Below are 49,085 nucleotides of genomic sequence, written 5' to 3' on the forward strand. Positions count from 1 at the left end.
CCGCGTTTTTAGGGCATAAAAGATGCCTATGCAAATAGTGAATACAGGTTCTTATTTTTAGCTTCGCTACGCAGGCTGCTGTTAGGCGTTTCGCAAAGGCAGCCTGAAAACAATATACCGCCCAATCGCCCAGCCTATCTTTCTTGCTCTGTATTCTCTCTAAAATCCCAACCACTTGACTTAAAACAATTTTCAGGCAGCCTGAAAGCGTATAATTTTCTTAGAACCTGTATTCACTATTTTCATAGGCAGATTTGATGACATAAAAGCGTGGATACAAGGCAAAAAGCACAGCAAGGTTGGACACCTCGCGCGCATTTTTAACGCGGTAGCCGCGTTTCTAGGGCATTAAAGATGCCTATGAAAATAGTGAATACAGGTTCTTATCATCCAACGAAAAGGAGTTCAATATGAAAACCCAATCCGCTTTATTCGCTGCCAGTCTTGCGCTGGTTTTAGCCGCTTGCGCCCAGCAAAATAGTAGTCAAGCCGATGAAATCAAACAGCTTAACGCCAAGCTGGCGGAAAAAGAGATGGCGGTGAAACTTTCTGCCCAGCGCACCAGCGAGCTGGAAAAACAATACACCGATATGTATTTTCAACTGGATAGCTTAACGGTGGACAGTTTCAAGGCGAAGGTTGCCAAAGGCGATACGTTTTACGCCTACATCGGGCGGCCCAGCTGCGGCGATTGCAGCGCGTTTGAACCGATTTTCAAGCGTTACATCAAGGAGCATAAACTCGGCGGCAAGCTGTATTTTGTGAACGTGCATTTTTTGCAGCAGGACAAACCCGCGTGGACGGCGTTTAAACAGCAATATGGCTTGCTCGGCACGCCTGTGCTGGCGAAATACAGCGGCGGCAAGCAAATCAACAAGCTGGATAAGGAAGACAAGGGGGAAATGTCGCCCAAGGATATTGAAGCGTGGTTGGAGCTGAATAAGCTGTAAACTCTGTGATGATGAGCAGCCTGAAAACGTGTAATACGGTTTCAGGCTGCTTTGGGTTGGACATGGCAGGCGGTTGCAGGCTGCCTTGGGCTTGGGTTACCATGCGCCCTTTTTCAACCACACACAAAGGACACATCATGCAAACAAGTGCGCGTAATCAATTTGAAGGCACGGTAAAAAGCATTAAAAATGGCGCGGTGAACAGCGAAATCATCATTGCGTTGGCGGGCGGCAAGGAAATTGCGGCGGCGATTACTTGCGAGAGCGTGGCGGGGCTGGATTTGGCGGCGGGCAAAAGCGTGCTGGCGTTGGTGAAAGCGGGCAGCGTGCTGCTGGCAACGGATGCGGATGGCTATGCGTTTTCGGCGCGCAACCAGCTTCGCGGCACGATTCGCGCCATCCATCGTGGCACGGTAAACGCGGTGGTGGAATTGGATGCAGATGGCTTGGCGGTAAGCGCGGGGATCACGCTGCACAGCGCGGATGTGTTGCATTTGCAAGTGGGGCAAACGGCGACAGCGTTGTTTAAGGCTTCGGCGGTGGTGCTGGCGGTGAAAAAGTAGTTTGAGATGGATAGGCAGCCTGAAAACGTGTGAATGCGTTTTCAGGCTGCTTTTTGTTGTGCGGGTGTTGGGGGGTGGTTTCAGGCTGCCTAATCATTACGCCCGCGTTTAGGCGTGGGATGGCGCAAATTATTGCCTACTGTTGTTGGGGTATTTTGGTGGGCAAGCGAGTTGCCCGCCCTACTCTACTTTTTTGTCTTTTCAGGCTGCCTTAATCTAGCCAGCAAAAGGCAGCCTGAAAGCTGTGTAACGTTGGCGGCTTGCCGGCATTGGGCGTATAGGCGCAACCGTTTGCTTTGTTGAACGAGTTATTGGGCGATGAGCCGTCGCCGCTCCATTTTACTTTTCAGGCTGCCTTGGGTTTAGCGGTTGAAGTCGCTTTTGCCGCCTGATTTGTGCACCAGTTGCACGTTGCTGATGGTGATGTTGTGGCTTAGGGCTTTGGTCATGTCGTACACGGTGAGCGCGGCGGCGGTGGCGGCGGTAAGGGCTTCCATTTCTACGCCTGTTTTGTGGGTTACGGCGACTTCGGCGCGGATGTGTAGGCTGTGGTTGTGGTCTTGGTATGCCATGTGGATTTGGCAGCGTTCTAGCATCATGGGGTGGCATAGGGGGATGATGGCGGCGGTGTTTTTGGCGGCCATGATGCCTGCGATGCGGGCGATTTCGGTGATGGTGCCTTTGGCGGTTTGCCCGTGCGCGGCTTGGATTTGGGCATAGACTTCGGACGGGAAGAAGACGCTGGCTTCGGCGATGGCGGTACGTTGGGTGGTTTGCTTGGCGGAGACATCGACCATGTGGGTGTGTCCGTGTTCGTTTAGGTGGGTAAGGGGCATGGGGGGCCTTTTTGGGTGGTGGGTTTTAGCTACGCTGAACTTCGTTTCAGGCTGCTTTTTATTTTTGGGCGGTGCGCTAAAAGTATGCTGTACTGTTGTTAAGGGTGGCTGTTTAATCCGTTTACCACCCCCATCCTAGCCTTCCCCCGCCAGCGGGAGAAGGAACAGATAGCAGGATTTTTAACCAATGTTGCTTGCTATCAACCATCATCAAGCCAGCATACTTTTTTGATACCACTTTATTTTTGCGTGTAAGGGCAGCCTGAAAAGAGTTGGGGCTGGGGGATGGTGATTGAATCGGCGGGCGTTTGGGCTACACCAGCGTGGTACGCGGCAAGACGCGTGCTCTGGCTAAGAATTGGCATCGGCGTAGATATTGAGTTGCTCGGCGGCGTGTTGGGCTTGGGCGTATTCTTGTGGGGTGTTGAAGTGGGCGATGGTGCGCCATGCGTGGGGCAGTGGGATGGTTTGGTGGGGCTGGGATTGGACGTAGTGTTGCACGCGCTTGTTGCCTTGGGCGACGGTGGTTTTCAGGCTGCCTGCGAGTTGGGTTGACCAGTGGGCGAGCAGGGGGAGCAGTTGTTCGCCGTCTTGCAGGGCGGTGATGCCTTGGGCGAAGATGGGGCTGCGGGCGGCGGTGTTGAGTTGGGCGATTAGGGCTTCGGGGGGGATTAGGGTGTCGCAGGATAGGATGTAGAGCCCTGCGTGGCCTTGGGCTTGGGCTTGGGCGAGCGCGGGGGCGATGGCGGAGAGTGCGCCTTGTTTGTGGGGGAGTTGGTCGGGGAGATATTGGGCGGGGGCGGTGTGGGGGTAGCGGTGCTGGTCGGCGGCGAGCCACACGGGGCGATGGGGGGCGGCGTTGGTGATTTGGTGGGCGATTAGGGGGCGGTTGCGGTAGGGCAGCAGGGCTTTGGAGCTGCCCATGCGGCTGCTTTGTCCGCCGCAAAGGATAAGAAGGGGAGATGTATTGGTAGTAAGCATGATTTTTTTGAAGTTTTATACCACTCAACTAAAAAAAAAAAATAAAAAAGTAAATTGGAAACAAAATACAAAAATATGAATTCCACACCAGTGGAGATGTTTTAATGTTAAGTCTGTTTTTGTGCTTGCTGATATGCTATGAGCAGCTGCCCCAACTCAGATGCCGAATCTTTTACATGGATATACAAAGTATCAATCGCCCGTGTTAATGCCAGCAATACCCAATGCGCTGCATAACGCGTTCTGCGCTGTTCTTCATCTAAAAACAGATCATTTGCCAAATATTGTGCTGCCTGTTCCTCTTGCTTTTTCATTTCAAAGAATGCGTCAATTTCCAAACAGAAAACCGACCACGCTTCCAAACCTCGGCAAGACTCATAATACAGACCGCGATACTTCCCGTGTATCGGTTCATCTTGGTTGCCTGCAAAATACCAATAAAACTCTTCATTATTCATAGATAGCATTTCAGGCAGCCTGCAATTCAGATTGATATTGTCTGACTCATATTCTTCCACATTGTCATGTTCGTTAATCTGCATCCTTTTTGATGAAACTTTCATTTTATTAAACAATACATCGCTTCCCGAGTTCATTAAAAACATCATGCTTTCATACGGTGACAATTGATTTCTCTCTCCTTCACCTTTGCACGCCTGAACAACAGCACGCAATTGTTCTCCCATTCCACCCGATCCGTTCCCGTAATCTATAAACACGCGTCCCATATCGCCATTGTGCATTTCACATTCCAAGCCCAAATCAATTTCATAATGCGTTGCAATAAAATTGCACAAATTAACCAATTCAGGCTTCAAGCGATAACTTTTTTTCTGTTTTTTAATTTCAAAAACGCTGTTTTTTTGTGTCTGTATTACTTCCAGTTTCTGCTGCTCTTGATTAAAACGATAAGACGAACATACCGTCCAATCGCAAGGCTCGGTCAGGCGGACAAGCTGCTCCTGCCCGCCTGTGCTGACAACAATATTTTCTCGCCCAAAAAATTGAAGTATCCAATCTCGCTCTAAGGCATGAAAATCCTGCCCTTCGTCAATCAGCAACACATCAAATGCACTGCGAAATCCACCTAGTGAACGATTAATACGTTCTTTAAACGCATCACGCCTAGACTTCCCATGCAAATAATCTCCTTGTTTTTCCCACAATTCATGCCATTCTTCATCAGACAACTCATCAATTTTCAAATAATCAAATAAAACATCTGGCTCATTGATTGCCATCATCAAATTACGCACAACTTGGAAATAATCAGTCAGAAAAATATCTTTGCCGACCAATCCCGAAATTTTGTCTTTTTGTCTTTGCAATTCCCCCTTCCATTCATTATGCCAATCCCGTTCATTTTTACTATTGGAAAATTTCAAATAAATCTCACGTTCCGCCGCGCTTAATTTAGACAAAATATGCGCTTGACTGGCTGGAAAATATTTTTCCACAATCTCGTTTATATAGTTAAATTTTCTATCCAAGTCACTACATAACTGTTTGATTCTTGAAATGCCCATGATCTGACAAAGACGCAAACCAGCCGTGTGATGCGCAGTCATTTTATAAATTTGCTGATGTATCGTGCGGATCAAAATTTGATTGGGAGACGTTTTCCATAATTTTCGCGCCGCTATATCAAATTCATATTTCAACATACGGTTATACATAAACACCCGTACTCTTTTATTATCCGAAACCGCTTTTTTCATCAGCAACATCAGTTCCGTTGTTTTACCGCTTCCCGCTTTGCCACTAATCAACACCAAATGTTTGTCCAATTGCGGATATGCCAAAATTCGGTTTTCCAATTTTTTCTGCTTAATTTGTACACCCAATACAAATTCGCCATCGTCCAACGAATTCTTTTGGCTAAGATATTTTTCATACTCTTTATCGTCTTTATGTTTATTTTCAGCAATTTGATCCAGTTTTTTCTTGGTTAATGCACCAATTTTCTGATCATTTTCAATCCGTTTAAGTAGTGATTCAATTTGCTCATCCATCTTGGGATACAGGTTTTTATGACTATTCGCTGTTATATTTCTCCATCCCCAAAACGATGTAATATGCTCACGGATACCGAATGCCAAACAGGCTTTCCATTCATAAAAGCCAAACTCAGGGGCATAAATCACCTTCCCGTTTTGAAAATCATAGGATTGTTTATTCGGACTTATTACCCACACCAACGGGAAAATTTTCAACTTTTCTACATCCCAAACAGATTCAAGATATTGTTTTGTTGCAAATGTCAAATTGGAAACAATATCGTTGACTTCAATATCCATTTTGTCATCTACCATCAACAAACTTAAATCCCCACCATTATGGCTGATGCGTACTGGCTGATCGGTATAATCCCTAATAAAGCGTATCGGCATGATAATGTTATTAAAATAATGTTCGTTATCAAATCTGACGAAACGCCTTGGCACATCTTCTACTGCCACAATCAAAAGCAAATCAATATGCGTATCCACCAAATTTTTAATTTTTGGTTGATGAATAAAGATAACCGTGCAGTTCTCATATACGAATTTAAACTGATCATCTCTCTGCCAAGCAGTCAGAAATGCCTGTTCGTCAATATTGAAAACGTTCTCACCATAAGTTTTGTATTTCATAACTACCCCCTTTATCTTGCTCAAAGAAAAAATGTGTATTTATGTAGTAATTCAGGCTGCCTTAACCATAGCCAAAGGCAGCCTGAAAACGCGTTTACGCTCTATCCCAAGAATTAAACACGCGAGTGAAGCCGCAGGCGTTGATGCGAGGGTCTAGCTGGGGTTGGATGATTTGTTCCCATGCGGTGCGGCAGGCGTTGGTGGAACCGGGGAGGCAGAAGATGAGCGTGCGGTTGGCGATGCCTGCGATGGCGCGCGATTGGATGGTGGACATGCCGATTTCGTTCAGCGAAATGGCACGAAAGATTTCGCCGAAGCCGTCTATGGTTTTGTCAAACAGCAGGGAGACGGCATCGGGGGTGATGTCGCGGTCAAACATGCCTGTGCCGCCTGTAATCAGGATGACTTGGATGCTGGGATGGGCGATGGCAACGGAGATGCGGGCGCGGATGTCGTATTTTTCGTCGCGGCAGAGGTCGCGGGAATGGAGAATGTGCCCGCTTTGTTGCAGGGCTTGGGCGAGGTAGTCGCCGCTGCCGTCTTCTTTGCTGCTGCGGGTGTCGGTTACGGTGAGGATGTGGATGTTGAGGGGGCGGAAGTTGGGGGCGGCCATGGGGAGCTCCTTATGATGTTGGTGGTTGGTGAGGTGGGATTTCAGGCTGCTTTGGGTTACATGATTGGGCAGCCTGAAAGGGTTAGTGTTTTGTAGTTGAAAGCAGCCTGAAATTCAATCTATCCAGTAGAAAAATCGTTTGACTCAACATCGAGCGGTTTTGTTTTTTTCAGGCTGCATCAGGCAATTAAGGCAGCCTGAAATCGTTTATACCTATGCGGTTTGCCATTTGGCGACGAGCCGTCGCCGCTCCATTTTAGGTTTCAGGCTGCTTCAGGTGTGAGGCAGCCTGAAACGAAGTTCAGCGGAGCTAAAATGGCTTGGGGTCGCGCGCTTGTTTTTAAGGCGCGAACGGTTGGGCTGCTGGGCGTGGGTATGGCGGCGCAACGCCATGAAAACGGCTTATGTTCTGTGTGGTTGGGGCAGCCTGAAAAATGATGATTCAGCCGCCTGTCATGGACAGGTTGGTAATCAGCCCGACTTTTTTGTTGTGCAAGTAATGGTGTTCGGGCTTTTGTTGGACAAGCTGGGCGATTTGGTTTTTCAGGCTGCCTACGTCGTGCAAATAGGGGCGCAGGTCGTGGGCGACGCTGCCAAATAGGCAGAGGTGCATTTTGCCTTGGGCGGTGATGCGTAGGCGGTTGCAGGTGGTGCAGAAATCTTGGCTGTATGGGGCGATGATGCCGATGTTGCCGATGTAGTCGGGGTGGCTGTATTCGCGGGCGGGGCCGGCGTGGGGTTGGCGCGGTTGCAGTTGCCAGCCTTGGGCGATAAGGTTGCGTTCTAGTTGCGCGGCGGTTTGGTGTTGCTGTTGGAAGTAGGTGGGGTTGTCGCCTGTTTGCATCAGTTCTATAAAGCGCAGGGCGATGGGGCGGCTGCGGATGTAGTCCAGCGCGTCGTGTAGGGTTTCTTGGGCGTGTTCGCGCAGCAATAGGGTGTTGATTTTAATGCTGGTGAAACCTGTGTTTAGGATGGTTTCTATGTCGCGCAGGATGGTTTGGCTTTGGTTTTTGCCGGTGATTTTTTGGAAGGTTTCGGGGTTGAAGCTGTCTAGGCTGATGTTGAGTTTGCTTAATCCTGCGTCGCGGTAAACGGGGAAATTTTTGCCTAGCTGGTGTCCATTGGTGGTGAGCGCGATGTGTTGGATTTGCGGCTGGGCGTGGATGGCGGCGATGATGTCGGGCAAATCGGCGCGTAGGGTAGGTTCGCCGCCTGTGAGCCGCACTTTGCGCGTGCCGCTTTGGGCAAAGGCGGCGGCGATGGTTTGAATTTCGGACAACGTGAGCTCGTTGGGCTTGGCTTTGCCTTGGTAGCCGTTGGGCAGGCAGTAGCTGCATCGGTAGTTGCACAGGTCGGTGATGGAAAGCCGCAGGTAGCTTAGGCGGCGGTGGTAGGGGTCTATTAGGGTGGTCATGGTGTGTGCCTTGGGTTTCAGGCTGCCTTTATTGTGTTTGGTTTTTCAGGCTGCCTTTGGGGTGGTGTTATGGTTGTAAACAAGTTTAAGCGTGATGATTATTTGAATTTGTTTTTTCAGGCTGCCTATTTGCCCACGCGCACAATCAGGCAGCCTGAAACAGCAATGGCGACTACAAAAACGCTTCGTCAAACGGCTGCACCATCACGCTCGCCCCCGCTGCCAAATCGCCGCACTCTTGGGGCAATATCATATAAGCATTGGCTTGGCTCACGCCCAAAATGCGGTGGGAATCTTGCTTGCCTGCGGGGGCGGCTTGCCATGCGCCATCGCGGGTTTGGCTGATGATGGCGCGTTGAATATCGGCGCGTCCTGCGGCTTTGCGCACGGGGGCGGTTAAGGCAGCCTGAAAACGCAACGGCTGGGGACCGTGCGCCGCGCCCGCAATCTGCCAAAGGGCAGCGTGGATAAACACATCAAAGCCGACAAAGCCCGACACAGGATTACCCGGTAAACCAAAATACCACGCGCTGCCCAGTTGCCCGAACACAAAAGGTTTGCCCGGTTTCATGGCGACTTTGTAGTGATGAATCGTGCCCACTTGGGCAACGGCTTGGCGCAAATAATCATAATCGCCCACCGACACGCCGCCCGATGTTATCACCACATCGCTTTGCTCGGCGGCTTGGTGCAGCATTTGCACGGTGGCGGCTAGGTTGTCGGGCAGCTTGCCCAAGTCAATGATGTCGGCGGGGCAATCGCGCAGCTTGCTGTGCAGCATGGGGCGATTGCTGTCGTAAATTTGATGCGCGGCGATGGGGCTGCCCGCTTCGGCAAGCTCGTTGCCTGTGGACAAAACGGCGATGCGCAGTTTGCGCTGCACCAGCACGCTGGCGATGCCTTGTGCGGCAAGCACCATGATGTCGGCGTGGCGAAGAATGCGCCCTGCGGTAAACAGCGTTTGCCCCGCTTGGATTTCTTCGCCCGCGTAGCGGATGTTGGCGGCGGCGGGCGCGTCTTGTTGCAGCACAATCTGGTCGCCATCGCGGGCAACGTTTTCTTGGATGATAACGGTGGTGCAGCAAGCGGGCACGGTTGCGCCTGTCATAATGCGGATGCACTCGCCCGTTTTCAGGCTGCCTGTAAACGGCTTGCCCGCCGCAGATTCGCCAACGATTTTCAGGCTGCTGTGTGCGCTCGCGGCTTGCGGCAGCGCGTAGCCATCCATCGCAGAAACGTGGCTGCTGGGAATGGCAACGGGCGCAACCACATCTTGCGCCAACACGCGCCCAGCGGCTTGGGCAAGCGGCACGCTTTCGCTGGCAAGGGCAAGCGGGCGGCGGGCGATGTGGTTTTGGATGATGGTTTGCAGTTCGGCAATCGGCGTGAGCGACATGGTTGGCTTTCGTTTTGATGTGTAAGGGTTTGTTAGGATTTGTGTTGGGATTATAGTGGTTATGGCGGATGGGCGGGGTAGTTATTTTGGGGGATTTTTTTAGTCCATTTGTGTAAACGTTTTTGTTGTCCATTGCGCAAACCCAAAGGCAGCCTGAAAACGAGCGAAGCGAGTTTCAGCAAAGCTAAAACAGCATTTCAAATACGTTTTCAGGCTGCCTTTTAATTTCAAAACGTGTTCACTTAACCAAGCGCAGCGAAAACGGATAGCGGTACGCCGTGCCCTTGCTGGCCGCCAGCGCGGCAACAAGACACAGCACAAAATTGGCAACCCACACCAGCCCAAACAGCAAAAAGCCAATCCCCACTATCATCAACGCGCACTACACAAACACCGCCAGCACCACAGTAATTTGAAAATTCAACGCTTCTTTGGTTTGGTCGTTCACAAAATCTTTGCCCGCCTTGTCTTTGTTCAGCAGCCACAAAACCAGCGGCGGCAAAAAGCCGAAAAAAGCCGACAGCAAATGCGCCAGCATGGCAACGTTTTTATCGTCTTGGCTGATGTTGCCGCTGCCTGTGTAGGGCGGCGACTGCATGGCTTCGCGCAAGGTTTGCTCGGCTTGGTGCAAGGTTTCTTGCACACCGTTGGATGGGTTTTCAGGCTGCTTGTTTGGGTTGGGTTGATTGGGGTCGGTCATGATATTTCCTTGTTTGTAAAATATAAAATAATTTCAGGCTGTCTAATCGCACAACATCAAAGCAGCCTGCGTAGCGTAGCGGAGTTGCGAAGCTAAATCGTGTTACCAATGGGTGGTAAACGCTTCTACATCGGTGTTTTTCGGCTCGGCAGGGCTGGGTTTATCCGCCGTGCCAATCATAATCAAGCCGATGATTTTTTCTTGCTCGCGGCATTCAAATTCGCGCTGCAACACGGGCGAGTTCACCCACAAGCCTGTTATCCAAACATTATCAAAGCCTTGCGCTTGCGAAGCGAGCTGGATGGCATAAGCCGCGCACGCCGCGCTCATCTGCTGTTCCCATTCGGGCTTGCCTTCTTTGGGGCTGGCAATCACGGCAATCACCAGCGGGGCAAAGTTGCCCACTTTCTCGGCTTTTTCCAGCGTTTTTTCGCCCATGTTGAGCGTAATCGCCGTTTCGCGTAAGGCAGCCTGAAAACGCTGTTTGCCTTCATCGCTTTGGATAACCACAAACCGCCAAGGGGTTAAATTGCCGTGGTCGGGCACTTGGCTGGCGGCTTGCAAAATGCTGTCTAATTGCAATTCATCGGGCGCAGGCGCGCGCAGGCTTTTGTTGGAACGGCGGGTGGTAAGCAGGTCTAGGGTGTCCATGTTTTTCCTTTCAAATGATGTGGATGGGAAGCGCGATTATACGCGATTGAGATGGCGGGGGCGGGGAATAGGCAGCCTGAAAAATAAAATCTATTGAACGCCGCCCAATTTTGTTAAAATTACAAAACTTGTGCAAAGTTTCCGCGCACGCTGCACGCTGATGCTGATGGTTTGCGAAATAACCACGCAGCCAAGATGCGTGAGCCACCGCGCAGAGATTTTGAACAGGTTTTGAACGCTTGCAACGCATTGGCAAGCCATTTAATCATATTTTCACATAAGGAAAACCCATGAACCGTCGTACCGTATTGAGCGCAGGCGCAGCCCTTGCTTTAACCGCTGTGGCTTCTGCCAAAACCGACACCCAAAAAGCTGAACACGCCCATCACCACGACCACGGTGCACACGCCGCCAGCAGCAACCCCTATGCCGCCGTACAACAATCTGCCGCCGCTTGCCACGCCGCAGGCTTGGCGTGCATCGCCCATTGCATCCGCTTGCTGTCCGCAGGCGACACCAGCATGAAAGACTGCGCCGCCAAATCCAACCAAATGACCGCGCTGTGCGGCGCGATGGAAAACCTTGCCGCGCAACGCTCATCTTTGGTGCGCGAATTGGCAAAAGTGTGCGCCAAAGCCTGCCGTGAATGCGCCGAAGCGTGCAAACCCCACGCCACCCACCACGCCGAATGCAAAGCCTGCTACGAAGCCTGCTTGGAATGCGCCGCGCAATGTGAAAAATTGGCATAAGGCAGCCTGAAAAATAAAACCGTTTGGTGTGATGCCAAACAGTTTTTTGTTGGGGATGGGGTTTCAGGCTGCCTAATCTGTACCCAAAGCAGCCTGCCCCCCTACTCCGTATACCGCGCCAACAGCGTCTCCTGTATCCCCGCTTCATCCCCATCCGCCACAATCCGCGTGTAGCTGCCATCGCCGTGCATTTGCCACGCTTTCACATTATCGCGCAACGCCAGCAGCAAGCCTTCTTCTATCACGCGCTGTTTCAGCGCAGGCAGCTCAATCGGCGTGCAGGTTTCAATGCGGCTAAAAAAGTTGCGCCCCATCCAATCCGCGCTAGAAATAAACACATTTTCCGCGCCATCGTTGTAAAAATAATAAACCCGCGCGTGTTCCAGCAGCCGCCCAATAATAGAGCGCACGCGAATGTTCTCCGACAGCCCCGCCACTTGCGGGCGCAACGCGCACATCCCGCGCACAATCAAATCAATCTGCACCCCCGCCGCGCTGGCGGCATACAACGCTTCAATCACTTGCGGCTCAATCAGCGAGTTGAGCTTGGCGATAATCCGCGCAGGCTTGCCGTTTTTCGCGTTTTCGGTTTCGCGGGCGATACTGTCCATAATCATTTTGTGCAGCGTAAACGGGCTTTGGTAGATTTTTTTCAACTTGTTCGCCTGCCCCAAACCCGTGATTTCCATAAATAATGTGTTGATGTCGCGCGTGATGGCGGTGTTGGCAGTGAGCAAGCCAAAATCGGTGTAAATGCGCGATGTGCCTTGGTGATAATTGCCCGTGCCCAGATGCGCATAGGTTTTCAGGCTGCCTTGCTCGCGGCGAATCACCAACGCCATTTTGGCGTGCACCTTGTAGCCAAACACGCCATAAACCACGTGCGCGCCCGCGTCTTCCAGCTTGGTTGCCCACGAAACATTGTTCGCTTCGTCAAACCGCGCCATCAATTCCACCACCACGGTTACTTGCTTGCCCGCCAACGCCGCCGCCATCAAAGCGCGCGCCAGCTCCGAATGGCTGCCCGTGCGGTAAATCGTCATTTTAATCGCCACCACATCGGGGTCGTGCGCCGCATCGCGGATAAATTTCACAATCGGCTCAAACGATTGATACGGATGATGCAGCAAAATATCACCCTTGGCGATTTCGTCCAGCAGCGAAGTGGCTTTGCGCAAGGCGCGTGGATACTGCGGCGTAAACGGCGCAAACTTCAAATCGGGGCGGTTCACCATGTCAGGCACAGAAATCAGCCGCACCAAATTCACAGGGCCTTCCACTTGATACAACTCATCGCGCGTGAGCTTAAACTGTTCCAGCAAAAATTGGCTAATATAATCAGGACATTGGTCGGCAATTTCCAGCCGCACGCCGTCGCCAAAATCGCGGTCGCGCAATTCGTTTTGAATCGCCGTGCGCAGGTTGCTCAAATCGTCTTCTTCCACCGTCAAATCGCTGTCGCGCGTTAAGCGAAACTGATGGCAGCCTTTCACCGTCATGCCGCGAAACAGCTTGTACACATATTCATGCACAATGGACGACAAAAACACAAAGCCATCCTTGCCATCGCAAATGCTTTCAGGCAGCCGAATTGCGCGGGGCAAAATGCGCGGCGCTTGCACGATTGCCATGCCCGAAGCGCGTCCAAACGCATCCTTTCCATCCAGTTCCACCACAAAATTCAACGACTTATTCAGCGGGCGCGGAAACGGATGCGAGGCATCCAAGCCAATCGGCGTGAGAATCGGCAGCAGCTCGCGGTTGAAATAATCTTCAATCCATTCGCGCTGCTCATTGTTCCATTGCTTGCGGCGGTAAAACACGATATTTTCTTCGGCAAGCGCAGGCAGCAATTCTCGGTTAAATATTTGATATTGCTCTTGAATAATCGCATGCGCTTCTTCGGCAACACGGGCGATGGTTTCGCTGGGCGTTTGCCCCGATTGGAACACTTGCGTGGGGTTGGTGCGTTGCTCGCGACGCAAATACGCCATGCGCACTTCAAAAAATTCATCCAAATTAGACGACACGATGCACAAAAAACGCAGCCGCTCCAACAGCGGCACGCGCGGGTCTTGCGCTTGCGCCAGCACGCGGCGGTTAAACGCCAGCAGCGAAAGTTCGCGGCAAAGAATGTGAGCAGATTGCGGCATGGTTTATTCCTTGATGTGGGTGTGAATAATGGGTTGGATTATAACGCTTTTTGTGTTTCAGGCTGCCTTTGGGGATTAGGCAGCCTGAAAACGGGTTGATGGATGAACGCTGGGCATCTAATCATAAAGCGCAATAGCGTTTTAGCGATGCCGAACTGCGTTTCACAGGCTGCCTAATCCCCAAAGGCAGCCTGAAAACCGCTTACTCAAAACATCGCTCATACAACGGCAACAACGCCTGCACCTGCGCCACAATCCAAGCCACGCTGTCCACGCCGTCCAAATCATCGCGCTCAACGTGTCGCCCGATGCAGAAAAAATCATCCGCATCGCGCAGCGTCAAAGCATTTTCAGGCTGCCTATTGAGCGGCGCATAGTCGGCATACTCATTCTCGCTGCCATGCCACACATCAAAATCGCCAAACGCGCCCGCATCCAAACCATCCAGCCATTGATTGTATTGCGGCAGCGCAATGGTGGAGCGGTCAGCCTTGTAGCAATGCCAATCCAGCGACACGGTTAAACGGCGGCGGTTAAGCAAAATAGACAAAATCGCCGCATCGTTGGCGTGCTGGGCGTATTTAAAAAACGCAAAAAAATGCGCCCGCACCTGCCAGCCATTGCACCAACGCTCAATATGCGGCGGCGCAAAGCGCGGATTATCCCGCGCCAGCCGTTCAGCCACCTGCTCAATCACGCTGCGCCAATCCTGCCACGCCGCTTTGTAATCCGCTTTAAGCTGTGGGATGGTTTCGGGCGCGTATTTTTTCAACTGCGCAAATTGGAAAAACGGGCGATTAAACAAATCACAATGGCGCGATGTGAGCATAACTTATCCTTTAAAGGCAGCCTGAAAACTTTGCAAAACCTGTAACCGATGGAGCGTCGGCGGCTCGCCGACATTTTGAAAAATCAGTAATGCTATGTTTAATAAGTGTTGGCGACGAGCCGTCGCTGCTCCATTTTAGGTTTCAGGCTGTTGTTAGGGTTTTTGCAAAGGTTTAAGCCTGAAAATCACAAATGCAAAAAAACCGCATCAAACAATGCGGTTCAAGATAATGGGGTGGCTGATGGGGCTCGAACCCACGACAACCGGAATCACAATCCGGGGCTCTACCAACTGAGCTACAGCCACCACTAGGAGAACAATGATGAGCAAAACGAAACGCGCCCGACAGGAATCGAACCTGTAACCCCCGACTTAGAAGGTCGGTGCTCTATCCAGTTGAGCTACGGGCACATAAAAACTATCGGACTAAATAATGGTCGGGGCGGTGGGATTCGAACTCACGACCCTCTGCTCCCAAAGCAGATGCGCTAACCGGGCTGCGCTACGCCCCGACTGAAAGACGCGAAGTATAAAGACGGGCGAAAATTCAGTCAAGATACAAAAGCCCTGTTCATCCAAGCTGCCTTGTTTTTATTCAAAATATTTTTTAATGCGGTTTATTTATGCCCATCATTTCCCCGTATTTTGCCCAAATAATCGTATAATCGCGCCCGTTTCTATTTTTACTGCCCACGAGTAAACACCATGAAAATCTCCGCCAACTTTGATGCAGGCAGCATCTGCGTAACCGATTTATCCAACCCATCGCACATCCGCTTGGCTTTGCGCCCCGACGCCGCTGCCGACTTCAAACAATGGTTTTATTTTCGCTTGCAAGGCGCGGCGTACACGCATTGCGTGATGCATTTTGAAAACGCTGCCGATGCTGCCTATCCCGAAGGCTGGGATGGCTATCAAGCCGTTGCTTCTTACGACCGCCAAAACTGGTTTCGCGTGCCCACGCAATATGAAAACGGCGAACTCATCATCAACCATACGCCGCTTGCCAACAGCATTTATTATGCCTACTTTGAGCCTTATTCCAGCGAGCAGCATTTGAACTTGCTGGGCGAAGCGCAAGGCAGCGGCTTGTGCCAAATTGAAGATTTGGGCAGCACCATCCAAGGGCGCGACATCAATCTGCTCACCGTTGGCAACCAAGTGGACAGCGATTTGAAGATTTGGGTGATTGCGCGGCAGCATCCGGGGGAAACGATGGCGGAATGGTTTATGGAAGGCTTTTTGTCGCGCTTGCTTGACCATCAAGACCCTACGGCGCGCAAATTGTTAGACAAAGCCACGTTCTACATTGTGCCCAATATGAACCCCGATGGCGCGGCGTTGGGCAATTTGCGCACCAACGCGGCGGGCGCGAACCTGAACCGCGAATGGCAAAACCCCAGCGTGGCGCGCAGCCCCGAAGTGTTTTTTGTGCGCGAGAAAATGCACGAAACGGGCGTGGATTTGTTTTTGGACATCCACGGCGATGAGAGCATTCCTTATATTTTTGTGGCGGGCACGGAAGGCGTGCCGAACTACACCAGCCGCATCGCCGCGCTGGAAACGTTGTTTAAAACGGCTTTTCAGGCTGCCTCTCCCGATTTTCAAACCGTGCATGGCTATGAAAAAGACCATTTTGGCGATGCCAATTTAACCCTTGCCACTAATTATGTGGGCAACACGTTTGGCTGCTTGGCGTACACGCTGGAAATGCCGTTTAAAGACAACGACAATTTGCCCGATGATGATTTTGGCTGGAATGGGCAACGCTCGCTGCGCTTGGGCGAAAGCATTTTGAGCGCGGTGCTGGCGGTGGCGAATGAATTGCATCGGGAGAGCGTATAACACGCGATAAGGCAGCCTGAAATCCTGCTTGGCGCTTTCAGGCTGCCTTTAAGCGGCTGGTTTAACCGCTGTGCCAATCCAAACACTCAAAACAAAATTCCCCCAACCCAATAGGCAGCCTGAAAACAGATAAACCGATTTTCGCCCAACCAAACTACATCAAACCCATTTTCAGGCTGCCTACCACCATTTAACCCTAAAACCACACAAACCATGACCACCCAACCCATCCCCCAACACGAGCTTTTGCGCGAAAAATCCCTATTCAAAACGCTCACACTCACCGACTGGCTGTTCGCCGTCAGCATCGCCGCCATCGCCGCGCTGGTTCAAATCAAACTGCCGCACCACATGGATATTTACGAAACCGTTATCCTGTGGGCAAGCGCACTCATCGCCACAGGCTTGGGCTGGTTTTTCAAACCGATGCGCTGGTTCATCATCGGCGGCGTGTTGGCGGGCTACGCTGCCGTGGGGCTGTATAACGGCAACATCGCCAATGGACACGAGCAAAGCGGCAAATTTTTCCTGCGCTATTTGTTAAGCAGCCAATCCGCAATTATGTGGCAATGCGCCCTAACCGCGTTCGCCTTTGCCTCCTACCTTGTCGGCACGCTCACCGCATGGCGGCAACAAAAAAGGCAGCCTGAAACGCCCATCAGCAGCAATGTGCTGCTCAAAATCGCCAGCGATTTGGCTTGGGCAGCCGCCTTTATGGGCTTTGTGGGGCTGCTGGTACGCTGGCACGAAAGCTATTTGCTGCGCCCCGATGCAGGGCACATCCCCGTTTCCAATCTATACGAAGTGTTCATCCTGTTTATGGTGATTACAGGCTTAATGTATCTGTATTACGAGCGCAAATTCGCCATGCAAAAGCTCGGCGTGTTTATCTACGCCCTGCTCTGCTGCTTGGTGGGCTTCACGCTGTGGTACAGCTTTTCGCGCGGCGCACACGAAATCCAGCCGCTTATCCCCGCGCTGCAATCGTGGTGGATGAAAATCCACGTTCCTGCCAACTTCATCGGCTACGGCGCATTTTGCATGGCGGCCGCCTTTGGCGCAGCTGAACTCATCGCCCTACGCGGCAGCAAATTTTTGCCCGATGCCGCGCAAATTGAAGAAGCCATGTATAAAGCCATCGCCGTGGGCTTTCTATTTTTTACCATCGCCACCATTCTTGGCGCGTTGTGGGCAGCCGATGCGTGGGGACGCTATTGGAGCTGGGACCCCAAAGAAACATGGGCGTTTATCGTGTGGCTGAACTATGCCATCTGGCTGCATATGCGGCTGGTGGCAGGCTGGCGCGGCAAAGTGCTGGCTTGGTGGGCGATTATTGGGCTGTTTATTACTGCGTTTGCTTTTGTGGGCGTGAATATGTTTTTGTCGGGGCTGCATTCGTATGGTGGGTTGTGAAGCAACAAAGGCAGCCTGAAAGCATCCCCCCGCTTTCAGGCTGCCCTATTTTGCAAAATTTAAACGCCTAATCCCGCCAAATTCCGCTATGATATGCCCTTTCACAACCAGCAAAGGACACGCCTATGCGCCGCATCACCGCCCTACTCATCAGCCTTTGGCTCGGATTTCACCTTAGCGTTGGTTGCATGGTTGCCCCCCTTGTTTCCAACCAACTCAACACCTCAGACAACGGCAAAGCCCTTGCCGACACCCTTTCAGGCAGCCTCTTTCACATTGCCAACCTATTTACCCTAGCCGTTTGGCTTATCGTTTATTTCACCGCCCGCAGCGACAACCGCATGGCATACCACAAATCCCGCACGCCCTTTTGGGCAGGCGCATTGCTGGTGCTCACCGCCATCAACGAATGGCTCATCACCCCCGTGGTCGCCGCCCTGCGCGCCAGCCAAGCCAACTGGCTGCACAACATCATCGGCGGACACGTTGGCATGTGGAACGGCATTTCCTATCTTGTTTACCTATTATGCAGTCTGATTGGCTTGGCACTCGCCATCCGACTTCTGCGCCTTGCTAACCCTCAACGCTAAACCCCTCTCACCATGAACACGCCACTTCTCCCCAGCATTCAAAACCCAGACGACCTGAAAAAGCTGAACGAAAACCAACTGCCCCAAGTTGCCCAAGAAATCCGCGAACTCCTGCTAGACAGTATTCAAAAAACAGGCGGGCATTTCGCCAGCAACCTTGGCGCAGTGGAGCTAACCCTTGCGCTGCATTATGTTTACCACGCCCCGCACGACCATCTGGTATGGGATGTAGGGCATCAAACCTATCCCCACAAAATCCTAACAGGGCGCAAAGACCGCATGGACACCATGCGCCAATATCAAGGCTTGGCAGGCTTTCCCAAACGCTGCGAAAGCGAGTATGACGTGTTTGGCGTGGGGCATTCGTCCACATCCATCGGCGCGGCACTCGGCATGGCGGTTGCTGACAAACTGAGCGGCAGCGATGCCCGCAGCGTTGCCATTATTGGCGATGGCGCAATGACCGCAGGGCAAGCCTTTGAAGCCTTGAACAACGCGGGCGACATGAGCGATGTGAACCTGCTCGTTATTTTGAACGACAACGAAATGTCCATCTCGCCCAATGTGGGCGCGTTGCCCAAGCACCTTGCCCGCCATGTGATGCGCGATATGCGCGGCGTGTTGCACGAAATCAAAACCCAATCGGCAAAAGTGTTAGACAAACTGCCCGCCGTAAAAGAAATCGCCGAAAAAGCCGAGCAAACCATCAAAACCTACGCCAGCGAGAGCGAGCACGTGCAACAAAGCCTTGGTTTATTTGAAAACTTTGGCTTTGAATACACAGGCGCGGTGGATGGGCACAACATCGCCCAGCTGGTGCAAGTGCTGCGCGAATTGCGCGGCAAAAAAGGTCCGCAGCTTTTGCACGTTATCACCAAAAAAGGCAACGGCTACAAACTCGCCGAAAACAACCCCGTAAAATATCACGCCGTGGGCAAAACCCCCATCGCCAGCCATCCGCAAGATTCAGGCAGCCTGAAAACCGAAGCCAGCGCAACACAGCCCGCCGAAACGCCCGCGCCGCCCACCTACACCGAAATCTTCGCCGATTGGCTTGCCGACCAAGCCCAAGCCGATGAAAAACTCATCGCCATCACCCCCGCCATGATAGAAGGCAGCGGCTTGGTTGAATTTGCCCAGCAATTTCCCACCCGCTGCTTTGACGTGGGCATTGCCGAACAACACGCCGTAACCTTTGCCGCAGGCTTGGCGTGCGCCGAAGCCAAACCCGTGGTAGCGATTTATTCCACCTTTTTGCAACGCGCCTACGACCAATTGCTGCACGACGTTGCCCTGCAAAACCTGCCCGTGTTGTTTGCCATAGACCGCGCGGGCATCGTGGGCGCAGACGGCCCCACCCACGCAGGCGTGTACGATTTAAGCTATCTGCGCTGTGTGCCCAATATGGTGATTGCCGCCCCCAGCGACGAGCAAGAATGCCGCCTGTTGCTTTCCACCTGCTACGCGCTCAACCAGCCCGCCGCCGTACGCTATCCACGCGGCACAGGCATCGGCGTGAACGTGGTGCGCGATTTGGCGACCGTGCCCGTGGGCAAAGGCATTTTGCGCCGCCAAGGCACACGCATCGCCCTGATTGCCTTTGGCAGCATGGTGCAACCTGCGCTGGGCATCGCCGAGCCGCTCAACGCCACCGTTGCCGATATGCGCTTTGTGAAACCGCTTGACCACGATTTGCTGCAAGAACTGGCGCAAACGCATGATTACTTGGTTTGCTTGGAAGAAAACACCACGCAGGGCGGCGCAGGCAGCGCGGTGCTGGAAAGTTTAGCGTTTTCAGGCTGCCTGAAACCCACGCTGCTGTGCGGCATCCCCGACATCGTTACCGAACACGGCGACACCGCGTTGCTGATGGATAAAATGGGCTTGTCGGAACCAGCGTTGTTGCGGCGGATTGAAGATTGGGTGGCGGGGATGCAATAGGCAGCCTGAAACCTTTGCAAAACCCCCAGCAGCAGCCTGAAAAATAAGAAATGCCGTCATTCCCGCGTAGGCGGGAATCTTGTTTGATATTCAGAAATTTTCGTCAAAACAATTCATTGCACAAATTCAACCAAGATTCCCGCCTATGCGGGAATGACGGAGAATTGACTATTTCTTGTGGTGTTTTTAGGTTTTGCAAAGGTTTCAGCCTGAAAAATAAAACCGTTTGGTGTTGTCCCAAACGGTTTTTTGCTGGATGGATTGGGTTTCAGGCTGCCTAATTCTTCACGAATGTTTAGTGCTGCTGCCCATTCCCCTACATCCAGCCGAACGGAGCGTCCTTTTTTCGGGAAAAAGCGTGCGCTTGTCCGACGACGCACGAAGTGCGGCTAGTTCGCACGCGCCGAAAAAAGGATGCGCAGTGAGGGAAGTCTGCGAAGCAGACCTGCACGCCGGGGTCGCCTTTCTTTTGCTTTGAACCTGTATTCATTGTCCACGCGAATAGATTTTGCGTCATAAAAGCATGGATACAAGGCGCAAAGCGCAGCAAGGTTGGATACCTTGCGAGCATTTGCAACGCCGTAGCCATGTTTTTAGGGCGTGAAAGCTGTCGTGTGGATGATGAATGCAGGTTCGCACTTTGGCGAAGCAAAGAAAAGTAAGTGCCCCATCGGCACGAGACGCATGGTTACAGTTGCACTAAAAGCCAACCACAAAGCACAAACCCATTTTCAGGCTGCCTTTGTAACCAGCAAACCCGCATCGTTACCCCATCCATCAGCACATCAATGGCGCGTCGGCGGCTCGCCGACATCTTTGCTAACCAACCAGTCGTACTCTATTTAACCAGCCATTTGGCGACGAGCCGTCGCCGCTCCATCAGCAGCCTGAAACGCAAACCCAGCCCATCCAAACCAACAAAAGGCAGCCTGAAAACACTATTTCACGTTTTCAGGCTGCCTTTTTGTTTTAGAACCTGTATTCACTATTTTCATAGGTAGATTTGATGACATAAAAGCGCGGATACAAGGCAAAAAGCGCAGCAAGGTTGGACACCTTGCGAGCATTTTTAACGCAGTAGCCGCGTTTTTAGGGCATGAAAGATGCCTATGAAAATAGTGAATACAGGTTCTTACTACTGCCTACGCCACATCCCCCACCAGCTTATCCATCAGCGCGTCAAATTCCGCCACAATATTCGGCTCAATATGCGGGCGCATCAGGCTCAATGTGCGGTACACGCCGCGCGCTTTCACTTCTTCGGCGCGTAGCGGGTCGCGCCCGTTGATTGAGCCGTCAAAGTCAAACCAATATTTGCCCACCAGCCACATATTCACGGTTAAATCTTTCACGCCACGGTCGTCAATATGAATCAGCCCTTTGTCGCGCAGCGCGGTGAACAGCTTGGTTGCCAGCGGGGCAAATTGGTTTTGCGTGAACTGGTTATGCTCACCCAGCAGCGTTTTGCTGCGGTTTAACAGCGCGTTCACATCGCTAAACAAAAAGCGGTAGTCCCACAAAATGTTATACAGCCCCTTCATATACACCACCGTGCCTTCTATGCCATCGGGCAGCTCGGTTTTGCCCAGATAGTCCAGCAGCTCTTGGCGATAGCGTTTGAAAATTTGCACGATGATTTCGTCTTTGTTGGCAAAGTGGTAATAAAGATTACCAGGGCTGATGTTGAGATGGTTGGAAATGTGATTGGTGCTGATGTTGCGCTCGCCGTGTTCGTTAAACAGCTTCAAGCTGGCATCAATGATTTTGGTGTAGGTGCTGGTGCGGGGGTCTTTACTCATGTTGCACTCGTTAATTGGTTGTTCATAAAAGAAAAATGCGATTGTATTCAGATTTCAGACTGCCTGCAAATGGGATTAGACATTTATTGGACAAGCGTGAGGCAACGGGGCGAAACGGCATTTTCAGGCTGCCCTAGAACCTGTTCAAAGTCCCTGCGTGAGCTGTCCGCTGATGCAGATTGATTGCAGGGCAAGGCGCAAAACGCAGGCAATAGCGAGACTATTGTCAAGTTTTGCAACGCAGCCATGCGACCAAGATGTGTTAGCGGCAGCCACGCAGGGATTTTGAACAGGTTCTCAATCCCAATGCGGCTCAATATTCGGCTCAGGTTCTAGCTGAATGCCAAATTTTTCCCACACCGCTTGGCACACATAATCCGACAAATCTTGCACATCCTGCGCGCTGGCGTGGTTTTTGTTTACCAACACAAGGGCTTGCTGCTCGTGCACCGCCGCGCCGCCAATTTGTTTGCCTTTTAAACCGCATTGGTCAATCAACCAGCCTGCGGCGAGTTTCAGGCTGCCATCGGCTTGCGGATAGCTGTGCATGGCGGGATATTGTTGCTGGATGCGCGCGGCGTGTTCGGCGGAAACGATGGGATTTTTGTAGAAGCTGCCTGCGTTGCCCAGTTCGGCGGGGTCGGGCAGCTTGCTGCGGCGGATGTGCATGATGGCTTGGGCGACTTGGGCGGCGGTGGGGGCTTGGCTGCCGTGTTGCGCGGCAAGCGTGGCGGCAAGGTCTCCGTATTGGATTTTGGGCGTGAACGTTTCGTCCAGCGCAAAGGTTACGGCGGTGATGACGTAGCGGCGTTTGCCTTGCTGTTTAAACAGGCTTTCGCGGTAGCCAAATTGGCATTCGCTGTTGGCGAGCGTAACGAAGTTTTGCGTTTCCAAATCAAAGCATTGCACGCTGACAATGCGGTCTTTCACTTCCACGCCATACGCGCCCACGTTTTGCACAGGGCACGCGCCCACCGTGCCTGGAATTAAGCTCAGGTTTTCCAGCCCGCTTAACCCCAGCGCGAGCGTGTGCTGGATAAAGTCGTGCAGCATTTCACCCGCTTGCGCTTCTATGTGCACGATGCCGTCCGCGCGATGGGTTTGGCGGATGCCGCGCGTGGCGATGTGCACCACCAGCGCGGGATAATCGCGCGTGAACAGGGTGTTGCTGCCGCTGCCTAACCAGCAGACGGTTTGGCGGCCATATTCGGGCAACTGGCACAGCGCGGGCAGGTCTGCGCTGTCGGTAAGCTCAACATAATGCGCGGCAGTGGCGGGCAGCGCGAAGGTGGTGCGGTGAATCAGCGGGTGGTTGTGTTGGAGAGTGAACATGGTTTCAGGCTGCCTGAAATAAAAAGGGCGCATTATAGCGGGTTATGGGCGGGGATTGGTTTCAGGCTGCCTTGGCATGATGGCAAAGGCAGCCTGAAAATGTTAGAACAAACTATCTTGCTGTGGATGGGGCGCAGGCGGGTTTTCAGGCTGCCTGAGCATATAGCGGCTAATCCAGTTGAAAAAATCTGGCGAAATTTCAAAATGCCCGTAGCGCAGCAAACTGACGTATTGTTTCCATTCGCTGTGTTGACGGGCGATGGCTAATGGGCAATCGCGCACCATTTGGGCATACGCCACATTGCGGCGAAATGGGATAAAGGTTTCGCTCATTTGAAACGGATAGGCTCGGTCGTCCAAAATTTGCCCAAACGCGGTAAAGGCTTGCAGTTTTTCGTTGCCGTCCAAACGGATTTTGGGGCTGTAATATAGCAACCAGTCGCCGCGTTTCATACGGTTGAGCGGGGCGGCTTTACCGTGGCAGACTTGGCAAAACCCGCCTGCCACACCGCGTAAAACGTGTTCTTGGGAAACGGTGCCTATCCAGTATTTCATGTTTGCTCCTATGGTTGAGATGAATTAAGAACCTGTATTCACTATTTCCATAGGCAGATTTTATGAAATAAAAGCGCGGATACAAGGCAAAAAGCGCAGCAAGGTTGGACACCTTGCGAGCATTTTTAACGCAGTAGCCGCGTTTTTAGGGCATAAAAGATGACTATGGAAATAGTGAATACAGGTTCTTAGATTTCAGGCTGCCTTTGCGATGATAGACAGCCTGAAAACCGTTTGGCGATAATACGCGACAGCCGTGTCAGCTAGCGTCAGTAGTCGGGCATACGGATGTTTTCGTGTTGCTGCCATTGGCGTAGCAAGAGTTTGTGTGGCGTGGGGCTGGGGTCGCCCAGTGCGATGCTTTGGATGCGGTCGCAACGGAAATGGCGGAAGTCTTGCCGTTGCTCGCACCATGCGGCAAGCAGGCGCACTTCGGCGAAGTAGCCCAGCACGATGGGTTGGATTTGGCGATGGCTGGGGCGGTTGTGTTGGTCGGTGTAGCCTATGATTAGGCGGCGATGTTCGCGCAGGGCTTGGCGGATTTGGGCTAGGGCGTGGGCTTCGGCTGCGCTGTATTGCGGCGCGGGGGCGATGGAAAATTGCGCATTGGCGGCGGTATGCGACAGCCACGGTGGCAGCACGCTGCGGATTTTGGTGAGCGCGTTTTCGGCGGCTTGGGCAAGGCTGGGCTCGGTGTTGCGGGCTGCCCAGCGGATGCCGATGATGATGGCTTCCAGCTCGCTTTGGCTGAACATGAGCGGTGGCAGTTGGCTGTGGTCGCTGTGGAGCTGGTAGCCGATGCCTGCTTCGCCGCGTATGTCTGCGCCTTGCTCGCGCAGGGTGTTGATGTCGCGGTAAAGCGTGCGCGGGCTGATGTTTAACTCGGCGGCAAGCGCGGCGGCGGCGGCAGGGTGTTTGCGGTGGCGCAGTGTGTGCAGCAGTTGCAGCAGGCGGGTGGATTTGGTCATGGTGTTCACATTGGGGTTGGGTATGGGTTCTAACTACGCTGAACTTCGTTTCAGGCTGCCTTTGAATGTTTATTGTGTGGCGTATCGCCAATCAATTCTATCACAACCGCGCCAAAGCAGTTGAAATGATGGGTGGATTGATTACAAACACGCATCAGGCAGCCTGAAACGAAGTTCAGCGTAGCTAAAACAGCCAACGCAAGGTCAGATTGCATTCTTCCCTTTTTGATTGCTATTCGCCGCCCAATCCGCCGCCCAAAGGCAGCCTGAAAACGCGTAATCCCTTATAATCCGCCTTTTTACTGTTTGCAAAGCCATCATCATGACCGAATCCATCACGCTCCAACCGCGCCAGCTTAAAGCGCGTAACACCGTTGCCCTACCCGGCTCCAAAAGCATCAGCAATCGCACGCTGCTGCTGGCGGCGTTGTCCGACAACGCTTGCGAAATCCGCTCGCTGCTCAAATCAGACGACACCGACCGCATGCTGGAAGCCCTTGCCGCGCTGGGCGTGAAGCTGGAAAGCACCGCATCAGGCAGCCTGAAAATCGTGGGGCAAGGCGGCGCGTTTGCGGTGAAGCAGGCCGATTTGTTTTTGGGCAACGCGGGCACGGCGTTTCGCCCGCTGACGGCTGCGCTGGCGATTTTGGGTGGCGAGTATCATTTGCACGGCGTGCCGCGTATGCACGAACGCCCGATTGGCGATTTGGTGGACGCGCTGCGCTTGGCGGGGGCGCGGTTGGATTATTTGGGCAATGCGGGCTTTCCGCCGCTGCAAATCCACGAACGCGCGGATAACGGCGTGCGCCAGATTCCGATTAAGGGCAATGTGTCCAGCCAGTTTTTGACCGCACTGTTGATGGCGTTGCCGCTCACGGGCGAAGCGTTTGAAATCCGCGTGGATGGCGAGCTGATTTCCAAGCCGTATATTGATATTACTTTGAATTTAATGAAACAATTTGGCGTGAACGTGGCAAACCAGTCGTACCAAATTTTCAGGCTGCCGCAGAAAGCGCGTTACCATGCGCCGCAGGTGGTGAACGTGGAAGGCGATGCGTCTAGCGCGAGCTATTTTTTGGCGGCGGGCTTGATTTCAGGCTGCCCTGTGCGCGTAACAGGCTTGGGGCGGGGCGCGATTCAGGGCGATGTGGCGTTTGCGCACGAGTTGGCAAAAATCGGCGCGGCGGTACAATGGGGCGATGATTTTATTGAAGTGTCCCGCGCGGCGGGGCAGGCGGTGCTGCCGTTTGACTTGGATGCCAACCATATTCCCGATGCAGCGATGACGCTGGCGGTGGTGGCGTTGGCAACGGGCGCGCCGTGCCACATCCGCAATATTGCTTCTTGGCGCGTGAAAGAAACCGACCGCATCGCCGCGATGGCAACCGAGTTGCGCAAACTGGGCGCAGCGGTGCAGGAAGAGCCTGATGCCATCCACATCACGCCGCCCGCCGCGCTCACGCCCCACGCCGCGATTGATACTTATGACGACCACCGCATGGCGATGTGTTTTTCGCTGGTGTCGCTGATGGGCGTGCCCGTGGTTATTAACGACCCCAAATGCGTGGGCAAAACGTTTCCGCAGTATTTTGATGTGTTTAATGCGTTGAGCGCGTGAACAATATTCAGGCAGCCTGAAACTGGATTTTCCCGTTTTCAGGCTGCCTATTCGCCCCCCACTCCAAGGAACATCATGCCCCATCAAGCCGTTTTAGATTTTTGGTTCAGCGAAAACAGCCGCCCTTATTGGTTTCAGCAAAGCGATGCCTTTGACCAAACCATCCGCCCCCATTTCATGCCCCCACCATGACACTCAACCAAATCACCCTTATCGGCGTAGGACTCATCGGCGGCTCGTTTGTGCTGGATTTAAAACGCCAACGCCTTGTCCACACCATCATCGGCATAGACACCCGCCCCAGCAACCTAGACCGCGCCCTAGAACGCCGCGTGATAGATATCGCCAGCAGCCAAATCACCCCCGATGCCATCCAACACAGCGATTTGGTGCTGATTGCCACCCCCGTTGCCGCGCTTGCCAGCGTGTGCCAAGCCATCGCCCCGCTGCTGCCACCCCGCGCCATCGTGAGCGACGTGGGCAGCACCAAGCAATCCGCCCTAGCCGCCTTTGCCCAACACCTGCCGCAGCATTACCCCCGCTGCGTCGCCAGCCACCCCATCGCAGGCTCCGACCGCAGCGGCGCGCTGGCTGCTCAGTTTGGGCTGTATCAAGGCAAAAAACTCATCCTTTGCCCGCACGAGCAGCAAGACACAGGCAGCCTTAACACCATCGCCGCGCTGTGGCAAAGCATCGGCGCGCAAGTCCACCACATGACCGCCACCGAACACGACCAAATCTTCGCCGCCGTGTCCCACTTCCCCCACCTGCTCGCCTTTGCCTATGTGCACCAAATGCTAGACCACCCGCAAGGCGCGCATTACCTAAACTTCGCAGGCAGCGGCTTTCGCGACTTTACCCGCATCGCCGCCAGCAGCCCTGAAATGTGGCGCGACATCGCCCTTGCCAACCGCGACAGCCTGTTGCAGCTTATCCGCGAGCAAAAACAACAGCTAGACCGCATAGAACGCAGCCTGAAAAACCGCAACGCGCAAGAGCTGCATGATTATTTTCAGGCTGCCCAACAGTTGCGCGAGCAATGGGGCGAAACGCATTAGCGGGCATGATTAGGCAGCCTGAAAACGCCAAATGGTAGGGTGGGCAATTCACTTGCCCACCAAAACGTTAACGCTATCACCATGGTGGGCAAGCAAGTTGCCCACCCCTTGTATATCGGAATCCCCGTATCATAGCAACAAACCGCCCGACCGCCACCCGCGCCCACCCAAGGCAAACAACCGTCGAGTAGATCAGGGAGCGGACGGGCAACCCATCGACACAACCGGACAGTTGCCAGACAACACAACCGAATGCAGGGCAGGTTTATGATGAGTACCCAATACCACTACGCAGGCATCGACATCGCCAAACGAAACTCCGTCATCGGCATCACGCCTTTGCAGCGCACCAAAACCGAAACCAACAACCTAAAAGGTATCGCCCGTACCGTCGAATACCTTGAAAAGCACAACGTCGCCCTCGTCGTGATGGAAAGCACCCGCGGTCTCGAAATCCCCGCCGCCAAAGCCATCCACCGCGCAGGCATAGCCGTCATCATCGCCAATCCGCGTCAGACGCATCAGTTTGCCCAATCGCAGTCGCTGACCAAAACCGATGCCAAAGATGCCGAAATGCTCGCCTTCTTCGCCCGGATGACGGCACAGAAAGAAGGTTGGCAAACCATGCTCTATCACCCACCCACCGAAGCGGAAGAAGTGTTGGAAGCATTGGTTAACCGCCGCAACCAGCCGGTGGAAATGCGGACTGCCGAGAAAAACCGTCTGCATCAGGTTCATGAGACACAAGTCGAAAGCGTCAAACAACTGGTTGCCCATTTTGACCGGCTGACTGACGAGTTGGACAAACAAATCGGCGAGCACACCCACACGCATTTTGACGGCAAAGCCCAAGTGGCGGAGCAAACCAAAGGCATCGGTTCGATAACGACGGCTACGCTGATGGCGATGCTGCCCGAATTGGGGCGGCTGTCGCACAAACGGCTAGCGAGTTTGGTCGGTATTGCCCCGCATCCGGGGGAGGGCGGGGAAACCAAATTCAAAAGCCGCTGCTTCGGCGGAAGGTCTGTGGTGCGTAAGGCATTGTATATGGCTACCGCGGTAGCGACACGTTTTGAACCGCTTATTCGGGATTTCTACCAACGCCTGCTGTCTAAGGGTAAGCCGTATAAGGTTGCCGTTACGGCATGTATGCGCAAACTGCTGACGGTATTGAATGCCCGGATGCGTGATTACTTTGCCGGGAACGGTATCACTGGGAACGCTATCCGGACGTCTTGATTTGAGTTTTTGTATTTTTACCCGACGGGGTGAAAAATACAGTTGCTACACACTGAAAATGAGCGAAGCGAGTTTCAACGAAGCTAAAACGCAAAATAGAGCGTCGGCGGCTCGCCGACATTGCCAACTCATAACGTTCAATCTTATCTGCCATTTGGCGACGAGCCGTCGCCGCTCTATTTTAAGTTTCAGGCTGCCTAAAATCTTCACAATCCATTACAATCCCACCCCATCCCCCACCCCGAAAGGACACCCCAATGACCCACAAAATCGCCATCCTACGCGGCGACGGCATCGGCCCTGAAATCATCGCCCAAGCCGTGCGCGTGTTAGACAAACTGATAGAACAAGGGCTAGACGCGCAATACCAATACGCCCCGCTCGGCGGCGAAGCCTACGACCAATACGGCGCGCCCTACCCCGAGTTCACGCAAAACCTCTGCCGCGCCGCCGATGCCGTGCTGCTCGGTGCAGTCGGCTCGCCCCAATACGACAGCCTAGACCGCCCCTTGCGCCCCGAGCGCGGGCTGCTCGCCATCCGCAAAGACCTCAATCTGTTCGCCAACCTGCGCCCCGCCATCCTGTATCCCGAACTCGCCAATGCCTCCACGCTCAAACCCGAAGTCGTGGCAGGCTTGGATATTCTCATCGTGCGCGAGCTTACGGGTGACATCTACTTCGGCGAACCGCGCGGCATCCGCACGCTGGAAAACGGCGAACGCGAAGGCTTCAACACCATGCGGTACAGCGAAAGCGAAATCCGCCGCATCGCCCACGTTGCTTTTCAGGCTGCCCAAAAGCGCAACAAAAAAGTCTGCTCCGTAGGCAAAGCCAACGTGCTGGAAACCACCGAGCTGTGGCGCGAAATTTTTGACGAAGTGGGCAAACAATACCCCGATGTCGCGCTATCGCATATGTATGTGGACAACGCCGCCATGCAGCTTGTGCGCGCGCCCAAGCAGTTTGATGTGATTGCCACAGGCAATATTTTCGGCGATATTTTGAGCGACCAAGCCTCCATGCTCACAGGCTCAATCGGTATGCTGCCCTCTGCCTCGCTGGACGAAAACGGCAAAGGGCTGTATGAACCCTCGCACGGCTCCGCGCCCGACATCGCAGGGCAAAACCAAGCCAACCCGCTTGCCACCATCCTATCGCTCGCCATGCTGCTGCGTTACAGCCTGAACGATGAAACCCGCGCCGCGCAAGTGGAAACTGCCGTGCAGCGCGTGTTGCAACAAGGCTACCGCACAGGCGATATTTTTGAAAACGGCACCAAGCGCGTATCGTGCAGCGAAATGGGCGATGCCGTGCTGGCGGCGTTGTAAGACTTGCCGACATTAAGGCAGCCTGAAAACCTACATGGAGCGGCGACGGCTCGTCGCCATCTGGCTTAAATTGAATACGCCGTTTCAGGCTGCCCATCCACATCCCCAGAAAGGAAATCTCCCATGAAAAAACTACTCATCCCCGCCCTGCTCGCCGCCGCACTCGCTGCCCAAGCCGCGCCACAAGCGCATTCAGCCGCCATCAGCATCCCCGCCACCGCCGCCGAAGTCGCCAGCCAATCCGAAGCCGCCACCGCCCACTTGGTTGCCAAAGCCGAAACCCGCACGTTGGCTTACTACGATGCCGATGGCAAAGAAGCCCCGCAAGCCAGCGCAGGCGGCTTTTATCGGATGCTGCTGGGGCGCACCGCCGATGGCAAAGCCGTTGCCCAAGACTTTTATCAAGACAGCAAAACCAAGCAAACCGACCCCTTTGTTATCGCCGATGATAAAGACCTGAAAAACTTTGACGCGCTTTCCGCCGAAGACGGGCGCATGATTTGGTACACGCCCGAAGGCGAAGCAAAAGAGTTTCAAGACATCCGCAACCACAAAAGCATCGCATCAGGACGCTACGAAAACGGCAAACTCGCGCTCAAAACCGAAGGCACCAACGAAGCCCTGCGCATCCAAATGTATCACGACAACGGCAAGCTCGCGTTTGACGGCTCGGGCACGCAAAGCGACAAAAAAGTCAAATTCAAAATCATCAACCGCCAAGGCAAAGTGCTTGCCGATAGCGAGAAAAAAATCAAAGCCACAGGCAAAAACGCCGAAGAAGCAGCTGAAATCATCATGCGTTTGCAAAAATTGAACAGCGATTGATTGCCGCGCATGGTTATAGTCGTTTTCAGGCTGCCTTCAATCATCAAAGGCAGCCTGAAAACATTGCCACAGCCATAAACGGCAATGGCTTGCGCCATCTCATCATCTCCATCATCGCCCAACCCCCATTTCAGGCTGCCTATCCCCCAAAGGCAGCCTGAAACCCCCAATCTCCCCACCATGCTCTTTGACCTCACCCGCTATTCCCGCGCCGAATTAAAACACGAAACCCGCCAACTGCTCGCCCTAGCCATCCCCATGATGCTCGGGCAAATCGCCACCGTTGCCATCGGCGTGGCAGACACCGCCATGTCGGGCGCGGCGGGCAAAGACGACCTAACCGCCGTTGCGCTGGGCAACTCCGCGTTCTCCACCCTATTCATCACCTTTATGGGCATCATGGCGGCACTCAACCCCATCATCGCCCAGCAACACGGCGCAGGCGGCACGCACGAAGTCGGCGAAACAGGGCGACAAGGCTTATGGTTTGGGTTGCTGCTCGGCATCATCGGCATGGCAATGCTGTTCGCGCTCATCATCCCGCTGCAAAATTATTTAAACCTGAGCGCACACATCAAAACCCTATTCGCCCAATATCTCGCCATCGTCGCGCTCGGGCTGCCAGCCGCGCTGATGTACCGCGCTCTGCACGCCTACACATCCAGCCTAAACCAGCCCCAGCCTATCGTGTGGATAAACTGGGCAGCGTTGCTGCTCAACATCCCTTTGAATTATCTATTCATCTTCGGCGCAACAGGCATCGCCGAACTCGCCAACCGTTTTCAGGCTGCCCCAGCCGTTGTCGCATGGCTCGCCCAACTGCCCATTCCCGCGCTCGGCGGCGTGGGCGCAGGCGTAGCGACCACCATCGTGTTTTGGTTCGCCACCATCGCGCTCGCCGTTTACATCGCCAAAAGCCGCCACCTGCGCCACTTCGGGCTCACCCAACGCTTCTCCCTGCCCCGCTGGCAAACGCAAAAAAATATCGCCAGCCTAGGCTGGGCGATCGGGCTGTCCTATTTTCTAGAAGCCAGCCTGTTTACCTTTATCGTGTGGCTGATTGCCGATTTGGGCGCAACCCACGTTGCCGCGCAGCAAATCGTGTTAAGCCTAAGCAGCGTGATTTACATGATTCCGCAAGCCATCGGCTCGGCAGCAACCGTGCGCATCGGCTACGCCATCGGGCGGCGACAATTTGCCCGCGCCCGCTATATTGCAGGCGTTGCCATCCTATGCGGCTGGCTGCTGGGCGCGTGCACCCTTGTTGCCCTGCTGGTTTTCAGGCTGCCTTTGGCAAAAATCTACACCCAAGATGCCGCCGTGCTCGCCCTAGCCAGCAGCCTGATTATTTTCGCAGGCGTGTTCCAAGTGTTTGATTTCACGCAATGTATCGCTTCCTATGCCCTGCGCGGCTACAAAATCACCCGCGTGCCGATGATTATCCACGCCATCGCCTTTTGGTGCTTGGGGCTGATTTTGGGCTACATCCTTGCCCACGCCGCGCAAATGGGTATTTACGGCTTTTGGACAGCGTTGATTATCTCGCTCGCCAGCGCAGCAGCGGCTTTGGTGTGGTATTTGGAAAAACGCAGCCAGTTGGCGAAATTGGATAGGAAGGTGTAAGAGCCTGTTCTAAAAGGCAGCCTGAAAAACAAAACCGCTTGTGTGTTGCGCCAAACGGTTTTTTGCTGGATGGATGGATTTCAGGCTGAAACCTTTGCAAAACCCCTAACAGCAGCCTGAAAAATAAGAAATGCCGTCATTCCCGCGTAGGCGGGAATCTTGCTTGATATTCAAAAATATACGCAAAAACAAACCATTGCATGAATTTAACTAAGATTCCCGCCTACGCGGGAATGACGGAGAATTAACTATTTCTTGTTTGGTTTTAGGTTTTGCAAAGGTTTCAGGCTGCCTTTGCTATCACGGAATTATTCATTCAATCAGCGCGTGGGTGTGTGAACTTGTTCACGCACCATTGGAATGCCGCTAAACGGTGCGTGGCAAAGCCACACACCCTCGTACTATAAAGCACACAACCAAAAGTAGCCTGAAACCGAGTTCCCCCGTTTTCAGGCTGCCTTATTGTTCACTCAAACTGTTGCCGTCTTACTGCTCCAACGCCTTCAAAGAAACCGCGCCCGTATCGTCAAACACGGAAGCCCCTTTGAAATTCTTGATTTGCTCGTTATCCGAAGCATCAATCTCAATCTCGCTGCCTTCTGGCAACACTTCATCGGGTTGCTCATCAGGGCGCACCGACATACCGCCATAAGGCGCAGTCAAATCAGCCGAGCCGCTTTTCCATGCGATAGAAGTCAAATTGCCCTGAATGCGCGCGCCTTTTGCCGAGCAAGTCAAGCAAATGGGTTTGGCTGCCTGCGCCTTAATCACCGCATCCACTTTGGCGGTGCTGATGGTGCGGTTGTTTGCCTCGCCCCAAGCGGCGATGCTTTGTTTCAGCGCGGATGTTTTCAACGCACCTTTTCTATATGGGTCGCGGAACACCGCCAGCCACAAATTGCCCGCATCGTCTTGGTTCAAGGCAATGCGCTCGTAGCTTACGGTGGCGGGCGAGCCTGTGTGGATGGTTTTGGCAAATTCCAGCGCGTCGGGCGATTTCATGCGCACGCAGCCGTGACTCACCACGCCCGGCACGCTGGCGGGGTTGCTGGTGCCGTGGATGCCTAGCCCCAAGCGTGGGTTGCCCAAGCGCACAAACACAGGCCCAAGCGGGTTTTTGGGGCCGGGTGGCACAGATTTCACGCCGTCGCCGCGTTCTTTTTGGATGGACAGCGGGATGTGCCAAGTGGGGTTAAACGCTTTTGCGCCGATTTTGTGTTCGCCGATATTGGTTTGCGACATCGCTTTGCCCACGCCCACGGGATACACTTTTTTCAGGCTGCCGTCTTTAAACAAAAACAGACGTTGCTGCGGGATGTTAATCACCACTTGATAGCCTTCGGCGGCGGGCGAAACATCGGGCACAGGAATGGTTTGAGCCGCAAACGCGGGGGAAGCGAGCACAATCGCGCCCAAGCTCAGTAAAGCGTATTTATTCATATAAAAAGGATGAAATGTACAAACAAAAGAGTTCGCCATGATACGCTAGTTAGGCGCAGTTTTATGCGAAAATAAGCGTTTATCTTGGCGAACAATTTTAATTGTTGCAGCCGCACAACATTTTATCCAACCATGACCACTGCCCATATTATTTCTTTGGATTACGAATCGCGCGGCGTTGCCAAAATAGATGGCAAAACCATCTTTGTGCACAACGCGCTGCCGCAGGAAATCGCGCAAATTCGCATCACGCAACACAAAGCCCATTTTGCCGAAGCACAAGTTGAGCAAATTGTCCAGCCGTCGCCCTATCGGCGCACGCCTGCTTGCCCGCATTATGGCGATTGCGGCGGCTGCGTGATGCAACACGTTGAATTTACGGCGCAAGTTGCCATGAAGCAGCGCGTGTTTGAAGAGCAGTTGCAGCGCATTGGCCAGGTGCAGCCTGAAAGCTTGCTGCCGCCTGTATACGGCACGCCGTGGCACTATCGCAGCCGCACGCGCTTGGCAGTGCACACCAGCGCGGGCGGCAAAATTGTTTTGGGCTATCAAGCCAAGCGTAGCCATAAAATTGTGCCCATCCGCCAATGTTTGCTGCTGCCCGAGCACGTTTCAGGCTGCCTGAATATCATCCGCGATGCGTTGCAAGAGATGACCCGCCAGCAGCCGAAGGTGGGCATTCGCGGCGTGGAAATCAGCGTGGGCGAGCGTGTTACGGCGGTGAATATCATCAGCCAGAAAAGGCAGCCTGAAAAGGTGTTGCACGTGCTTTCAGGCTGCCTGAATGGTGGCGATGGCGGCGATGGCGGTAAGCGCGTTTGGCAAGTGTGGCAGCAAATTGGCAGCGCGAAGCCGCAAGCGGTGTCTCCGAAAAACGCGCCGCTGCTGTCGTTCAGGTTGCCTGAATTTGGCTTAACCATGCCGTTTCAACTGGGCGATTTTACGCAAATCAATCTGCCGCTAAACGAGATTATGGTGGCGCGGGCGGTGCATTATCTTGACCCGCAGCCGCATGAGCGCGTGGCGGATTTGTTTTGCGGGCTGGGCAATTTTACGCTGCCGCTGGCGACCCGTGCCGCTGCGGTGGTGGGTTTGGAAGGCAGCGCGGCACTCACGCAACGCGCGGTTGCCAACGCCCGCGCCAATGGTTTGCCCAACGCGCAATTTGCCACCGCCGATTTGTTTACCACCACGCCCGCCACCCTTGCCGCGCTGGGGCGGTTTGACAAGATGCTGCTTGACCCGCCCCGCGCGGGGGCTTATGCCGTGGTGCAAGCCTTGCACGCGCCGTTTTTGCCGCAGCGGATTGTGTATATTTCGTGCAACCCCGCCACGCTGGCGCGGGATGCGGCGGTGTTGGTGGGCAAGGGCTATCGCTTTACCACGGCGGGGATGATGAATTTGTTTCCGCAGACCAGCCATGTGGAAGCGATTGCGGTGTTTGAGTTGGCGCGATAAGGCAGCCTGAAATGGGTTTACAAGGTTTCAGGCTGCCTAATTGATGGCGCGGTAAGGCAGCCTGAAACGCGAATGGAGTGGCGACGGCTCGTCGCCAAATGGTTGGGCAACGATATTTGGGTAAACATCGCGCAATATAGTTTTCAGGCTGCCTATGCACTACTATTAGGCAGCCTGAAAAACAGTTTATAAGATTTCAGGCTGCCTAATTAAGCGCACAATCAGGCAGCCTGAAACGTGAATGGAGCGGCAACGGCTCGTCGCCAAATGGTTGGGCAACGATATTTGGGTAAACATCGCGCAATCCGTTTTCAGGCTGCCCATACCCTACCATTTAGGCAGCCTGAAAACGGTTCACAAGATTTCAAGCTGCCCATCCAGCGCACCATCCAGCAGCCTGAACCCATCATTCAACACAAGGAACCCCCATGAAAAGCAGCGCACGCAACCAGCTCGCAGGCACCATCCACAGCATAGAAGACTTTTCAGGCTGCCACAGCATCGCCGTGCAATGCGGCAGCCATCTGGTTTACAGCCACATCAGTCCGCAAGCCTACCGCAGCCTGAAACCGCAAATCGGGCAAAGTGCCGTGGTGCTGTTCAAAGCCAACGCCATCACCCTGTTCGCCGAAATCCACCCGCTGCGCCTGTCCGCCGAAAACAGCATAGAAGCCCGCGTAGAAGCCATAGAACAAGGCGCGGTGAACAACATCGTGCGCCTGCGCACCCGCGATGGCATCCCGCTTGCCGCCGCCATCACACTCAACAGTAGCGAAAGCCTAGACATCCGCGCAGGGCAGCGCATCACCGCCGTGTTTTTAGCCAGCCAAACCATGCTCGCCGTTTTGTAAACAGGCAACGCAATAGGGCAGCCTGAAACGCCTTTCTACACGTTTTCAACAGCCGTAGGGTGGGCAACTCGCTTGCCCACCAACCCCATCCAGCAAATCGGTGGGCAAATCGGTAGGCAAACCAGTTGCCCACCCTACGCACTTTATGTCCAAGGCAGCCTGAAAAACCATTTAATCAAGCCAAACCCGCAAGCCTGTGTTTCAGACTGCCCCATCGCACCATCTAACCCAAAAGAACTAGATGCCCCTATCCCCCATTACGCCAATACCCAAGCCCCCGCCTTTGCACTACGCTGCGCCCCTTTTCCACCAAAAGAACGAGAACACAACCATGTCAACCAAATCACTCATCGCCGCCCTGCTGCTTGCCGCCAGCGCATTCGCCCAAGCCGAAGACATCACCGTCTCCGCCGCCGCCAGCCTAAAAGAAGCGTTCACCGACATCGCCCGCCGATACGAAAAACAGCACCCTGATGCCAAAATCAAGCTCAACACCGCCGCATCAGGCACGCTGCTGCAACAGCTCGCGCAAGGCGCACCCGTGGACGTGCTCGCCACCGCCGACCTTGCCACCATGGACAAAGCCGCCGCGCAAAATCTCATCCGCCCGCAAACGCGCAAAACCTTCGCGCTCAATTCGCTGGTGTTGATTACGCCCAAACAAGGCAGCCTGAAAATCGCCACGCCCAAAGATTTGCTGCAAAGCGGCGTAAAACGCATTGCCGTGGGCAACCCCGCCAGCGTGCCAGCAGGTGCATACACCCAAGCCGCGTTGGAAAAACAAAAGCTATGGAGCAGCCTGCAACCCAAAATCGTCCACACGCAAAACGTGCGCCAAGCCCTTGATTACGTTATCCGCAGCGAAACCGAAGCAGGCTTTGTCTATCGCACCGATGCCGCGCTCAAACCACACGCCGTCAACATCGTTGCCAGCATCCCCACCGAAAAACCCGTTGCCTACCCCATCGCGCTCACCCAAAGCAGCAAAGCCAGCAACGAAGCGCAACGCTTTGTGAACTATGTGCTTTCCGCCGACGGGCAGCGCGTGTTGCAACGCTATGGATTTAGCGCGGCGAAGTAAGCCTGAAACCTTTGTAACCCCCAGCGGCAGCCTGAAAAATAAGAAATACCGTCATTCCCGCGCAGGCGGGAATCTTGGTTGATTTTATGCAATGAATTGTTTTTACAGAAATTTTTAAATACTAGGCAAGATTCCCGCCTGCGCGGGAATGACGGAGAATTGACTATTTCTTGTGGTGTTTTAGGTCTTGCAAAGGTTTCAGCCTGTTTGATTGATGGCATAAAAGGCAGCCTGAAAACGTTAATGCCATCGTTTTCAGGCTGCCTATTGTGTTTACAATATTGTTTTTTCTATTTTTAAACTGAAACCTTTGTCCCATCAGCGGCAGCTCACCAATAATACACCACTATGGCAACCAGTCGTCGCCGCTCCACGATTGCCAGATTAAACAAACGTTTCAGGCTGCCCATGCCCATCCACCATGCCCGAAATTCTCCCCGCGCTCTATCTCTCGCTCAAAGTCGCTCTTATCGCCACCGCCATCAACCTTGTGCTGGGCACGCTCGCAGGCTATCTGCTCGCCCGCAAACGCTTTATCGGACGCGAATTGCTGGACACCATACTCGTGCTGCCAATGGTGCTGCCGCCCACCGTGATGGGCTACTACCTGCTGGTGCTGCTGGGCAAACAAGGCAGCATCGGCAAATGGCTGGGCGACACCTTCGGCATCAACCTTATCTTCACATGGCAAGGAGCGGTCATCGCCGCCGTGGTGGTAACCTTTCCGCTGATTACCAAGCCCGCCCGCGCCGCGTTTGAAGACATCGCCCCCAACCTGGAAAAAATGGCGACCGTGTTTGGCGCATCGCGCCGCCAAATCTTTTTCAACGTAACCCTGCCGCTCGCATGGCGCGGCATCTTAGCAGGCGTGCTGCTCGCCTTTGCCCGCGCGCTGGGCGAATTTGGCGCAACGCTGATGGTGGCGGGCAGCATCCCCAACGAAACGCAAACCCTTTCCATCGCCGTGTATGAAGCCGTGCAAGCAGGCGACGACGCGCTGGCAAACAAGCTGGTTATCATCATCTCGTTGGTGTGCATCACCATGCTGTTGAGCGCGACCGCGTTGGCGAAATGGAAGCGGCGCGGATAGATTTCAGGCTGCCTTTAACCGTTTAATCAAGGTTTCAGGCAGCCTGAAAATCAAACAGCCGCTTTGGGCTGCCACATCTTGCCAAACTTCAACACATTCGGCACATCCACCAACGGATAAACCACTGCGCAGCATTGTTCGCCCGCCAATACCGTGCTTTCATAAGCCAAATGGCAATTCAACAATTTGATTTTGTTAAACTCTTTCTCATTCACGCGCAAAACCACCTTGCGAAATGAATGCTGCAACCAGTCTTGATACAGCGCGAAATCGGCACACAGCGTTTGCGCTTGCAAATGCGCCGCTAACACAGCGTGCGCCACCAAAGTTGGCACAATATGGTCGGGCACATCATCGCGCACGGCGATATACATTTTGGGTAATATCTTGTTTTCCATGTGGTTATCTGTTTTCAGGCTGCCTAGTAATCAAATGGATTGAGCAATTTCACACCTGTTTGCTAAAAATCTTTCACATTGCGCGCAACCAACACCAAATCATGCACCCATGCCGTAGCAGCAATAAACGCATCGTTGATTGGTTTTTTGTCGGGAATATGCAAACTGGCGCAATGCAATGCAACCGCTTCATCCACAGGCAAAATGCGCGCTTGATAATCCTGCAAAACCACATTTTCAAACCACGATTGCAACCGATTGGCTTGCGTTGGGTCTTTTCGTGCCAGCGACAAAATGCCCATTTTGATTTCGGTTAAACTGATTGCGCTGATATAGGATTGCGAAAAAGGCGTTGCTTCCGCCCATTTTTGCACGGCTGGATGAATTTTATCCGAGTTCAGTTTACGCAATTCCGACAAAATATTGGTATCCAACAGCAACATTATTCCTACTCCGCAATACGAAATGGGCTGTTGTCTCGTTCAAATTCAAAATCCACATCCGCCGCATCATGCCGCCCGCCCAACACTTGCGCTATGCTTTGCGTTTGCGGTGCGGTTTGCTGGCGCACAAAATCCGCCATCAATTCGCGCATCAGCTGGGCATCGGTGCGGTTAAGCTGTTTTGCCACCGCCAAAAAATCACGATACAGCGCATCATTGATGGGAGATTGATACATAATCTGGCTCATTATTTAGCTCCTTGTGTGATGCGCTGCGCCCAGCCATTTACCGCGCAAACTGCCCCAAAAACCCCAAATCGTTATCAAAAAACAGCCGCAAATCATTCACGCCGTAGCGCAGCATGGCAAAGCGGTCTAGCCCGATGCCAAAGGCAAAGCCTGTGTATTGCTCGGGGTCTATGTTCACGTTTTTCAACACGTTGGGGTGTACCATGCCGCAGCCGCCCACTTCCAGCCATTTGCCGTTGTCGCCCATGATGTCAATTTCGGCAGACGGCTCGGTGAACGGGAAGAAGCTGGGGCGAAAGCGCACTTGAAAATCGTCGCGCTCAAAAAAGCGGCGGATAAAATCGGTGAACACGGCTTTTAAATCGGCAAAGCTCACACCTTCTTCCACCCACAAGCCTTCGCATTGGTGGAACATGGGTGAGTGGGTGGCATCGCTGTCCACGCGGTACACGCGACCAGGGGCGATGATGCGAATGGGTGGATTTTTTTTGTCCAGCATATAGCGGATTTGAATGGGCGATGTGTGGGTGCGCAGCACGTTGCCGCCTTCGGTGTAAAACGTGTCTTGCATGGCGCGGGCGGGGTGGTTTTGCGGGATATTGAGGGCTTGGAAGTTGTGGAAATCGTCTTCAATTTCGGGGCCATCTGCCACGTCAAAGCCCATGCCGTGAAACAGCTCCACCACACGCTGCAAGGTGAGCGTTACGGGGTGCAAGCCGCCTGCGGATTGCCCGCGCGATGGCAGGGTTACGTCCAAGGCTTCGGCGGCGAGTTTTTGCTGCAACTCGGCATCAGCAAAGGCGGCGCGTTTGGCATCGTAGGCAGCCTGAAAACGGGTTTTGCATTCGTTGATGTGCGCGCCGATGGTTTTTTTCTCTTCCACGGATAACGCGCCAAGCTGTTTGAGCAGGGCGTTGAGTTCGCCTGTTTTGCCAAGGTATTGGGCTTTGATGAGTTCTAGGGCTTGGGTGTTTTCGGCGGATTGAATGGCGGCGATGCCGCGTTCGGCGATTTGGGTGGCATTGTTTTGCATGGTGGTTTGGGGTGGGGAAATGGGGGTTGAAAGGGATGGAGAGCTTGGGATGCGCTGAATGGCGTTTTCAGGCTGCCTTTATCGTTTTCAGGCTGCCTATTGCTTTTCAGGCTGCCTAATTACTCCACATCGGGCACGCTGGGCTCGGCAGCGGCTTGCTCTATCAAATGCGACAGCGTCATGCCGCGTTCTAGCGAGTGGTCGTATTCAAAATGCAGCTCGGGCACGCGAAACACGGTAATGCGGCGCGATAGCTCGCTGCGCAGAAAGCCTTTGGCGTGTTCCAACGCTTGCGCGCTCGCTTCGCGCTCGCCGTTTAGCACGGTGTAATACACGGTGGCGTGGCTGTAATCGCGGGTTACGTCTACATCGTTAATCGTAATCAAGCCTGCGCGTGGGTCTTTGAGCTCGGTGCGAATCAGCTCGGCAAGCTCGCGCATGATTTGTTCTTTAACACGGTCCACGCGAGCGTAGCCGTTGCGTTGTGGTTTTTTCATGTTGATTATTCTCGTTGCAAAATGGTGGCGATTATAACTGAAATGCAAGGCAGCCTGAAACGCGCAAGACTGAAAGCGCACGCAGCGCGTTGCCGCAAAAGCAAGCGCATCGTTGCCAAGCATTTTTTCAGGCTGCCCATAATCGGTATAATCAACCCATTCGCAGCACCCCACCCACAGCCCACAAGGAGTTCTCCCATGCAAACCGATGTAGAAATCGCCCAAGCCGCCACCTTGCAACCCATCGCCCAAATCGCCGCCCAGCTTGGCATTGCGCCCGATGATTTGGAGCAATACGGCAAATACAAAGCCAAAATCAACCCCGCCGATGCGTTCAGGCTGCCTAACAAGCGCGGCAAGCTGGTGCTGGTAACCGCCATCAACCCCACGCCCGCAGGCGAAGGCAAAACCACGCTCACCATCGGGCTCACCGACGCGCTCAACCGCATCGGCAAGCCAGCCATCGTTGCTATGCGCGAACCATCGCTGGGCCCCGTGTTCGGCATCAAAGGCGGCGCGGCGGGTGGCGGCTATGCGCAAGTTGTGCCGATGGAAGACATCAACCTGCACTTCACAGGCGATTTTCACGCCATCGGCGCAGCCAACAACCTTCTTGCCGCCATGCTGGATAACCACATCTACCAAGGCAACGCGCTGGGCATAGACCCCAAGCGCGTGCTGTGGCGGCGCGTGGTGGACATGAACGACCGCCAATTGCGCAACATCATCAACGGCTTAGGCAAGCCCACCGATGGCGTGATGCGCCCCGATGGCTTTGACATCACCGTAGCCAGCGAAGTGATGGCGATTTTTTGCCTGTCCAACGACATCGCCGATTTAAAACAACGGCTGGGCAACATCCTGATTGCCTACACCTTTGATAATCAACCCGTTTACGCCAAAGATTTGCACGCACACGGCGCAATGGCGGCGTTGCTCAAAGATGCCATCAAGCCCAATCTCGTGCAAACGCTGGCGGGCAGCCCCGCGCTGGTGCACGGCGGGCCATTTGCCAACATCGCGCACGGCTGCAATTCCGTGTTGGCAACGCGCTTGGCGCAGCATTTGGGCGAGTTCGCCGTAACCGAAGCGGGCTTTGGCGCAGATTTGGGCGCGGAAAAATTCTGCGACATCAAAGCGCGGCTGGCAGGCTTGCGCCCCGATTGCGCCGTCATCGTCGCCACCGTGCGCGCCCTAAAATACAACGGCGGCGTGGATAAAGCCGATTTAAACGTCGAAAACGTCGCCGCCGTGCAACGCGGTTTGCCCAACCTTATCAAGCACATCAACAACATGAAACAGGTTTTCAGACTGCCTGTGGTGGTGGCGATTAACCGCTTCACTTCCGACAGCGATGCCGAACTCGCCGCAATTGAAGCCGCGTGCCAACAAGCAGGCGCAGCCGTGTCGCTTGCCGAAGTGTGGGCAAAAGGCGGCGCGGGCGGCGAAGATTTGGCGCGCAAAGTAGTCGCCGCCATTGCAGCCAACACAGGCGATTTTGCCTTTGCCTACGATGCCAACGACAGCATTGCCAACAAAATCAACGCCATCGCCAGCAAAATCTACGGCGCAGCAGGCGTAACATTCAGCGCAGAAGCCACCGCCGAAATCGCCAACTTGGAACGCTTGGGACTGGATAAACTGCCCATCTGCATGGCAAAAACGCAATACTCGCTCAGCGACAACGCCAAACTGCTGGGCAAGCCCGAAGGCTTTACCATCAACGTGCGCGGGATTACCGTCTCCGCAGGCGCAGGGTTTATCGTGGCATTGTGCGGCGCGATGATGAAAATGCCGGGGCTGCCCAAATCGCCCGCCGCCGAGCGCATTGATGTGGATGAAAACGGGCGGATTAGCGGTTTGTTCTAGTTCAACCGCGTTTCAGGCTGCCTTTGTTGCACACAGTAAGGTAGCCTGAAAATGATGAAATCAGCTTCTAACCATTTTGCTTAACGCAACACCAGACCATATTTCAGGCTGCCCTATCCATATAAAGGCAGCCTGAAAACCATCTTAACCAACCTAAACAAAAACAAACATCTTATGATAGAATCCCGCGCAAAGTTGTCAGCCCGTTCCAGCAAAGGATAAGCACATGAACATCACCATTTTAGGCGCAGGCGCATGGGGCACAGCCCTTGGCATCCATTTTGCCAAACACAACCACCAAATCGCCATGTGGACGCACAACGCCGAGCACGCCCAAGCCATGCAGCAAAGCCGCGAAAACGAACGCTACCTGCCCCATTTCAGGCTGCCTGACAACCTAAACGTATATGCCGATATGCCCGAAGCCCTGCGCGAGAGCGAATTGGTGCTGGTGGTAACACCCGTGGTGGGGCTGCGTTCCAGCGTGGAACAGCTCAAACAACACGGAGGCGGGCATCTGCCCATTCTCACCGCCTGCAAAGGCTTTGAGCTAGACACAGGCTTGCTCACATTCCAAGTCGTGCAAGAAGTGCTGCCTGAAAACCCACGCATCGGCGTGTTATCAGGACCCAGCTTCGCGCAAGAACTCGCCCAACAGCTTCCCTGCGCCGTGTGTCTCGCTTCGCAAAACGAAGCATGGCTACACGAATTGGTACAAGAGCTAAACACCAACGTCATGCGCCTTTATGCCAACAGCGATGTCATCGGCGTATCCGTTGGCGGCGCAGTCAAAAACATCATGGCGATTGCCACAGGGCTATCCGACGGCTTGAACTACGGCTTAAACGCCCGCGCCGCCTTGGTAACACGCGGTTTAGCCGAAATCACCCGCCTTGCCGTTGCCATGGGCGCACACACCAAAACCATGATGGGCTTGGCAGGCATGGGCGACCTAATTCTCACTTGCACAGGCGCACTATCCCGCAACCGCAAAGTCGGGCTAGGCTTAGCAGAAGGCAAAACCCTGCACCAAGTGCTCAAAGAAATCGGACACGTCGCCGAAGGCGTGCCCACCATAGAAGAAGTGCACAACGCCGCCGCCAAATACCAAATAGATATGCCCATCACCGATATGCTCTATCAACTCGTGCGCAACGAATTAGCCGCTAATGACGTGGTAGAACGGCTGATGCAACGCGAACCCAAAAGCGAATAACCCGCACCATTGAGTTAAATTTGAAGGCCTACCGCGCTGGCTTATCGTCTAACTGCATTCACCATCCCTTTTTCAGGCTGCCTATCTGCCAAGCCATAAAAGGCAGCCTGAAACGAAGTTCAGCGTAGCTAAGAACCTGTATTCACTATTTTCATAGGTAGATTTGATGACATAAAAGCGTGGATACAAGGCAAAAAGCACAGCAAGGTTGGACACCTTGCGAGCATTTTTAACGCGGTAGCCGCGTTTTTAGGGCATAAAAGATGCCTATGAGAATAGTGAATACAGGTTCTAAAACCCATTCCGCCCCGCCCAACCCTTTGGAAACCCCATGAACACACTAAAAGACCTAGACATCCTAGAATCCAAAATCAAAACCCTAGCCGACAAGCTCCACCATCTTTACGACGACAACCAAAAGCTCAAAGCCAAGCTCGTGGTAGAACGCAAAGAATACGACACCCAAATGCTGCATTGGGAAGAGCAACTCGCCGCCGCCGTCAACAAAGCCAACACCGCCAACGACGAAGAACTCAACCACAAACTGCAATTCCAAGAACAACAAATCAAACTCTTGGAAACCGAGCGCATCAACCTGCGCGACCAAATCTCCTTCCTGCAAAACACCATTCAAAACAAAGAAAAAAGCTGGCAAGAACGCTTTACCGAGCAAGAACAACACGGCGACAAGTTCAAAGAACTGCAAGAGCAGCTGCAAGCCGCCGAAGACAACGCACTCGTCCTGCGCCAAGAACTCACATCGCAAAAACAACAAGCCAGCGAAGCACAAGGCACCCTGCAAAAAAGCAACAACGAATTAACCGAACAACTTGCCGTGTTGCAAGCGCAGCTTAGCGAAGCCGAATACCGCATCGCCCAATACGACAACGAAACCGCGCAGCTACGCGCATCGCTCACCGATGCCAAGTCCGAATGGGAAACGCAAGAAAAATCCCTGCTCAGCAACGTAACCGCCGAAAAAGAAGCCATTGCCACACAACTGGCGCAAGAAGCCGAACGCTTCCGCATAGAATTTGCCCTGCAAACCGAGCAACACGAAAAAAGCCTGAACGAGCTTAACCAAATGTTCAAGCAACAAAAAGAACATCTGGAAACCGAAAACGCCCTATTGCAACGGCAAGTAGAACAACTGATGACGCAAAACCACGCCTATCGCACCATGCTGCAAGAAAACGCCGACAAAATCCGCACCTTGCTAGACCGCTTGCCCGCGCCCGAAACCCACAACAAGGAAACCATCCAATGAGCATTGAACAAATCAGCGTTGAAATTCTCAACCGCCAATTTACCATTGGCACACCCAACAGCGAGCGCGAGACCTTGTATAAAGCAGTGGAAATGCTGAACCAAAAAATCACCGCCATCCAAGGCGCAAGCCAAAACATGGAAACCGAAAAAGTAGTAATTATGGCGGCACTCAACCTTTCCCACGATTTACTCAAAATCGCCAACAAATATGAACAAGAAGCCTTGCCAAGCCAAGAGTATGAACGTAAAATCCAATCACTCATCCTGCTTTGCGATGAAACGCTCAGCAAAGATTGAACCCGTTAAATTCCCTGCGGTGCGCGTAATGGCACACATTTCCTTGAACCAATAAAGTTTGCTCGGTTATCGGGAGTTGTAACAGGCGCGAGCGGTCTCTTGTTAGATTGCACCCGAAGTTACCCGAGATAACCACCTTGTGTACAAGGTTCAAGCGAACTCAGCCTAAACGGCATTCGCGGGGTTCTATAAAAAAACACCGTTTCGTGATGAAACGGTGTTTTGTTTTGCGGTCTTGTTTTGTGATGATTTTGCTAAACAGCAAAAAGCCAAGTTCCGAAAAACTTGGCTTTTTTAGCTCCCCGACCTGGGCTCGAACCAGGGACCTGCGGATTAACAGTCCGTCGCTCTACCGACTGAGCTATCGGGGAATGAAGCCACGCATTATGCGGATGTTTGGTTGCCTTGTCAAACGCTTTCTATACACACGATAACAATCGTAATGAAATTAAACGGAATTATTTTCAGGCTGCCTTTGGCGGTGTTGATGGGCGTGGTAAGCGAGATAAAGAGCGATGCTGCTGCCTATCATGTCGGCAAGGGCATCTAGCGGGTCGCCTTGTCGGGTTTGGGTAAACAGGTGTTGGGCAATTTCGCTGGCGATGGCGTAGCATAGGGCGAAGGTAAACAGGGCGGCGATGGGCGGGCGTTTGCGTTCGGCAAGCCATGCTTTGGCGAGCAGCCATGTTTGGGCGAAAAACAGGGCGGCGTGGGCGATTTTGTCAAAATGGGGGAATGGCGGGGCGATGCGGCTGTTGCTTTCGCGGAAGATAAGGCTGTATATACCTGCGATGAGCCACAATAGGGCGGCGGCGAGCCATTTGTTTTTGGGGAGTGTCATGCGGGGTCGTTCAGCGATTGTTGGCATTGTTGGGCTAGGGCTTGGAATTTGCTGCCGCGCGTGGCGAGTATGTCGCGCCATTGGGCGATTTCTTCGCGGCTGGGTGCTTGGTCTAGGCTGCATTCTTCTAGCAGAAATTGTAGGGTTTTTTGCACTTCGCCGTAGCTGGCGGTTTGGATGAGCTGGGTGAGTTCGGTCATTTTGGGGTGTCCTTTGTGGCGGCGCGGGATGGGTTTTAGCTACGCTGAACTTCGTTTCAGGCTGCCTTTGGAGTAAACCAAGCTGTTTTGTAAACAGGGTTTGCGCTATCGTTTTCAGGCTGCCTTTGAATGCAAGCCAAATTGTTTTGTAAACATAGTCTGCGTTATGGTTTTTCAGGCTGCCTTTGGTTGCAAGCCAAGCGGTTTTGTAAACAGGATTTGTATTTTCGTTTTCAGGCTGCCTTTGAATATAAGCCAAGCTATTTTGTAAACAGGGTCTGCGCTATGGTTTTCAGGCTGCCTTTGACATCGTGCAAACATTGAAGGCAGCCTGAAACGCTGTCTGCCGCTGCTTAAACAAATGGCGCGGATTATAGCGTGTTGGCAGCTTTTTGGGTTTTGTGGGAAAATTCGGGCATTGATTTTTTGGAGTGGCGCGATGCTGGATAGGGAAGGATACCGACCAAATGTCGGTATTATTTTGCTCAATCAGGATAATCGTGTGTTTTGGGGAAAGCGTGTGCGCGAACACGCTTGGCAGTTTCCGCAGGGGGGGATTAAACCTGGGGAAAGCCCTGAAACGGCGATGTATCGGGAGTTGTTTGAAGAAGTGGGCTTGCTGCCACAGCACGTTAAACTTTTAGGGCGCACGCGCGATTGGCTGCGCTATGATGTGCCGAATAATTGGGTGCGGCGCGAGTGGCGTGGCTCGTATCGCGGGCAGAAGCAGATTTGGTTTTTGCTGCGCTTTGTGGGGCAGGATAGCGATTTGCATTTGCGTGCCACGCAGCAGCCTGAATTTGATGGCTGGTGTTGGCACGAATATTGGGCGGTGATTGATGAAGTGATTGAATTTAAACGTTATGTTTACGAGCGCGCGCTCACGGAATTATCGCGGCATTTGCGTGGCTTGGAAAGCATGGGCGAATTTCACGCGCGGCAGTTGGAATTGCGGCAGGCGGCGCGTCAGCAGGATTTGGCAGCGAAGGAGTCGCCATGAATCGGAATACTTATTTATTGGTTGCGCTGTTGGCGGTTGGCTTTGGCACGTTTAGCAATTATGCGATTGTGAACAGCGATGGCTCAGGGAGCAGTACGCGCACTGGCAGCCGCGCTTATATCCCCAGCGGCTCGGGGTACAGCGGCGGCTATTCGGGTGGGCATAAATGAGCGACTATCGCCCCAGCGCGCATGGTTTGCTGGATTTGTATGGCTGCCCTGCGGCTTTTCTGCGCGATGCGGCGGAGTTGGAACGCGCGATGCGACAGGCGGCAACGCAGGCGGGCGCAACCATCTTATCGGCGCATTTTCACACCTTTGGCGCGGGCGGCGGCGTAACAGGCGTGTTGCTGCTGGCGGAATCACACATCACGATTCACACTTGGGCGGAGCATCATTTTGCGGCGGTGGATATTTTTCTTTGCGGCAGCCTGAAACCCGAAATAGCGGCGCAATCGTTGCAAACGGCGTTGCAAGCGCAATCGGCGGATTGGCGCGAATATCCGCGCGGCGGGCGATTGTTTGGAGCGTGATTGTTTAATCTCGCGTAAAACGGATTTTCGCGTTGGGAAACAGCCAAATCGTTATTTTGTGTTAAGATGCCGTTTTGGTTTACTCACAACCGTTTAGGAAAACATCATGAAACAAGCACTTTTTATCGCTGCTCTTTTGGCAGCGGGTGCAGCAAACGCGGCAAATTATGAAGTGGATACCTTCCACACCAACGCGCGTTTTACCATTGACCACTTTGGCACATCCAGCAACGTGGGTGGCATCTATGGCTTAAAAGGCAATATGCAATTTGACTTGGCAAAACGCACAGGCAGCATTGACATCGCCTTGCCGTTGGCAAACTTGCAAACAGGTTCGCAAGATTTTACCCACCACTTGCAATCTGCCGATTTATTCAACGCCGAGAAATTCCCCGAAATGCGCTTTGTGTCCACCAAGTTCAATTTCAACGGCAAAAAATTGGTTTCGGTGGACGGCAAATTAACGCTGCTGGGCAAAACCCAACCTGTTAAATTGACCGCCAGCAAGTTCAACTGCTACCAAAACCCGATGCTGAAAACCGAAGTGTGCGGCGGCGATTTTTCCACCACCATTGACCGCACCAAATGGGGTATGAATTATTTGGTGAAAGAAGGCATGGCGAAAAACGTGCGCATTGATATTCAAATTGAAGCCGCCAAAAAATAAGGGGCTGTCCTAGATAACTAGGATAAATTACTTCTTACCAATTGTTTTAAAAT

58 protein-coding genes, 4 tRNA genes, 1 other RNA gene and 1 pseudogene are annotated in these 49,085 nt (G+C 53.4%); 33 read left to right on the plus strand and 31 right to left on the minus strand.

The genetic code is table 11. The features are described 5' to 3' along the window. Positions 1-410: 410 nt before the first annotated feature. Together Q4A85_RS06740 and Q4A85_RS06745 are read left to right on the plus strand one after the other, a co-directional pair. A complete protein-coding gene (locus Q4A85_RS06740; protein WP_303108810.1) occupies positions 411-950 on the plus strand; it encodes a co-chaperone YbbN in 540 nt (179 codons plus the stop codon). A 137-nt stretch (positions 951-1,087) separates the two neighbouring features. Next, on the plus strand, positions 1,088-1,513 hold the full coding sequence (locus tag Q4A85_RS06745) for a molybdopterin-binding protein (protein WP_303108812.1): 426 nt from the start codon (positions 1,088-1,090) through the stop codon (positions 1,511-1,513). Between the two features lie 362 nt (positions 1,514-1,875). Here the strand turns inward: Q4A85_RS06745 and moaC are convergent, their stop codons facing one another. The 4 genes from moaC to moaB form a co-directional block, all read right to left on the minus strand. Further along, positions 1,876-2,349, minus strand: a complete 474-nt coding sequence (gene moaC / locus Q4A85_RS06750; protein WP_303108814.1) for a cyclic pyranopterin monophosphate synthase MoaC — start codon at positions 2,347-2,349, stop codon at positions 1,876-1,878. 351 nt (positions 2,350-2,700) lie between these two features. Beyond that, on the minus strand, positions 2,701-3,330 hold the full coding sequence (locus tag Q4A85_RS06755; RefSeq protein WP_303108816.1) for a molybdenum cofactor guanylyltransferase: 630 nt from the start codon (positions 3,328-3,330) through the stop codon (positions 2,701-2,703). Between the two features lie 107 nt (positions 3,331-3,437). Further along, positions 3,438-5,963, minus strand: a complete 2,526-nt coding sequence (locus tag Q4A85_RS06760; RefSeq protein WP_303108818.1) for a hypothetical protein — start codon at positions 5,961-5,963, stop codon at positions 3,438-3,440. A 94-nt stretch (positions 5,964-6,057) separates the two neighbouring features. Beyond that, complete coding sequence (gene moaB / locus Q4A85_RS06765) at positions 6,058-6,576, minus strand: molybdenum cofactor biosynthesis protein B (protein WP_303108820.1); 519 nt, start codon at positions 6,574-6,576, stop codon at positions 6,058-6,060. A 139-nt stretch (positions 6,577-6,715) separates the two neighbouring features. Between moaB and Q4A85_RS06770 the strand changes: the two genes are divergently transcribed. After that, positions 6,716-6,859: a hypothetical protein gene (locus tag Q4A85_RS06770; RefSeq protein ID WP_303108822.1), complete on the plus strand. Its 144-nt coding sequence runs from the start codon at positions 6,716-6,718 to the stop codon at positions 6,857-6,859. Positions 6,860-6,891: 32 nt separating this feature from the next. Next, positions 6,892-7,014 carry a hypothetical protein gene (locus Q4A85_RS06775; protein ID WP_303108825.1) on the plus strand — a complete coding sequence of 41 codons (123 nt, stop codon included), beginning with the start codon at positions 6,892-6,894 and terminating at the stop codon, positions 7,012-7,014. Between the two features lie 4 nt (positions 7,015-7,018). Here Q4A85_RS06775 and moaA read toward each other — a convergent pair whose 3' ends face one another. The 5 genes and pseudogenes from moaA to Q4A85_RS06800 all read right to left on the minus strand — a co-directional run bounded on the left by moaA (position 7,019) and on the right by Q4A85_RS06800 (position 10,737). Continuing rightward, positions 7,019-7,990, minus strand: a complete 972-nt coding sequence (moaA, locus tag Q4A85_RS06780) for a GTP 3',8-cyclase MoaA (RefSeq protein WP_303108827.1) — start codon at positions 7,988-7,990, stop codon at positions 7,019-7,021. 172 nt (positions 7,991-8,162) lie between these two features. Continuing rightward, on the minus strand, positions 8,163-9,386 hold the full coding sequence (glp, locus tag Q4A85_RS06785) for a gephyrin-like molybdotransferase Glp (protein ID WP_303108829.1): 1,224 nt from the start codon (positions 9,384-9,386) through the stop codon (positions 8,163-8,165). Between the two features lie 99 nt (positions 9,387-9,485). Next, a complete protein-coding gene (locus tag Q4A85_RS06790) occupies positions 9,486-9,617 on the minus strand; it encodes a hypothetical protein (RefSeq protein WP_303108831.1) in 132 nt (43 codons plus the stop codon). Between the two features lie 7 nt (positions 9,618-9,624). Further along, positions 9,625-10,086, minus strand: a pseudogene (locus tag Q4A85_RS06795) (DUF4870 domain-containing protein). 102 nt (positions 10,087-10,188) lie between these two features. After that, positions 10,189-10,737, minus strand: a complete 549-nt coding sequence (locus tag Q4A85_RS06800) for a nitroreductase family protein (RefSeq protein ID WP_303108833.1) — start codon at positions 10,735-10,737, stop codon at positions 10,189-10,191. Positions 10,738-11,027: 290 nt separating this feature from the next. On the opposite strand from Q4A85_RS06800, the gene Q4A85_RS06805 reads away from it, so the two are divergent. Further along, a complete protein-coding gene (locus tag Q4A85_RS06805) occupies positions 11,028-11,486 on the plus strand; it encodes a four-helix bundle copper-binding protein (RefSeq protein WP_303108835.1) in 459 nt (152 codons plus the stop codon). Positions 11,487-11,587: 101 nt separating this feature from the next. On the opposite strand, the gene ppk1 is transcribed toward Q4A85_RS06805, so the two are convergent. The 5 genes from ppk1 to Q4A85_RS06830 form a co-directional block, all read right to left on the minus strand. Further along, positions 11,588-13,639 carry a polyphosphate kinase 1 gene (ppk1, locus tag Q4A85_RS06810; RefSeq protein ID WP_303108837.1) on the minus strand — a complete coding sequence of 684 codons (2,052 nt, stop codon included), beginning with the start codon at positions 13,637-13,639 and terminating at the stop codon, positions 11,588-11,590. A 202-nt stretch (positions 13,640-13,841) separates the two neighbouring features. Continuing rightward, complete coding sequence (locus tag Q4A85_RS06815; protein WP_303108839.1) at positions 13,842-14,468, minus strand: HI_0552 family protein; 627 nt, start codon at positions 14,466-14,468, stop codon at positions 13,842-13,844. Between the two features lie 230 nt (positions 14,469-14,698). After that, positions 14,699-14,774, minus strand: a tRNA-His gene (locus tag Q4A85_RS06820). Between the two features lie 31 nt (positions 14,775-14,805). Next, positions 14,806-14,879: transfer RNA gene (locus Q4A85_RS06825), tRNA-Arg, on the minus strand. A 23-nt stretch (positions 14,880-14,902) separates the two neighbouring features. Further along, positions 14,903-14,980 (minus strand) — tRNA-Pro (locus Q4A85_RS06830). Positions 14,981-15,173: 193 nt separating this feature from the next. Between Q4A85_RS06830 and Q4A85_RS06835 the strand changes: the two genes are divergently transcribed. The 4 genes from Q4A85_RS06835 (at position 15,174) to dxs (ending at position 20,257) form a co-directional block, all read left to right on the plus strand. After that, entirely contained in the window at positions 15,174-16,313 is a 1,140-nt protein-coding gene (locus Q4A85_RS06835) for a M14-type cytosolic carboxypeptidase (RefSeq protein WP_303108841.1), read from the plus strand. Between the two features lie 213 nt (positions 16,314-16,526). Further along, the gene (gene ccsB / locus Q4A85_RS06840) at positions 16,527-17,726 is read left to right on the plus strand and encodes a c-type cytochrome biogenesis protein CcsB (protein WP_303108843.1); all 1,200 of its coding nucleotides are present in this window, start codon (positions 16,527-16,529) and stop codon (positions 17,724-17,726) included. Positions 17,727-17,851: 125 nt separating this feature from the next. Further along, positions 17,852-18,316, plus strand: coding sequence for a DUF4149 domain-containing protein (locus tag Q4A85_RS06845; protein ID WP_303108845.1), 465 nt, complete (start codon positions 17,852-17,854; stop codon positions 18,314-18,316). A 12-nt stretch (positions 18,317-18,328) separates the two neighbouring features. Then, positions 18,329-20,257 carry a 1-deoxy-D-xylulose-5-phosphate synthase gene (gene dxs / locus Q4A85_RS06850; protein ID WP_303108847.1) on the plus strand — a complete coding sequence of 643 codons (1,929 nt, stop codon included), beginning with the start codon at positions 18,329-18,331 and terminating at the stop codon, positions 20,255-20,257. Positions 20,258-20,400: 143 nt separating this feature from the next. Here the strand turns inward: dxs and Q4A85_RS06855 are convergent, their stop codons facing one another. Beyond that, positions 20,401-20,637: a hypothetical protein gene (locus Q4A85_RS06855; protein ID WP_303108850.1), complete on the minus strand. Its 237-nt coding sequence runs from the start codon at positions 20,635-20,637 to the stop codon at positions 20,401-20,403. 282 nt (positions 20,638-20,919) lie between these two features. Between Q4A85_RS06855 and Q4A85_RS06860 the strand changes: the two genes are divergently transcribed. Beyond that, positions 20,920-21,258 (plus strand): hypothetical protein, encoded by a 339-nt coding sequence (locus tag Q4A85_RS06860; protein WP_303108852.1) that lies wholly within the window; start codon positions 20,920-20,922, stop codon positions 21,256-21,258. A gap of 141 nt (positions 21,259-21,399) precedes the next feature. Here Q4A85_RS06860 and Q4A85_RS06865 read toward each other — a convergent pair whose 3' ends face one another. The 5 genes from Q4A85_RS06865 to Q4A85_RS06885 all read right to left on the minus strand — a co-directional run bounded on the left by Q4A85_RS06865 (position 21,400) and on the right by Q4A85_RS06885 (position 25,126). Next, a complete protein-coding gene (locus Q4A85_RS06865) occupies positions 21,400-22,056 on the minus strand; it encodes a TetR/AcrR family transcriptional regulator (protein ID WP_303108854.1) in 657 nt (218 codons plus the stop codon). A gap of 297 nt (positions 22,057-22,353) precedes the next feature. Beyond that, positions 22,354-23,388, minus strand: a complete 1,035-nt coding sequence (gene murB / locus Q4A85_RS06870) for a UDP-N-acetylmuramate dehydrogenase (protein ID WP_303108916.1) — start codon at positions 23,386-23,388, stop codon at positions 22,354-22,356. 102 nt (positions 23,389-23,490) lie between these two features. After that, complete coding sequence (locus Q4A85_RS06875; RefSeq protein ID WP_303108856.1) at positions 23,491-23,943, minus strand: EVE domain-containing protein; 453 nt, start codon at positions 23,941-23,943, stop codon at positions 23,491-23,493. A 269-nt stretch (positions 23,944-24,212) separates the two neighbouring features. Further along, positions 24,213-24,911 (minus strand): YafY family protein, encoded by a 699-nt coding sequence (locus tag Q4A85_RS06880; RefSeq protein WP_303108858.1) that lies wholly within the window; start codon positions 24,909-24,911, stop codon positions 24,213-24,215. Between the two features lie 50 nt (positions 24,912-24,961). Then, positions 24,962-25,126, minus strand: a complete 165-nt coding sequence (locus Q4A85_RS06885; RefSeq protein ID WP_303108860.1) for a hypothetical protein — start codon at positions 25,124-25,126, stop codon at positions 24,962-24,964. A gap of 107 nt (positions 25,127-25,233) precedes the next feature. Between Q4A85_RS06885 and aroA the strand changes: the two genes are divergently transcribed. The 9 genes from aroA to Q4A85_RS06930 all read left to right on the plus strand — a co-directional run bounded on the left by aroA (position 25,234) and on the right by Q4A85_RS06930 (position 32,602). Further along, a complete protein-coding gene (gene aroA / locus Q4A85_RS06890) occupies positions 25,234-26,529 on the plus strand; it encodes a 3-phosphoshikimate 1-carboxyvinyltransferase (RefSeq protein ID WP_303108862.1) in 1,296 nt (431 codons plus the stop codon). Positions 26,530-26,604: 75 nt separating this feature from the next. After that, positions 26,605-26,721 carry a DUF924 family protein gene (locus tag Q4A85_RS06895; RefSeq protein ID WP_303108864.1) on the plus strand — a complete coding sequence of 39 codons (117 nt, stop codon included), beginning with the start codon at positions 26,605-26,607 and terminating at the stop codon, positions 26,719-26,721. Continuing rightward, positions 26,718-27,587: a prephenate dehydrogenase gene (locus Q4A85_RS06900; protein ID WP_303108866.1), complete on the plus strand. Its 870-nt coding sequence runs from the start codon at positions 26,718-26,720 to the stop codon at positions 27,585-27,587. Before Q4A85_RS06895 ends, Q4A85_RS06900 begins: the two co-directional genes overlap by 4 nt. 270 nt (positions 27,588-27,857) lie before the next feature. Continuing rightward, complete coding sequence (locus Q4A85_RS06905) at positions 27,858-28,826, plus strand: transposase (protein ID WP_303108918.1); 969 nt, start codon at positions 27,858-27,860, stop codon at positions 28,824-28,826. A 1-nt stretch (position 28,827) separates the two neighbouring features. Continuing rightward, the gene (locus Q4A85_RS06910; RefSeq protein WP_303108868.1) at positions 28,828-29,130 is read left to right on the plus strand and encodes a hypothetical protein; all 303 of its coding nucleotides are present in this window, start codon (positions 28,828-28,830) and stop codon (positions 29,128-29,130) included. Beyond that, positions 29,084-30,154 (plus strand): 3-isopropylmalate dehydrogenase, encoded by a 1,071-nt coding sequence (gene leuB, locus Q4A85_RS06915; RefSeq protein ID WP_303108869.1) that lies wholly within the window; start codon positions 29,084-29,086, stop codon positions 30,152-30,154. Before Q4A85_RS06910 ends, leuB begins: the two co-directional genes overlap by 47 nt. A gap of 123 nt (positions 30,155-30,277) precedes the next feature. Further along, complete coding sequence (locus Q4A85_RS06920; protein ID WP_303108870.1) at positions 30,278-30,979, plus strand: hypothetical protein; 702 nt, start codon at positions 30,278-30,280, stop codon at positions 30,977-30,979. Then, positions 30,976-31,140 (plus strand): hypothetical protein, encoded by a 165-nt coding sequence (locus Q4A85_RS06925; RefSeq protein ID WP_303108872.1) that lies wholly within the window; start codon positions 30,976-30,978, stop codon positions 31,138-31,140. The genes Q4A85_RS06920 and Q4A85_RS06925 overlap by 4 nt, the downstream gene beginning before the upstream one ends. A 19-nt stretch (positions 31,141-31,159) precedes the next feature. Continuing rightward, positions 31,160-32,602: an MATE family efflux transporter gene (locus Q4A85_RS06930; RefSeq protein WP_303108920.1), complete on the plus strand. Its 1,443-nt coding sequence runs from the start codon at positions 31,160-31,162 to the stop codon at positions 32,600-32,602. 486 nt (positions 32,603-33,088) lie between these two features. Here the strand turns inward: Q4A85_RS06930 and Q4A85_RS06935 are convergent, their stop codons facing one another. Beyond that, a complete protein-coding gene (locus Q4A85_RS06935) occupies positions 33,089-34,042 on the minus strand; it encodes a L,D-transpeptidase (RefSeq protein WP_303108874.1) in 954 nt (317 codons plus the stop codon). A 132-nt stretch (positions 34,043-34,174) separates the two neighbouring features. Between Q4A85_RS06935 and rlmD the strand changes: the two genes are divergently transcribed. The 4 genes from rlmD (at position 34,175) to modA (ending at position 37,432) form a co-directional block, all read left to right on the plus strand. Beyond that, positions 34,175-35,500 carry a 23S rRNA (uracil(1939)-C(5))-methyltransferase RlmD gene (gene rlmD / locus Q4A85_RS06940; protein ID WP_303108876.1) on the plus strand — a complete coding sequence of 442 codons (1,326 nt, stop codon included), beginning with the start codon at positions 34,175-34,177 and terminating at the stop codon, positions 35,498-35,500. A gap of 285 nt (positions 35,501-35,785) precedes the next feature. After that, positions 35,786-35,932, plus strand: a complete 147-nt coding sequence (locus Q4A85_RS06945; protein ID WP_303108878.1) for a hypothetical protein — start codon at positions 35,786-35,788, stop codon at positions 35,930-35,932. After that, a complete protein-coding gene (locus Q4A85_RS06950) occupies positions 35,929-36,351 on the plus strand; it encodes a molybdopterin-binding protein (RefSeq protein WP_303108880.1) in 423 nt (140 codons plus the stop codon). The genes Q4A85_RS06945 and Q4A85_RS06950 overlap by 4 nt, the downstream gene beginning before the upstream one ends. A gap of 331 nt (positions 36,352-36,682) precedes the next feature. Beyond that, positions 36,683-37,432: a molybdate ABC transporter substrate-binding protein gene (modA, locus tag Q4A85_RS06955; protein ID WP_303108882.1), complete on the plus strand. Its 750-nt coding sequence runs from the start codon at positions 36,683-36,685 to the stop codon at positions 37,430-37,432. Here modA and Q4A85_RS06960 read toward each other — a convergent pair. Beyond that, positions 37,408-37,653 carry a hypothetical protein gene (locus tag Q4A85_RS06960; protein WP_303108884.1) on the minus strand — a complete coding sequence of 82 codons (246 nt, stop codon included), beginning with the start codon at positions 37,651-37,653 and terminating at the stop codon, positions 37,408-37,410. The genes modA and Q4A85_RS06960 overlap by 25 nt on opposite strands. A 200-nt stretch (positions 37,654-37,853) precedes the next feature. Between Q4A85_RS06960 and modB the strand changes: the two genes are divergently transcribed. After that, positions 37,854-38,522 (plus strand): molybdate ABC transporter permease subunit, encoded by a 669-nt coding sequence (gene modB / locus Q4A85_RS06965; RefSeq protein ID WP_303108885.1) that lies wholly within the window; start codon positions 37,854-37,856, stop codon positions 38,520-38,522. 50 nt (positions 38,523-38,572) lie between these two features. On the opposite strand, the gene Q4A85_RS06970 is transcribed toward modB, so the two are convergent. From Q4A85_RS06970 to rbfA, 5 genes are all read right to left on the minus strand, one after another. Then, a complete protein-coding gene (locus Q4A85_RS06970; RefSeq protein WP_303108887.1) occupies positions 38,573-38,920 on the minus strand; it encodes a peptidyl-tRNA hydrolase in 348 nt (115 codons plus the stop codon). A 62-nt stretch (positions 38,921-38,982) separates the two neighbouring features. Further along, positions 38,983-39,363, minus strand: coding sequence for a type II toxin-antitoxin system VapC family toxin (locus tag Q4A85_RS06975; RefSeq protein WP_303108889.1), 381 nt, complete (start codon positions 39,361-39,363; stop codon positions 38,983-38,985). A 5-nt stretch (positions 39,364-39,368) separates the two neighbouring features. Continuing rightward, a complete protein-coding gene (locus tag Q4A85_RS06980; protein WP_303108891.1) occupies positions 39,369-39,611 on the minus strand; it encodes a hypothetical protein in 243 nt (80 codons plus the stop codon). Between the two features lie 37 nt (positions 39,612-39,648). Next, entirely contained in the window at positions 39,649-40,644 is a 996-nt protein-coding gene (gene pheS / locus Q4A85_RS06985) for a phenylalanine--tRNA ligase subunit alpha (RefSeq protein WP_303108893.1), read from the minus strand. A gap of 119 nt (positions 40,645-40,763) precedes the next feature. Further along, positions 40,764-41,141, minus strand: a complete 378-nt coding sequence (gene rbfA / locus Q4A85_RS06990; RefSeq protein ID WP_303108922.1) for a 30S ribosome-binding factor RbfA — start codon at positions 41,139-41,141, stop codon at positions 40,764-40,766. A gap of 198 nt (positions 41,142-41,339) precedes the next feature. Here rbfA and Q4A85_RS06995 point away from each other — a divergent pair, with 198 nt between their 5' ends. The 5 genes from Q4A85_RS06995 (at position 41,340) to ssrS (ending at position 45,981) form a co-directional block, all read left to right on the plus strand. Beyond that, positions 41,340-43,010, plus strand: coding sequence for a formate--tetrahydrofolate ligase (locus Q4A85_RS06995; protein ID WP_303108895.1), 1,671 nt, complete (start codon positions 41,340-41,342; stop codon positions 43,008-43,010). 226 nt (positions 43,011-43,236) lie between these two features. After that, positions 43,237-44,226, plus strand: a complete 990-nt coding sequence (locus tag Q4A85_RS07000; protein ID WP_303108897.1) for an NAD(P)H-dependent glycerol-3-phosphate dehydrogenase — start codon at positions 43,237-43,239, stop codon at positions 44,224-44,226. Between the two features lie 331 nt (positions 44,227-44,557). After that, the gene (locus Q4A85_RS07005; RefSeq protein ID WP_303108899.1) at positions 44,558-45,493 is read left to right on the plus strand and encodes a hypothetical protein; all 936 of its coding nucleotides are present in this window, start codon (positions 44,558-44,560) and stop codon (positions 45,491-45,493) included. Continuing rightward, a complete protein-coding gene (locus Q4A85_RS07010; protein WP_303108901.1) occupies positions 45,490-45,792 on the plus strand; it encodes a cell division protein ZapA in 303 nt (100 codons plus the stop codon). The genes Q4A85_RS07005 and Q4A85_RS07010 overlap by 4 nt, the downstream gene beginning before the upstream one ends. Positions 45,793-45,800: 8 nt before the next feature. Next, positions 45,801-45,981: non-coding RNA, 6S RNA (ssrS, locus tag Q4A85_RS07015), on the plus strand. A gap of 109 nt (positions 45,982-46,090) precedes the next feature. Here ssrS and Q4A85_RS07020 read toward each other — a convergent pair. The 4 genes from Q4A85_RS07020 to Q4A85_RS07035 all read right to left on the minus strand — a co-directional run bounded on the left by Q4A85_RS07020 (position 46,091) and on the right by Q4A85_RS07035 (position 47,154). After that, positions 46,091-46,163 (minus strand) — tRNA-Asn (locus Q4A85_RS07020). Positions 46,164-46,240: 77 nt separating this feature from the next. Then, positions 46,241-46,633: a VanZ family protein gene (locus Q4A85_RS07025; RefSeq protein ID WP_303108903.1), complete on the minus strand. Its 393-nt coding sequence runs from the start codon at positions 46,631-46,633 to the stop codon at positions 46,241-46,243. Further along, the gene (locus tag Q4A85_RS07030; protein WP_303108905.1) at positions 46,630-46,833 is read right to left on the minus strand and encodes a dioxygenase; all 204 of its coding nucleotides are present in this window, start codon (positions 46,831-46,833) and stop codon (positions 46,630-46,632) included. Before Q4A85_RS07030 ends, Q4A85_RS07025 begins: the two co-directional genes overlap by 4 nt. 174 nt (positions 46,834-47,007) lie before the next feature. Continuing rightward, positions 47,008-47,154: a hypothetical protein gene (locus tag Q4A85_RS07035; RefSeq protein ID WP_303108907.1), complete on the minus strand. Its 147-nt coding sequence runs from the start codon at positions 47,152-47,154 to the stop codon at positions 47,008-47,010. Positions 47,155-47,272: 118 nt separating this feature from the next. On the opposite strand from Q4A85_RS07035, the gene Q4A85_RS07040 reads away from it, so the two are divergent. The 4 genes from Q4A85_RS07040 (at position 47,273) to Q4A85_RS07055 (ending at position 49,032) form a co-directional block, all read left to right on the plus strand. After that, positions 47,273-47,833: an RNA pyrophosphohydrolase gene (locus tag Q4A85_RS07040; protein WP_303108908.1), complete on the plus strand. Its 561-nt coding sequence runs from the start codon at positions 47,273-47,275 to the stop codon at positions 47,831-47,833. Next, positions 47,830-48,003, plus strand: a complete 174-nt coding sequence (locus Q4A85_RS07045) for a hypothetical protein (protein WP_303108910.1) — start codon at positions 47,830-47,832, stop codon at positions 48,001-48,003. Before Q4A85_RS07040 ends, Q4A85_RS07045 begins: the two co-directional genes overlap by 4 nt. Next, the gene (gene speD / locus Q4A85_RS07050; protein ID WP_303108912.1) at positions 48,000-48,365 is read left to right on the plus strand and encodes an adenosylmethionine decarboxylase; all 366 of its coding nucleotides are present in this window, start codon (positions 48,000-48,002) and stop codon (positions 48,363-48,365) included. Before Q4A85_RS07045 ends, speD begins: the two co-directional genes overlap by 4 nt. A gap of 106 nt (positions 48,366-48,471) precedes the next feature. After that, entirely contained in the window at positions 48,472-49,032 is a 561-nt protein-coding gene (locus Q4A85_RS07055; protein WP_303108914.1) for a YceI family protein, read from the plus strand. The last annotated feature ends 53 nt before the right edge of the window (positions 49,033-49,085 follow it).

Origin of the sequence: Kingella sp. (in: b-proteobacteria), from assembly GCF_030527935.1 — a bacterium.
In the GTDB taxonomy this organism is placed as follows: Bacteria; Pseudomonadota; Gammaproteobacteria; order Burkholderiales; family Neisseriaceae; genus Kingella_B.

Coding starts and splice junctions, on each gene's coding strand:
- speD (WP_303108912.1), top strand. CDS start 48,000: ATGAGCGACTATCGCCCCAGCGCGCATGGTTTGCTGGATTTGTATGGC.
- Q4A85_RS06970 (WP_303108887.1), bottom strand. CDS start 38,920: ATGGAAAACAAGATATTACCCAAAATGTATATCGCCGTGCGCGATGAT.
- Q4A85_RS06905 (WP_303108918.1), top strand. CDS start 27,858: ATGAGTACCCAATACCACTACGCAGGCATCGACATCGCCAAACGAAAC.
- Q4A85_RS06755 (WP_303108816.1), bottom strand. CDS start 3,330: ATGCTTACTACCAATACATCTCCCCTTCTTATCCTTTGCGGCGGACAA.
- moaA (WP_303108827.1), bottom strand. CDS start 7,990: ATGACCACCCTAATAGACCCCTACCACCGCCGCCTAAGCTACCTGCGG.
- Q4A85_RS06835 (WP_303108841.1), top strand. CDS start 15,174: ATGAAAATCTCCGCCAACTTTGATGCAGGCAGCATCTGCGTAACCGAT.
- Q4A85_RS06760 (WP_303108818.1), bottom strand. CDS start 5,963: ATGAAATACAAAACTTATGGTGAGAACGTTTTCAATATTGACGAACAG.
- Q4A85_RS06975 (WP_303108889.1), bottom strand. CDS start 39,363: ATGTTGCTGTTGGATACCAATATTTTGTCGGAATTGCGTAAACTGAAC.
- dxs (WP_303108847.1), top strand. CDS start 18,329: ATGAACACGCCACTTCTCCCCAGCATTCAAAACCCAGACGACCTGAAA.
- rbfA (WP_303108922.1), bottom strand. CDS start 41,141: ATGAAAAAACCACAACGCAACGGCTACGCTCGCGTGGACCGTGTTAAA.
- Q4A85_RS06960 (WP_303108884.1), bottom strand. CDS start 37,653: ATGCCATCAATCAAACAGGCTGAAACCTTTGCAAGACCTAAAACACCA.
- pheS (WP_303108893.1), bottom strand. CDS start 40,644: ATGCAAAACAATGCCACCCAAATCGCCGAACGCGGCATCGCCGCCATT.
- Q4A85_RS06775 (WP_303108825.1), top strand. CDS start 6,892: ATGGCTTGGGGTCGCGCGCTTGTTTTTAAGGCGCGAACGGTTGGGCTG.
- Q4A85_RS06935 (WP_303108874.1), bottom strand. CDS start 34,042: ATGAATAAATACGCTTTACTGAGCTTGGGCGCGATTGTGCTCGCTTCC.
- Q4A85_RS06805 (WP_303108835.1), top strand. CDS start 11,028: ATGAACCGTCGTACCGTATTGAGCGCAGGCGCAGCCCTTGCTTTAACC.
- Q4A85_RS06865 (WP_303108854.1), bottom strand. CDS start 22,056: ATGAGTAAAGACCCCCGCACCAGCACCTACACCAAAATCATTGATGCC.
- Q4A85_RS06950 (WP_303108880.1), top strand. CDS start 35,929: ATGAAAAGCAGCGCACGCAACCAGCTCGCAGGCACCATCCACAGCATA.
- Q4A85_RS06920 (WP_303108870.1), top strand. CDS start 30,278: ATGAAAAAACTACTCATCCCCGCCCTGCTCGCCGCCGCACTCGCTGCC.
- Q4A85_RS07040 (WP_303108908.1), top strand. CDS start 47,273: ATGCTGGATAGGGAAGGATACCGACCAAATGTCGGTATTATTTTGCTC.
- modA (WP_303108882.1), top strand. CDS start 36,683: ATGTCAACCAAATCACTCATCGCCGCCCTGCTGCTTGCCGCCAGCGCA.
- Q4A85_RS07030 (WP_303108905.1), bottom strand. CDS start 46,833: ATGACCGAACTCACCCAGCTCATCCAAACCGCCAGCTACGGCGAAGTG.
- Q4A85_RS07045 (WP_303108910.1), top strand. CDS start 47,830: ATGAATCGGAATACTTATTTATTGGTTGCGCTGTTGGCGGTTGGCTTT.
- leuB (WP_303108869.1), top strand. CDS start 29,084: ATGACCCACAAAATCGCCATCCTACGCGGCGACGGCATCGGCCCTGAA.
- Q4A85_RS07010 (WP_303108901.1), top strand. CDS start 45,490: ATGAGCATTGAACAAATCAGCGTTGAAATTCTCAACCGCCAATTTACC.
- Q4A85_RS07055 (WP_303108914.1), top strand. CDS start 48,472: ATGAAACAAGCACTTTTTATCGCTGCTCTTTTGGCAGCGGGTGCAGCA.
- modB (WP_303108885.1), top strand. CDS start 37,854: ATGCCCGAAATTCTCCCCGCGCTCTATCTCTCGCTCAAAGTCGCTCTT.
- Q4A85_RS07000 (WP_303108897.1), top strand. CDS start 43,237: ATGAACATCACCATTTTAGGCGCAGGCGCATGGGGCACAGCCCTTGGC.
- Q4A85_RS06845 (WP_303108845.1), top strand. CDS start 17,852: ATGCGCCGCATCACCGCCCTACTCATCAGCCTTTGGCTCGGATTTCAC.
- ccsB (WP_303108843.1), top strand. CDS start 16,527: ATGACCACCCAACCCATCCCCCAACACGAGCTTTTGCGCGAAAAATCC.
- moaC (WP_303108814.1), bottom strand. CDS start 2,349: ATGCCCCTTACCCACCTAAACGAACACGGACACACCCACATGGTCGAT.
- Q4A85_RS06875 (WP_303108856.1), bottom strand. CDS start 23,943: ATGAAATACTGGATAGGCACCGTTTCCCAAGAACACGTTTTACGCGGT.
- Q4A85_RS06995 (WP_303108895.1), top strand. CDS start 41,340: ATGCAAACCGATGTAGAAATCGCCCAAGCCGCCACCTTGCAACCCATC.
- glp (WP_303108829.1), bottom strand. CDS start 9,386: ATGTCGCTCACGCCGATTGCCGAACTGCAAACCATCATCCAAAACCAC.
- aroA (WP_303108862.1), top strand. CDS start 25,234: ATGACCGAATCCATCACGCTCCAACCGCGCCAGCTTAAAGCGCGTAAC.
- Q4A85_RS07035 (WP_303108907.1), bottom strand. CDS start 47,154: ATGTTTGCACGATGTCAAAGGCAGCCTGAAAACCATAGCGCAGACCCT.
- Q4A85_RS06930 (WP_303108920.1), top strand. CDS start 31,160: ATGCTCTTTGACCTCACCCGCTATTCCCGCGCCGAATTAAAACACGAA.
- Q4A85_RS06745 (WP_303108812.1), top strand. CDS start 1,088: ATGCAAACAAGTGCGCGTAATCAATTTGAAGGCACGGTAAAAAGCATT.
- Q4A85_RS06800 (WP_303108833.1), bottom strand. CDS start 10,737: ATGGACACCCTAGACCTGCTTACCACCCGCCGTTCCAACAAAAGCCTG.
- Q4A85_RS06885 (WP_303108860.1), bottom strand. CDS start 25,126: ATGCAATCTGACCTTGCGTTGGCTGTTTTAGCTACGCTGAACTTCGTT.
- Q4A85_RS06895 (WP_303108864.1), top strand. CDS start 26,605: ATGCCCCATCAAGCCGTTTTAGATTTTTGGTTCAGCGAAAACAGCCGC.
- Q4A85_RS06900 (WP_303108866.1), top strand. CDS start 26,718: ATGACACTCAACCAAATCACCCTTATCGGCGTAGGACTCATCGGCGGC.
- Q4A85_RS06980 (WP_303108891.1), bottom strand. CDS start 39,611: ATGAGCCAGATTATGTATCAATCTCCCATCAATGATGCGCTGTATCGT.
- Q4A85_RS07005 (WP_303108899.1), top strand. CDS start 44,558: ATGAACACACTAAAAGACCTAGACATCCTAGAATCCAAAATCAAAACC.
- rlmD (WP_303108876.1), top strand. CDS start 34,175: ATGACCACTGCCCATATTATTTCTTTGGATTACGAATCGCGCGGCGTT.
- Q4A85_RS06740 (WP_303108810.1), top strand. CDS start 411: ATGAAAACCCAATCCGCTTTATTCGCTGCCAGTCTTGCGCTGGTTTTA.
- ppk1 (WP_303108837.1), bottom strand. CDS start 13,639: ATGCCGCAATCTGCTCACATTCTTTGCCGCGAACTTTCGCTGCTGGCG.
- Q4A85_RS06815 (WP_303108839.1), bottom strand. CDS start 14,468: ATGCTCACATCGCGCCATTGTGATTTGTTTAATCGCCCGTTTTTCCAA.
- Q4A85_RS06880 (WP_303108858.1), bottom strand. CDS start 24,911: ATGACCAAATCCACCCGCCTGCTGCAACTGCTGCACACACTGCGCCAC.
- murB (WP_303108916.1), bottom strand. CDS start 23,388: ATGTTCACTCTCCAACACAACCACCCGCTGATTCACCGCACCACCTTC.
- moaB (WP_303108820.1), bottom strand. CDS start 6,576: ATGGCCGCCCCCAACTTCCGCCCCCTCAACATCCACATCCTCACCGTA.
- Q4A85_RS07025 (WP_303108903.1), bottom strand. CDS start 46,633: ATGACACTCCCCAAAAACAAATGGCTCGCCGCCGCCCTATTGTGGCTC.